Annotated in this window: 50 protein-coding genes (2 of these 50 cut by a window edge); 29 read left to right on the forward strand and 21 right to left on the reverse strand. The window is 42.2% G+C overall.

Annotated elements, in window-relative coordinates:
• Positions 1-863 carry the 3' portion of an arylsulfatase gene (locus E2P86_RS03125; RefSeq protein WP_134430697.1) on the forward strand. 628 nt of this gene lie to the left of the window's left edge, so only the last 863 of its 1,491 coding nucleotides appear in the window; the start codon falls outside the window, past its left edge; the stop codon is at positions 861-863.
• A gap of 103 nt (positions 864-966) precedes the next feature.
• On the opposite strand, the gene E2P86_RS03130 is transcribed toward E2P86_RS03125, so the two are convergent.
• The 10 genes from E2P86_RS03130 to E2P86_RS03175 form a co-directional block, all read right to left on the reverse strand.
• On the reverse strand, positions 967-1,962 hold the full coding sequence (locus E2P86_RS03130; RefSeq protein WP_134430700.1) for a metallophosphoesterase family protein: 996 nt from the start codon (positions 1,960-1,962) through the stop codon (positions 967-969).
• A gap of 59 nt (positions 1,963-2,021) precedes the next feature.
• On the reverse strand, positions 2,022-4,376 hold the full coding sequence (locus E2P86_RS03135; RefSeq protein ID WP_134430703.1) for an outer membrane protein assembly factor BamB family protein: 2,355 nt from the start codon (positions 4,374-4,376) through the stop codon (positions 2,022-2,024).
• A 126-nt stretch (positions 4,377-4,502) separates the two neighbouring features.
• A complete protein-coding gene (locus tag E2P86_RS03140; RefSeq protein WP_085472173.1) occupies positions 4,503-6,320 on the reverse strand; it encodes a RagB/SusD family nutrient uptake outer membrane protein in 1,818 nt (605 codons plus the stop codon).
• 11 nt (positions 6,321-6,331) lie between these two features.
• Positions 6,332-9,775, reverse strand: coding sequence for a TonB-dependent receptor (locus E2P86_RS03145; protein ID WP_134430705.1), 3,444 nt, complete (start codon positions 9,773-9,775; stop codon positions 6,332-6,334).
• A gap of 166 nt (positions 9,776-9,941) precedes the next feature.
• Entirely contained in the window at positions 9,942-11,057 is a 1,116-nt protein-coding gene (locus E2P86_RS03150) for a FecR family protein (RefSeq protein ID WP_134430708.1), read from the reverse strand.
• Between the two features lie 68 nt (positions 11,058-11,125).
• Positions 11,126-11,671, reverse strand: a complete 546-nt coding sequence (locus E2P86_RS03155) for an RNA polymerase sigma factor (protein WP_134430711.1) — start codon at positions 11,669-11,671, stop codon at positions 11,126-11,128.
• A gap of 186 nt (positions 11,672-11,857) precedes the next feature.
• Positions 11,858-13,012, reverse strand: coding sequence for a TIGR03364 family FAD-dependent oxidoreductase (locus E2P86_RS03160; RefSeq protein WP_134430714.1), 1,155 nt, complete (start codon positions 13,010-13,012; stop codon positions 11,858-11,860).
• Between the two features lie 2 nt (positions 13,013-13,014).
• The gene (locus tag E2P86_RS03165) at positions 13,015-14,406 is read right to left on the reverse strand and encodes a DUF5690 family protein (protein WP_240775569.1); all 1,392 of its coding nucleotides are present in this window, start codon (positions 14,404-14,406) and stop codon (positions 13,015-13,017) included.
• A 120-nt stretch (positions 14,407-14,526) separates the two neighbouring features.
• Complete coding sequence (locus tag E2P86_RS03170) at positions 14,527-15,414, reverse strand: alkaline phosphatase (protein ID WP_134430717.1); 888 nt, start codon at positions 15,412-15,414, stop codon at positions 14,527-14,529.
• 467 nt (positions 15,415-15,881) lie between these two features.
• On the reverse strand, positions 15,882-16,337 hold the full coding sequence (locus E2P86_RS03175; RefSeq protein WP_085472167.1) for a hypothetical protein: 456 nt from the start codon (positions 16,335-16,337) through the stop codon (positions 15,882-15,884).
• 172 nt (positions 16,338-16,509) lie between these two features.
• On the opposite strand from E2P86_RS03175, the gene E2P86_RS03180 reads away from it, so the two are divergent.
• The 7 genes from E2P86_RS03180 to E2P86_RS03210 all read left to right on the forward strand — a co-directional run bounded on the left by E2P86_RS03180 (position 16,510) and on the right by E2P86_RS03210 (position 23,140).
• On the forward strand, positions 16,510-18,498 hold the full coding sequence (locus E2P86_RS03180) for a tetratricopeptide repeat-containing sensor histidine kinase (protein WP_134430720.1): 1,989 nt from the start codon (positions 16,510-16,512) through the stop codon (positions 18,496-18,498).
• Positions 18,491-19,120: a response regulator gene (locus E2P86_RS03185; protein WP_134430723.1), complete on the forward strand. Its 630-nt coding sequence runs from the start codon at positions 18,491-18,493 to the stop codon at positions 19,118-19,120. Before E2P86_RS03180 ends, E2P86_RS03185 begins: the two co-directional genes overlap by 8 nt.
• A 116-nt stretch (positions 19,121-19,236) precedes the next feature.
• Entirely contained in the window at positions 19,237-19,785 is a 549-nt protein-coding gene (locus E2P86_RS03190) for a YeeE/YedE family protein (protein WP_085472165.1), read from the forward strand.
• A 4-nt stretch (positions 19,786-19,789) separates the two neighbouring features.
• Positions 19,790-20,203 carry a DUF6691 family protein gene (locus E2P86_RS03195; RefSeq protein WP_085472164.1) on the forward strand — a complete coding sequence of 138 codons (414 nt, stop codon included), beginning with the start codon at positions 19,790-19,792 and terminating at the stop codon, positions 20,201-20,203.
• A gap of 74 nt (positions 20,204-20,277) precedes the next feature.
• A complete protein-coding gene (locus tag E2P86_RS03200; RefSeq protein ID WP_134430726.1) occupies positions 20,278-21,063 on the forward strand; it encodes a sulfite exporter TauE/SafE family protein in 786 nt (261 codons plus the stop codon).
• 61 nt (positions 21,064-21,124) lie between these two features.
• Positions 21,125-22,507: an MBL fold metallo-hydrolase gene (locus tag E2P86_RS03205; protein ID WP_134430730.1), complete on the forward strand. Its 1,383-nt coding sequence runs from the start codon at positions 21,125-21,127 to the stop codon at positions 22,505-22,507.
• A 6-nt stretch (positions 22,508-22,513) separates the two neighbouring features.
• Complete coding sequence (locus E2P86_RS03210; RefSeq protein WP_085472161.1) at positions 22,514-23,140, forward strand: Crp/Fnr family transcriptional regulator; 627 nt, start codon at positions 22,514-22,516, stop codon at positions 23,138-23,140.
• A gap of 8 nt (positions 23,141-23,148) precedes the next feature.
• Here the strand turns inward: E2P86_RS03210 and E2P86_RS03215 are convergent, their stop codons facing one another.
• The 5 genes from E2P86_RS03215 to E2P86_RS03235 form a co-directional block, all read right to left on the reverse strand.
• A complete protein-coding gene (locus tag E2P86_RS03215) occupies positions 23,149-24,045 on the reverse strand; it encodes a serine hydrolase (protein ID WP_134430733.1) in 897 nt (298 codons plus the stop codon).
• Positions 24,046-24,458: 413 nt separating this feature from the next.
• On the reverse strand, positions 24,459-25,457 hold the full coding sequence (locus E2P86_RS03220) for a beta-ketoacyl-ACP synthase III (protein ID WP_085472159.1): 999 nt from the start codon (positions 25,455-25,457) through the stop codon (positions 24,459-24,461).
• Positions 25,458-25,816: 359 nt separating this feature from the next.
• Entirely contained in the window at positions 25,817-26,317 is a 501-nt protein-coding gene (locus E2P86_RS03225) for an FKBP-type peptidyl-prolyl cis-trans isomerase (RefSeq protein ID WP_085472158.1), read from the reverse strand.
• Between the two features lie 5 nt (positions 26,318-26,322).
• The gene (locus E2P86_RS03230) at positions 26,323-28,350 is read right to left on the reverse strand and encodes a thioredoxin domain-containing protein (protein ID WP_134430736.1); all 2,028 of its coding nucleotides are present in this window, start codon (positions 28,348-28,350) and stop codon (positions 26,323-26,325) included.
• Positions 28,351-28,389: 39 nt separating this feature from the next.
• Positions 28,390-28,884 (reverse strand): SixA phosphatase family protein, encoded by a 495-nt coding sequence (locus E2P86_RS03235; RefSeq protein ID WP_166785134.1) that lies wholly within the window; start codon positions 28,882-28,884, stop codon positions 28,390-28,392.
• A gap of 343 nt (positions 28,885-29,227) precedes the next feature.
• Here E2P86_RS03235 and mraZ point away from each other — a divergent pair, with 343 nt between their 5' ends.
• The 14 genes from mraZ (at position 29,228) to E2P86_RS03305 (ending at position 46,243) form a co-directional block, all read left to right on the forward strand.
• The gene (gene mraZ / locus E2P86_RS03240) at positions 29,228-29,701 is read left to right on the forward strand and encodes a division/cell wall cluster transcriptional repressor MraZ (protein ID WP_085472155.1); all 474 of its coding nucleotides are present in this window, start codon (positions 29,228-29,230) and stop codon (positions 29,699-29,701) included.
• Positions 29,694-30,608, forward strand: a complete 915-nt coding sequence (gene rsmH, locus E2P86_RS03245; protein WP_085472154.1) for a 16S rRNA (cytosine(1402)-N(4))-methyltransferase RsmH — start codon at positions 29,694-29,696, stop codon at positions 30,606-30,608. The genes mraZ and rsmH overlap by 8 nt, the downstream gene beginning before the upstream one ends.
• Positions 30,609-30,620: 12 nt before the next feature.
• Positions 30,621-31,028: an FtsL-like putative cell division protein gene (locus E2P86_RS03250; protein ID WP_085472153.1), complete on the forward strand. Its 408-nt coding sequence runs from the start codon at positions 30,621-30,623 to the stop codon at positions 31,026-31,028.
• Between the two features lie 12 nt (positions 31,029-31,040).
• A complete protein-coding gene (locus E2P86_RS03255; protein ID WP_134430742.1) occupies positions 31,041-33,161 on the forward strand; it encodes a penicillin-binding protein in 2,121 nt (706 codons plus the stop codon).
• Between the two features lie 4 nt (positions 33,162-33,165).
• Positions 33,166-34,620 carry a UDP-N-acetylmuramoyl-L-alanyl-D-glutamate--2,6-diaminopimelate ligase gene (locus E2P86_RS03260; protein WP_085472151.1) on the forward strand — a complete coding sequence of 485 codons (1,455 nt, stop codon included), beginning with the start codon at positions 33,166-33,168 and terminating at the stop codon, positions 34,618-34,620.
• A gap of 7 nt (positions 34,621-34,627) precedes the next feature.
• Entirely contained in the window at positions 34,628-35,872 is a 1,245-nt protein-coding gene (mraY, locus tag E2P86_RS03265; protein WP_134430745.1) for a phospho-N-acetylmuramoyl-pentapeptide-transferase, read from the forward strand.
• Position 35,873: 1 nt separating this feature from the next.
• Positions 35,874-37,250, forward strand: coding sequence for a UDP-N-acetylmuramoyl-L-alanine--D-glutamate ligase (gene murD / locus E2P86_RS03270; protein ID WP_134430748.1), 1,377 nt, complete (start codon positions 35,874-35,876; stop codon positions 37,248-37,250).
• Positions 37,251-37,264: 14 nt separating this feature from the next.
• Positions 37,265-38,461 (forward strand): FtsW/RodA/SpoVE family cell cycle protein, encoded by a 1,197-nt coding sequence (locus tag E2P86_RS03275; RefSeq protein WP_200811758.1) that lies wholly within the window; start codon positions 37,265-37,267, stop codon positions 38,459-38,461.
• Between the two features lies 1 nt (position 38,462).
• Positions 38,463-39,560 carry an undecaprenyldiphospho-muramoylpentapeptide beta-N-acetylglucosaminyltransferase gene (murG, locus tag E2P86_RS03280; protein WP_134430751.1) on the forward strand — a complete coding sequence of 366 codons (1,098 nt, stop codon included), beginning with the start codon at positions 38,463-38,465 and terminating at the stop codon, positions 39,558-39,560.
• 2 nt (positions 39,561-39,562) lie between these two features.
• Positions 39,563-40,921 carry a UDP-N-acetylmuramate--L-alanine ligase gene (gene murC / locus E2P86_RS03285; RefSeq protein ID WP_134433988.1) on the forward strand — a complete coding sequence of 453 codons (1,359 nt, stop codon included), beginning with the start codon at positions 39,563-39,565 and terminating at the stop codon, positions 40,919-40,921.
• Positions 40,914-41,735 (forward strand): cell division protein FtsQ/DivIB, encoded by an 822-nt coding sequence (locus E2P86_RS03290; protein ID WP_134430753.1) that lies wholly within the window; start codon positions 40,914-40,916, stop codon positions 41,733-41,735. The genes murC and E2P86_RS03290 overlap by 8 nt, the downstream gene beginning before the upstream one ends.
• Before the next feature lie 40 nt (positions 41,736-41,775).
• Entirely contained in the window at positions 41,776-43,143 is a 1,368-nt protein-coding gene (gene ftsA, locus E2P86_RS03295) for a cell division protein FtsA (RefSeq protein WP_085472146.1), read from the forward strand.
• A 138-nt stretch (positions 43,144-43,281) separates the two neighbouring features.
• On the forward strand, positions 43,282-44,988 hold the full coding sequence (ftsZ, locus tag E2P86_RS03300; protein ID WP_134430756.1) for a cell division protein FtsZ: 1,707 nt from the start codon (positions 43,282-43,284) through the stop codon (positions 44,986-44,988).
• A 115-nt stretch (positions 44,989-45,103) separates the two neighbouring features.
• Positions 45,104-46,243: a sugar phosphate isomerase/epimerase family protein gene (locus E2P86_RS03305; protein ID WP_085472144.1), complete on the forward strand. Its 1,140-nt coding sequence runs from the start codon at positions 45,104-45,106 to the stop codon at positions 46,241-46,243.
• A gap of 31 nt (positions 46,244-46,274) precedes the next feature.
• On the opposite strand, the gene E2P86_RS03310 is transcribed toward E2P86_RS03305, so the two are convergent.
• A complete protein-coding gene (locus tag E2P86_RS03310; RefSeq protein WP_085472143.1) occupies positions 46,275-46,922 on the reverse strand; it encodes a response regulator transcription factor in 648 nt (215 codons plus the stop codon).
• Between the two features lie 205 nt (positions 46,923-47,127).
• Between E2P86_RS03310 and mscL the strand changes: the two genes are divergently transcribed.
• The 5 genes from mscL (at position 47,128) to tsaB (ending at position 49,189) form a co-directional block, all read left to right on the forward strand.
• Positions 47,128-47,535: a large-conductance mechanosensitive channel protein MscL gene (gene mscL, locus E2P86_RS03315; protein ID WP_085472142.1), complete on the forward strand. Its 408-nt coding sequence runs from the start codon at positions 47,128-47,130 to the stop codon at positions 47,533-47,535.
• Positions 47,536-47,654: 119 nt separating this feature from the next.
• Positions 47,655-47,813, forward strand: a complete 159-nt coding sequence (rpmH, locus tag E2P86_RS03320; RefSeq protein WP_075991291.1) for a 50S ribosomal protein L34 — start codon at positions 47,655-47,657, stop codon at positions 47,811-47,813.
• A 52-nt stretch (positions 47,814-47,865) separates the two neighbouring features.
• Positions 47,866-48,273 carry a ribonuclease P protein component gene (locus E2P86_RS03325; RefSeq protein ID WP_240775570.1) on the forward strand — a complete coding sequence of 136 codons (408 nt, stop codon included), beginning with the start codon at positions 47,866-47,868 and terminating at the stop codon, positions 48,271-48,273.
• On the forward strand, positions 48,236-48,490 hold the full coding sequence (gene yidD, locus E2P86_RS03330; RefSeq protein WP_085472140.1) for a membrane protein insertion efficiency factor YidD: 255 nt from the start codon (positions 48,236-48,238) through the stop codon (positions 48,488-48,490). The genes E2P86_RS03325 and yidD overlap by 38 nt, the downstream gene beginning before the upstream one ends.
• Positions 48,491-48,499: 9 nt before the next feature.
• A complete protein-coding gene (tsaB, locus tag E2P86_RS03335; RefSeq protein ID WP_134430761.1) occupies positions 48,500-49,189 on the forward strand; it encodes a tRNA (adenosine(37)-N6)-threonylcarbamoyltransferase complex dimerization subunit type 1 TsaB in 690 nt (229 codons plus the stop codon).
• Between the two features lie 10 nt (positions 49,190-49,199).
• On the opposite strand, the gene E2P86_RS03340 is transcribed toward tsaB, so the two are convergent.
• Both E2P86_RS03340 and E2P86_RS03345 read right to left on the reverse strand, forming a co-directional pair.
• Positions 49,200-50,102, reverse strand: a complete 903-nt coding sequence (locus E2P86_RS03340; RefSeq protein WP_085472138.1) for a CorA family divalent cation transporter — start codon at positions 50,100-50,102, stop codon at positions 49,200-49,202.
• Between the two features lie 325 nt (positions 50,103-50,427).
• A complete protein-coding gene (locus E2P86_RS03345) occupies positions 50,428-51,051 on the reverse strand; it encodes an OmpH family outer membrane protein (protein ID WP_134430764.1) in 624 nt (207 codons plus the stop codon).
• 198 nt (positions 51,052-51,249) lie between these two features.
• Between E2P86_RS03345 and gyrB the strand changes: the two genes are divergently transcribed.
• Together gyrB and E2P86_RS03355 are read left to right on the forward strand one after the other, a co-directional pair.
• Entirely contained in the window at positions 51,250-53,208 is a 1,959-nt protein-coding gene (gyrB, locus tag E2P86_RS03350; RefSeq protein WP_085472491.1) for a DNA topoisomerase (ATP-hydrolyzing) subunit B, read from the forward strand.
• Between the two features lie 92 nt (positions 53,209-53,300).
• Complete coding sequence (locus E2P86_RS03355; protein ID WP_085472137.1) at positions 53,301-54,182, forward strand: pirin family protein; 882 nt, start codon at positions 53,301-53,303, stop codon at positions 54,180-54,182.
• Positions 54,183-54,198: 16 nt separating this feature from the next.
• On the opposite strand, the gene E2P86_RS03360 is transcribed toward E2P86_RS03355, so the two are convergent.
• The 3 genes from E2P86_RS03360 to rpsA form a co-directional block, all read right to left on the reverse strand.
• On the reverse strand, positions 54,199-54,771 hold the full coding sequence (locus E2P86_RS03360; protein ID WP_085472136.1) for a hypothetical protein: 573 nt from the start codon (positions 54,769-54,771) through the stop codon (positions 54,199-54,201).
• The gene (locus E2P86_RS03365; RefSeq protein WP_159451821.1) at positions 54,771-55,586 is read right to left on the reverse strand and encodes a metallophosphoesterase family protein; all 816 of its coding nucleotides are present in this window, start codon (positions 55,584-55,586) and stop codon (positions 54,771-54,773) included. Before E2P86_RS03365 ends, E2P86_RS03360 begins: the two co-directional genes overlap by 1 nt.
• Positions 55,587-55,739: 153 nt before the next feature.
• On the reverse strand, positions 55,740-57,671 hold the 3' portion of the coding sequence (gene rpsA, locus E2P86_RS03370) for a 30S ribosomal protein S1 (RefSeq protein ID WP_085472134.1). Its footprint extends 3 nt past the window's final position; only the last 1,932 of its 1,935 coding nucleotides appear in the window; its start codon lies beyond the right edge, outside the window — the gene reads right to left on this strand; its stop codon occupies positions 55,740-55,742.

Consider the following 57,671-nt stretch of genomic DNA (forward strand, 5'->3'; position numbering starts at 1 on the left):
GCAAAGAGTATGCTCCGGAAAAGATGACTGGAAAGGCGCTGAACTTTATTGCTCGGAACAAAGAGCACCCTTTCTTTCTTTATCTGCCATATACTATTCCACATGTGGCGCTGCAAGCCCCTAAATCGTATGTAGAAAAATACATCGGAAAGTTTCCTGGGGAGAAACCTTACTTAGGCAATCAAGGATATAACCCATCGAAGTATCCCTTGTCCACCTATGCGGCCATGATTACCTATCTGGATGATCAGGTCGGTCTTATTTTGGCCAAGCTGAAAGAGCTGGGGCTGGATGATAATACGATTGTATTATTTTCGAGCGATAACGGATCCACTTTTAATGGCGGTGTTAACCTTGGCTATTTTAATTTGACCGGCGGTCTACGCGGGACGAAGACAGAAGTTTATGAGGGCGGAATTCGAGTTCCTTTTATTGCGCGTTGGCCGAAGCAAATCGCTCAAGGTGTAGTCAGTGATTTTGTTTCTGTACAATATGATATGATGACGACCTTTGCGGATATTTTGAACATTCGGGATATTAAAACGGATGGTGTTTCTATCTTGCCGGTACTGCTTGGCCAGTCGGACAGACCCCAACGACCTTATATTTATTTTGAATACCCGGAGAATGGGGGGCAAATTGCGATACGGATGGGGCGTTGGAAAGGTGTTAAAGTGGATGTCCGTGCACGTGGCTATGTAAACAGTCCGTGGCAGATCTATGATCTGGAGACAGATCCTAAGGAAAGTCAGGATCGGTTCTTGGAGCAAACTGTATTGGCGCGTCAGTTCGACGAAATTGTGCGACGGGAACATCAACACGCACATATTAAGGAATGGGAATTTATTAATCCTAAATTTTAAATGTAAAAAGGGAGCGTCGCGGACAGACGTTCCCTTTTTGTTTGTACTGGTCGCCGCTTTACATGTTGATTGACTAGCAAAAAGATATCTCGAGACCAACCCATTAATATTTCAATCGTCGGGAGTCGATGGCCGTACTTATCGGGTAGATATCCTTATGCAGATCGATACCAGTTTCTTTTAAATCTTTTCCCAGTAACTTGGTTTCGGTACCCTCGATTTGAATCGTACGTTTTTTACTATCTATAGCGATTGTTGCCCAAAGTGGTTTTTCATAAATCAGCGTATGACGTAGCCATTTATGATCTTTGTAGAAATCTTCTCCAAAAGCATCGTTTCGAAAGCTTTCATCGACCCAATAATAGGAAGAGCTATTAATCTGAACATAATGGATTCCGTTAATTTCGTTATGATAGTTGAGGTGATGGTGACCAGAGAGTACTAAAATAACTTTTTTGAATCCAGCTTCTTTATTAATCTGTTCGAAAAGAAAGCGTACCTGCATTCCGTTAGACAGCCCTCCTTCTGTATTATCCAATCCTTGGTGACAGGAAATAACCGTTGGCAGTTTTGTCGTCTCCAGGTCTTTCCGGAGCCAGTCTAATTGTTCCTTTTCGATGGTTCTCGGATATCCTGGGATATTGGTGGATCGACTTTTTTCATTTCCATCGAGAACAACAAAATGAAAGCCTTCGCGATCAAAGGAGTAATATGGTGCCTGCATCCCCCAGAAATCTATAGTCTGTGCTTTGGTAAAGCCACCATCGGTATCATGGTTCCCCAGGGTATGGTAAGAAGGACCATTGAACTTTTTCCAAATATCCAGGAGTTTTTGGTTCTCCGGTTTAGGCATACAAAAATCACCCAATTGAAGGATAAAGTTTGGTTTTTCCTTATTCATTTGTGCTATAAACTGTTCCGCTCGCACTCCTGCATCGTGCATTAAATCAAAGTGTAGATCGCTGATAACGCCAAAGCGAACGGTGCCTTGTTGCGTTTGTGGAGCGGATGTCGCAAGTACTGCTGCTCGACTTGAGGTGGCTAACAGTGCGCCCAGGCCAGCAGCCCCAAGTTGAATAAATTTTTTACGGTCAATCATTATCTTATTGGTTATTATTTTGTTGATTTTTTCGTGATCACCCCACCTTGTAGTACATTTTATCGTAGTTTAAAACAAGAAACGGTCCCTGAAAAGTCCGCGACATAAACCTTATCTCCAACGATAGTTGGTTCGGCAAAGATCGGAGCACCCATGTTTATTTTTTGGATAAGTTTCCCCGTCTTATCTAAGACATAAAAGTAACCATCAGAAGCACCGAAGAATAGTTTTCCTTTGTGTTCAACTATACCCGATTCTACGGTTGCGACCGTTTTACGCTGGTCTGGCGTGCTGTAAGGCGCTGTATATACCAAAGCTTCACCGGTTGTGAAATGCCATTTTTCTTCTAGATTCGATCTACTGAACGCTTTAACGCCCCCGCTGGAGGTTGGCATAATAAGGAGATCTCCCATAACAAGGGGATCGGCCATTACTTTAAAATCATCTGTCTTTATGGACTTTGCATAGGTCTCTCCGGTTTTCGGATTTAATTTAAACAAACCATTTAATCCAGCGGTATACAACGTGTCTTGGTTTACTGTGACGCCTCCGCTACGAAAACGTAAACCATCTTGATCCCGCTTCCATAAAAGCTCTCCCGTTTCTTGTTTGTACGCAAAAAGAGCATTCCAATTAATACCGGCATAAATAACACCATCCGAAAGCCGTAATGCGGCTGCGGTCGCTTCGCCACCACCTGGTTCCTTGGCCTGCCACAGCACATTTCCCGAAGGAATATGCAATGCTTTTAGGTTTCTTCCCAATCCGGTATAGTAGATTTCCTTATCTATCGTAGGACCGCTTACAAAGGTGGGGATACCTGTCTTAGGGCGGCTATTCATCCAGTTGGTTGCTCCAGTATTTGTGTCTAGGGCATATACTTTACCTGTGACATCGGTCGCCAACAAAATGCCATTGTGGTGCTGAAGTACATGCTTGATGGAGTTGGTTGTTGGATATTTCCAGATTGTATTTCCAGTTGCGGCCTCCAGAGCTAAAAGCTTATTTTGCACACCGAAACCGTCATCCATGGTGCCGATAAATAGCTTGTCGTTCACGATTAAGGGACTTGTTTTCCAGATGTTTCCACCTATTGTTTTACGCCATACAGGTTGCAACATATCGTTTGATTTGCCTCTTGATGTTACGAGATCCATCTGGCGTATGTCTTGCGTACCGTTATTATAAGTCACGCTCACCGTGAGGGCGGTTGCCTTTCTTTTTGCATCGTTAAATTCTGCCTGCCAATGCCAACCTCCATCGGAGGAAAGAGGCACCGCTGCAACATGGTTGCCTGCTTTATCATAAAGGTCGGCTGCTACACCTTGAATGGTCCGCTCACTGTCATAGACGACAATATCCAATGGGAGGATGCCATTAGTAGTCGGTAGCACGGGCATCAATTCAATATGGCTGCGTATGTTGGTATACACCGGTTTGATGTTTTTAACGCCTTGATGGTCGATGTCGACCACCAGAAACTGACCTGCTGAGTTATCTATACCTCCTTTGTTTGGTGCGCCACTACAGACCACGTATACACCCGATTGTTGGAAGATATAATTGTTGTGCCAATGTCCATATAGCCAAGCCTTCAAGTTATATTGTTTGAGGTCAATACTTTCTTTTTCTCCTTTAAGGACGAAATCTGTGGCGGAAAAGAAGTCATGATTAATGAAGATCAATGGTTTTTTGGGGTCTTTTAAGGCGAGGTCTTTTTGCAACCAACGAATTACTTGATCTACGGTGTAACTCGGTTTGTAATCTCCTCCCGGCATTGGGGTAACTACGAAATGGGCCGGCCCTGCATCAAAGGAATAATAGGTAGGGCCAAATAGATCTTCAAAAAGTTTTTCTCCATATTCCCCTTTCACCAAATCATGATTTCCGACAGCATAGTACGTGGATAAGCCCATCAAGTCGCTCGTTATCTGGTTCGCATGAAAACGCATGCCTGGTTCATAGCAAATATCACCAGTATGCATCAAGACAGATACATTTTGTGCTTTTGCATAATTACGTACATTGTCTATCCAAGGTCCATACAACGATGTTTCTGTATCGGTTACCTGTATAAAACGGAGCACATCTAGGTTTTGTGAGTCGTCTTTTGTCAAGGCGAATTGATAGTCTTCTTTGCTGTTGACAGGTATATAATGGCGTTTGACGGCTTTATAGCCCGTAGGAATTGTTACCGATATAAATCGAGCGTCTGGGTTTTCGGGGAGCGTAAATGTACCGTCCTTTTTTGTCAAAACAACATGGTAACCATCGGATACGACGGTATTGAAAAGCCCTAGTTCGGCGGTCTCTTGCATATTGTTTTGATTGGTATCGTGAAATACCTTTCCCGATCGTTTCGCCAGCGCAGGTAGTGTAGCTATCGTAAAAGCAAGAAGAAAAAAATGTCGCATATTAAATTAAGATAGGAGTAAGGTTGCCTAAAGATACGGCTTGTTTTCAGGGACAAAGTGTGTTTTTAATGTCCAAACTGTAACAATTTCCTTATCGAATAGGCAACCTTATTCTAGGTTTGTTTTTTATTTATCCCAACCTAGGGTTTGTACTAGGTTGCTACCATTTAACACCATTTGGCTGTGTGCAATTGGGTAGTAGTAGTGTCTCGGTTTAACAAATGTTTTCTTGTTGTCACGAGCCACTGTAAACATGATATGACCTGATGTGCCGTTCTCGAGATAAAAGTTAGCATTGGTGCCATTTTTATCTTTTAAGTAATACAGTGTGAGGTCCTTCTTCACGTCTTCTGGTAAACTTGCGATGGGGCCTAGTTCTGTCGGAGAGGCAAGAATGGCGATATCTACTTTTCCATCTCCGGTGACATCCATTGGTCCAAGTTCTTTGACATACATGCCTTGTTGTTGGTCTGCGAGTCTTTCGCCTAACTCCCAACGGAAGATATCGAGTTGACGGTTACCTTCACAGGCTAATTCAACGCGTCGTTCTCGTCGTATTTCGAGAATTGTTCCCAGGTTGCCTCCCTTTACGTTGGTGTAATATGTACTGAGTGCGGGATCTACATTTCCTTGTATTGTTGCTAGCACCATCTTAGGCATGCCTACGCGGTCGCGTAGCAGGTTGATGGAGCGATCGAGGTCTGCTTGGTCTGTCAATATGCCTAGTTCAGCTTTTGCTTCTGCGAAAATGAGAAGTATTTCTGCATAGCGGAAAACAAAAGCATCGGTAAAGGATGCTTCCCAACTGATCATTTCACTCACTTCGGGATAGAATTTAATCTGGTTGTATCCGCCTAAGGTTGGCTTTAAGCGGTGCGGATTTTCCGCATTTACAGCTTTAAAGCCTGGTTTCATAAAGGTTTGTGCCAAACGAGGATCTCTGTTTTCAAAAACCTGGTCAATATTTTTGTTTTTGTAGTTTGGTTGTTCTGTAAATCGAGAGCCATCAAGCATCAGGTAGTTTTCCATGAGGGACTGGCTTAGTGCCCACTCATAATCTAAAACAGTGTGTGTGTTTCTTCGTGCATTCAGGTTTTTATCGTAGTCGATAAAGAGAATGGACTCCGTGTTTGCTTGTAGATTTTCGCTGATAAAGAGCTCCCGATAAGCTCGGTTTACGCCTCCTGTTTTGCTGATGGAAAAGCCACCACTTTTCATGATCTCTTCGGAAGCGCTTACTGCCCTTTCAAGAAATTTATTGGCCGTACTTTCGAGTCCAAGATACGTATGATATTTGCGGTAGGTCCCTTCATAGAGTGTAAATTGTGCCAATTGTGCGAGAGCGGCCCATTTTGTGATCGTAGATTTGTGACCGGTTGTTTTGACTGTTTTTACCGCATATTCTAGATCAGCCATAATCGAATCTACCACCAATGTGCGTGGGTCTTGTTTCTTATGTAGGAGCTCAGTATCGGCCGTTTTTAATGAATTACTGTACCATGGAACATCGTTGTACTGCCTCAACTTATCTATGTAGAAGCGAGCCCTAAAGAAGCGAGCCACACCGATATAGTGATCAATTTCGGTCGGACCTCCGGTAACGCGACGCGCATTTTCAAGGAAAAAATTGATGTTACGTAATGTCGTCCAGCTCCAGACAGCTGCATTTTGTGGGGTGATACCACCACGCATCATCTGGTCGATCGTGCTGCCGGAGTTGTGGTGTGCGATATTGTCGGAACCGTTATCAAAAATAGGGGAGGATAACATCCCATAGAATCCGTCGGTGTATGTTTTTAGATCCGACGTGGTATTAAAGAAATTCTCGGAAGAAATAGAAGTACTGGGTACTCGATTCATGAAATCGTCGTTACAGCCCATGGCTAAACCCAGAAATGCTATGATGGCAATTTTTTGGATAACGACTTTTAAATATGTAGTCATAATACGGACGGTTAAAAGTTAAAATTGAATCCCATAGAGTAGGTACGTTGGAACGGATAGGCTGTTCGGTCTCCCACAATCTCTGGATCAAGATATTTCATTAAACTGGTGAACTCCATAAGGTTTTCACCACTTACAAATACACGGATACGATCCATTCCCCATCTGTTGGTTAAACTTTTTGGTAGGCTGTATCCCAGTGTAATATTTTTCACACGCAAATACCCCGCGTTCTGTAGGTATTTGGTTTGCGGTGCGGCTAGCTCAACACCACTCTCTTCGGCTACATAAGACTTCGGTCTAGGGAGGTATGCGTTCGGGTTATCCGGTGTCCAGTGATCCATATTAAATTGGGTTAAGCTCGCCCACGGTTGCGCATAAATTCCCCAGAAATAATGGTCGCCACCACCTGGGTAATAGTTCCGACGGCCTACTCCTTGCAAGAAAACGCGCAAATCGAACCCGTTCCAAGCAGAACTTAAGTCTAAACCAAAGTTATAGCGCTGTGCAGTATTACCAATTACTTTGTAGTCCCCTGGGTTTTCCAGCGTCCAATCGCCAGCATTCACTTTACCATCGCCATTGAGGTCTGCAAATTTAAGGTCGCCGGGTTCTAATCCGCGTGTCCCTGGATAGGATGTAATGGCGGTTTGGTCGGCATGGTTTTTTATCTCGTCTGCCGTTTGGAAAAAGCCCAAGGTGGTCAGCCCCCATATTTGGCCTATTTCTTGACCTACGTAATAGTTGCTCAAGTTGTTTTTCGGATTATCGAATTTCTCAATAAAGGCGCGGCTATCGGACAGGTTAAATCGTGCGGAGAACTGCAATGGTTTTGCAGCTACTTGAAACTCGTCGTTATAACCTAAGGTAAGCTCCCAACCGCGGGTTTTTAAATCGGCTCCATTTTCGACCGGAACGGAGGTTCCAAGTGTTATCGGCAAAGTCTTGCCGGCGGTTAACATATCTTTGGTGTAGCGCCAGTATATATCTCCACTGACGGTAAGCTTGTTTGCAAAGAAGCCTAGATCGGTACCAAAGTTCGTTGAGGTAATCGTTTCCCATGTCAATGAGGAGGAAACTAAGCCCGGACTAGTAACGATTGGCGGACGTTTACCGTCTAGAACCATACCGGTACCCTTAGGCATCGTAGCAATATATGGGTAATAGTTCTCGCGTAAGTCCTGATTTGCTAAAGATCCGTAGGAAGCACGAAGTTTCGCATTGCTGAAAATTGGTTTTAGGGGCGTAAAAAAGTTTTCATTGGATACTACCCAAGCTCCAGAAACCGATGGATTGAAGGCAAAGCGATCTTCTTTTGGAAAGCGAGAGGTTCCATCGTATCGGAGGTTGGATTCAATGATATATTTATCCTTGTATATATAATTCAAACGCGCAAAAGCACCACGTACGGCCCAGTCATAGTTGTATGCGCCGACAGTTGGTGTTTCCCCCGTGCCAAGCTGAATGGTTGGGAGTGAATTTGATATTAACATATCCCGCGAAGCGTTGAAACTTTCGTAGATGCGTTCCTCTTGGTTGAAACCAGCCATGACCGAGAAGTAATGGTCGTTGATCGTTTTTTGGAATTGCGAATAGATGTTGTACACATTGTAGCGCGTTTGTTCACTGCGATTGGTTGCGAAGGAATTAAAGGTCTGTTTGTTGGTTACGCCAGGTCCTGTACTATATTCGAGGGGAAAATCAAAACGGTGTACGTTTGCTCCCGTACGACGGAATGTCGCATCGGCATTTAAGGTCCATACATCTTTTAAGAGGTCAATTTTTCCACCAAAGTTCAACTGCAGATCACCGATTCTTTTGATACTCCGTCCGCCTTCAGCAACCGCACCAAACATGGCGGCACCTTCCTGCGTATAGCTACCATCCGGATTGTAGATCATGTTAAGGCTCGCTTGTCTGTTCACATTGTGCCAGTATAAATAACCCTGATCAATAGCAGTCGGTTGATCGTATTTATCGTTGGTATACGATGTATTGGTGGTTAGGGTAAACCAGTTTGTCAGTTTGTAATCCCCTTTGATTCTAAAATTAAAACGATCGTAGGTGTCCGGACTTATTTTCAACATCCCGTTCTGGCGGTAGTATTCTCCCGAAACGTAGTACGAAGCACGATCCGTCTTTTGTCCGAAGCTGATGTTATTGGTATAAGCGGGTTGAATTTTTTTGTAGACCTCTCCAAACCAATCGGTAGAACCGAGGTAGATATATTTATTCGGGTTTTGTGGGTCTACAATTACGCGCGGTAAACTTGGGTCTTCACTCAATTGTTTTCCGTATGCCAGCATTTTCTCATCGTATAGGTTGTACCACGGTGCAGACATGATATTACGGTAATTCATTACGGTGTAGGGGTCGTCTACTATATCCACAGTGCGGGTAATCGTCTTTAGTGCTACTAAGGAATTAGCGGCAATGCTGACCTCTTCTGTCGTTCCTTTTTTCGTTGTTACCAACACGACACCAAAAGCGGCTCTACTCCCGTATATGGCTGCCGAGGCGGCATCCTTCAAGACCGTTACGCTCGCAATATCCATTGGGTTCATACGGTTCAACTCTTCATTGGTAGCAGGAACACCATCTATAACGATCAGCGGACCACCTCCGGAAAGTGACGTAAAACCACGCACGTTGATGCCTGGCGCATTGGTCGCTTGTCCGCTTGTCGGTGTTATGTTTAAGTTGGCCATAGCGCCTTGAAGTCCTGTTCCGACATTGGTGATGGGACGGCTTTCTAGAAAACGTTGGTCGATTTGATCTACCGCTCCAGAGAGATTAATTCTTTTCTGGGTACCGTACCCCACGACTACGACCTCATCCAATTTAGATTCCTCGGCATGGAGGGTAACATTGATGATCCGTTGTTGATTTACGGGAATACGTTCTATACGATACCCCATGTAACGGAATATCAGAACTGCATTTTCAGGTACACGAAGTGTATAGCGGCCGTTCGCATCTGTTTTAGTAGATAAACCGGCCTGACCTTCCACGTGCACAGTAACACCGGATAGTGTATTTGCAGAGTCACGCACTGTTCCACTGACTTCCATATCGGTACGCTTTCTTTCGGAAATCACAATCGTGCCATCCAAAATTTGGAATACGAGGTTCTGTCCTTTTAAAGCTTTGTCTAGTGCCTGTCCCACAGGGTTATTGTTCAGGGAGACATTGATAGGACGGAGGTGCTTTACTATTTTTTGGTCGTAAAAAAATCGGAGTTTTGTTTGTCTAGCAATCTCCTCTAGCACATTTTCCAATTTTGCATTTTTCATGTTCAGATTAACCGTTTGTGCAGTTCCTGAAGCATGGGCGCCTACGGTAAAACCGAGCAGCAATAAGAGCGTAAACTTCATGATGCATAGGATTCTATAGACAGGTGGATAGGCCGATGGCTTATCTTTCTCCTGCCTAAAAAATGGAGAAAAAAAATTCATACCTTTGAATTGTTTAATGGTGTAATTGTTTCAATTATTGATCAGTTGTAAGATGAGCCTTTGAACTAACGGGGATGCGTCAACATCCCCTTTTCTGTTAGTAGACTCTCGCGGTAACGTCTGTCTTTATTTCATATCTTTTCTTTTTTACAGTTAATAATTAGTTTTAGGTAATACGTACTTTTCTACCGTGAATGGTAAAAGATTTGCCGGTGGCTATTTTTAGAATGTCTAGCACGCTGGATAGGGGTGCTTTCCGATTAATTGTCCCTTTAAAAGAGGAAGCGGTCTGCAATGAAGTGTTGTTCTCGAATTCGACGTCATACCAACGTCCAACCTGCTGGATAATTTCATCAAAATTTGTCCCATCAAAATAAAACTCACCACGTTGCCAAGCGGTGCTTTTGGCTACATCAATCTCCGTTATCAAGATTTCTTCTCCGTTTACTTCTGCTTGTTGCCCCGGAATTAAAAGGTTCTCGTGATTTCCTTTCTTAATTTTGACACTGCCTTCAACCAATGCTGCGGATACTTTTTCATTATAAGCTTGTACATTGAAGCTGGTTCCGAGCACTTCTATGATGGTACCATTCGATTGAATGCGGAAAGGTCTTTTTGGATCTTTAGCTACTTCAAAATATGCCTCTCCATCCAGCTGAATGGTTCTATTATTGTTCGCAAATTTATCCGGGTAGGAAAGGTGCGTAGACGCATTTAGCCAAACTTTGGTGCCATCTTCTAATAAAAGTTGAAATGTACCTGCCTTGGGAACTTCGACGAGAACCTGTTGTTGACTTGTATTTCCGCCCTTGGGGTGATGCTCCACAAAAGTGGAGTCTCGAGAAATGTGCTCTTTTCCGTCAGCATATGTTAATTTCGCATAGTGACCACCTGGCATAATATCATTGGTATAGGCTGGTGAAGTCGCATCGATCATACGTGCGAGTGTGGTATGATGCTCTTGTTCTTGGTACTGGCGATATATAAAGATCGATAAGGCTATGGCGGAACAGCATAGTAGGGTGGCTGCAACAAGTAACGGTTTTTTCCAACGTTTTTTGCGTAGAGAAATAGTTTCTCCGGTAAAAAGCCGTTCATGGAGTTGTGCATTCATTTTTTTATTTAATGCGAACTCATCTAATTCTGTATGGGTATCAAGTGGGGTATTCTCGAATGAATAAAACCAGCGCAAAACCTGCGCAGACTCTTCTTCTGTAGCCGTGCCATCCAGATACTTCTGTAGTAATTCTCTTGCTTGATTTGATTGCTCCTGATCTTTCATACCTATCTATAACCGACGAAAGCAGGGGGAGGTACCGAAAAAAAATATTTTTTTTTGAGGCCTATAATTTATTTGAATTTTAGGCGCAATCGGCTAACCGCTAAGGTGATGTTATTTTTCACGGTTTGTTCGGAGAGAGCCAGCTCTCTGGCGATTTCCTTTATCGATTTAGCATCTTTACGACTCATAGTAAAGGCACTTTTCATCGTTTGAGGCATTTTATCGACCTCATAATCTATTAGTTGGGCGAGTTCTTTCGCTAATAAGGTATCTTCTAGATTATCCGCACATAGTGTGTCGTTATGTGGGGGAGCAAAAAGGGTTGATAAGCGTGTAATTTCTTTTTGCTGTTTTATGAGATGATCGATGGTTTCGTATTTAGCGGCCTTGAAGAGATAGGGGTATAGGCTTTCTGTGATTTCAATGTGTAAACGACGATTCCAAAGGGAGGCGAATACCTCTTGGATAATGTCCTGGGCATCCTCATTACTTGTTATTCTTTTGCGCACAAAACGATAGAGAATAGCCGAGTAGCGATCTACCACTATGGAAAACGCCTGTCTATTGTCCTCCTTTACCAATGCTAATAATTGTACATCGTTTAAATTCGTCATCACTGAACTCTAAGAATGTTTTCTCTAGGATTGCTTCAAATTTATAATTGTGATATTAAGTTAGTATTAAAAACATTGAAAATCCTAAAATATTTTCACACAAACGATTGCGTTTCGGTGCTATATGGTTAAAGTAGACGTTATTCGTAATTCATCGTAACAACGTCTACGTTATGTTAGCGTTGTTTAGCACAACGATTGTATACTGTTTTCTGCATAACCAGCACTCGCTGTCATGCCTTTGCCGCCAATACCCGTTCGTACGTGTATTTTATCGGTGACATCAACTTCTAATATATGATCTTCGTGTTGTGCGTAAAATCCTGCCCAGGAGGAAGCCATATCACCTTCGGCGATGGGAACAATACGTTGTGCTTCTTTGATCATTATGGTATTGATATGTGCAGAGATTGAAAACCCGAGATCATCCAAGCGATTACCAGCCGCATATTCATGAGAGTCCCCAATAATGATGCTGCCATCGGGCGCTTGTTTGAAGAGAATATGGATGCCTAGTGCTTTGAGCTCTTCGTAATGTTCTGGAAGAGACGCTGTATGGTAGGTTGGGCAGTTTTCTTCAAAGCTTTCATATCGGCGAATTGTTAAGCCTGTCAGGATGTTTCCTGGTAATTCCAGATGGGGTAGCGGTTTGGTGCGCATCATCTGTAGTTTGCTGATTTCGAGACCACTGTCGTTGAAGAGTGATCGGTACAAAAGTTTAAACTCATAGCCATTACATATCACGACTTTCATACCGGTGTAGGTGTTCAGATTACTATCTGTAATGATAACGGTATCTCCCTTTTCTTCGCATCCAATAATGGTTGTGTTATATTTTAAGGTGTATTGTGGGAAGGTTGTTGTGAGATATTGATGCAAGCGCTGGATCATAAACTCGGGTTCTACACTGAGCTCTTGTGGAAAGAATAAGGCCTCTTTCACGTAATCGCTTTGCAGGTTAGGGTATTTTGCTAAAACCTGTGTTTTCGACCAAAGTTCTTGCTTATAACCTTTTGTGTTGTAGTGTGCTGCAAGTTCGTGTAGAATTTGGGTTTCATCCTTATCTGATGCGATATAAATACTACCATTTTGACGTATGGAGATATCCATCTTTTGCTGAATATCTGCGTATATTTCTAAACCTCGTACGCCATAGTCAAACCATTTCCCTGCCATGCCGGATGGTACAACCTGACCGAAATTTCGAACGGTTGATCCTACCGGAAAGTTGTCTTTTTCTACCTGTAATACTTTGTATCCTTTTTTTAGGGCGTGGTAAGCATGGAATGTTCCTAAAATCCCACCTCCAATAATAATCAAATCGTATGTATTCGTGTTCATATCTATACTGTTGTGTTTAATTTGTTTTGTACCTCTTGCGCCGGGCACCATGATGGACTTTCTGTTGTTATATTTTGTTTGTGCAGTGCGGCTTTTTTACGTACAAAATAAACCCATGATAAAAGCGCTAAAACACTACCAACAATCGAAGCGATATAGACAAGCTTGGTGAAATAGTTGCTCCATACTACAGTGTTTGGCAAGAGCTCCTTGTTTAGTAAGATGAGGAAGCTACCTAAGTAGCCGAACGAATCGGCCAAATACATAACAAAGCCGATGTTGCTTTTTATACCATAGGTCGCAATCATTCTTTCGAAGAAAATCGCATTGTATGGTATGTAAGCTAAGTAGAGCCCCAGACCAACGAGTACCATCCAGGAGAGTCCACCGATACGTTCTATCGAAAAGAGATAGGTTGAAACGCCGGCAAGGAGAAACCCGCAGATAATTAACCCATGTATCATCTTGAACGCTTTTAAGTTGTCTTTTACCCGAATCAAACTGCCGATGACCAATAGGACGGTGAGGGCAATGAATGTATCTACTTGTGCAAAAATCCAATGTTCATCATGGGTAACTTTATGCCATATTTCGACTTCAAAATTATCGCGTACATCGCGTAACATGGTAAGCATGGTGTAGATAACTATGGTCATTACTATTCCTGGCATAAATGTTTTAAAGAATTGTTTTCGCATGGTGCCGTTCATGGCTACGCGTTCGGTGCGCATGGCCTTATCGCGGGCTGTCGGGGGTGGGCTGTTTTCTAAGACCCACACACAAGCCATGAAAGGAAGAAAGAAAATCAAGCCCGTGAGGAATGGCATCCAGTATTCGTTTACATGCGTTGATGCAATCATCCATCGTCCTACTGTTTTAATGAAACCTGATGCAAAAATTAAACTTACCGACATCACCGCTCCCATGATCTCGGTATAACGTCGACCTTCTAAATAGCTAAACACTAAGCCCCACACCATTCCTAATGGGAATCCATTCACAAGTAGTAGGAGTGCGTTCCATGGATTTGGTAAAACGGCAAAGCCTAATAAACCTATCCATGAAATAGTGATAAGAATGGCCAGGTATCGTCCTTTATTCTGATTTTTACTTTCAGCAATAAATTTGATACCATAAAACTTAGCGCACAAATAACCAAGCATCTGGCAAATAATCAAACATACTTTGTAGTCGATTCCGAAGATGGATTCGTTACTGTATGTTGAGGCTGTGAAAGATTTTCGAAAGGCATACATACTCGTGTAACATAAAAAAGCGGTGATAGCCAGTAGTATAGCTACTTGCTTTTCATCCATTTTAAGAAGGCGTTGTTTTAACCGTTGTGTGAAATCCATATCAAACTCTTGAACAGAAATGTTTTTATCTGTTATCAAAAGTATTGTTGAAGGATTAACTGTACGCCAACTTTGTGTTAAGTATTTATAAACTTTTGCTTATTAAGTATAGTTTTATTAAAAATAATAAATTTGCCGCAAAATGAGTGAAAACGTGTATTATTTCTGAAAAGACTTGATTGCTTTTCCGCGCCAGGCCTCTTGCTGATCGGCACCCAATAACCATGTTATTGTTGCTGCGATATCATAGATAACCATGGGTTGTGTCACTTGGTTTCCTGCTGGTACTCCGGGGCCGATTGCGATGAAGGGTACTTCTACTTCTGCTATTGTTTTGCCACCATGTCCTTTTTCAATACCACCATGATCCGCTGTAACGATAAAAATTGTTTCTTGCTCCATGCCGGCTTCTTTTACAGCCTTCCGTAGATCTCCAATGCGTTTATCCACATTTTTAAGCTCCGCGTAGTATGCGGGTGTGTCATGGCCTGCTCCATGTCCGACACCATCAGGTTGATCGAAGTGAATGAAGGTTAACATCGGTTTATCTTGCTTAATAATTTCAATGGCCTTTTTTAAAGTGTTCTCTTCGTTATCTTGCATGTTATACACATGTTGCACCACTTTTTTGTCTATTAAATAGCCAATGCCAGGCCAGCTGTGGACTACGGCTGTTTTAGCTTTAGGATATTTGTCTGCAATTGCGTTGAAAATGGATGGAAACATACCATTCTTTGTTGTGGATAGCGATGGTATTTCAGGTGTTTGGCTTCCCCATTCAGTATATCCATGCATGGTAGGACTTGCCCCCATAAGCATCGATGCCCAGTTTACAGCGCTGGAGGAGGGGAGGACCGTGCGCACATGTAGATTGTAGCTGCCTTGTTCCATCATTTTTCGTAACTCTGGCATTTCGGCTTTCGGGATTGCATAGGCACCAAAACCATCAAAACCTACTAATACAACGTGTTTGATTTTTTTGCTTTGCGCAGATGTGGACATATAAAATCCAATTAAAATAAGCGCTGAAAAGATTAGCTTTCTCATATTTTTAGAATTTATTTTCGTTATTGATACGTTGGTTCAGGGGCAAATCTAATAAATAGAGTAACTACTTTTGAATGGCAAAAAGTAGTGAAAAATTAGTTTAGTAATAATTGCTTTTTGTTTAGCATAAGTATATCTGTTGTTTCTTGGAGTGGGTTTAATGCTATTTGACGGGGGAGGAATTTGGGGATAATTATGGGGTAATGGCTATGGTACGTATCGTTTGACGATTTTTTGTATAAAACGGATGTTCGCTAAACTAAACAAGTTGTTGCTACTATTATACGATAAAAGGGGGGTATTAGGGGTGGACTTGTTTGCACGGATGTAGGAAATATTAGCCAAACGTTTGCGTGGTATTTATCTGGCGTAGGAGGGGCTTCGTAGGTAGGGGAACAAAAAAGCGTTGCTATATCCTTTGCGGAAAGCAACGCTTTTTATAAATTTTTACCGATCGAGGGTTCTATTTATTGTTTATTTCCTTCGAATGTGAATGTGATATCAGCTGCGGCTTGTTTGTTCGTGATTAAGTTAAGTGATTTTGTTTCGCCATTGAAGACGAAAGTTCCGTTAGTATCACCTGTCGCACTTGCAATATTTTTGCTGCCTGGGAGTAACATGGCCGCAATTGTTTTTTCGGTAATGGATGAATAGATTTCACCGGCTTTGGCGGTTACTTTGATTTTATCACCTCCTACTTTTGTAACGACGATTGTCGCATCAAAAAATTCCCGTTCAGTTGTTCCTGGTAATGTTTGATAAGCTGTAATCTTACCTTTGAAGCTTCCTACCATGGCATCGAGATTCCCTGTTTGTAATTCGACATTGTTATCGTCATCGCTGCTACAAGATGTTGTAATAGTTGCTGTGCCAATTAATGCACAGATTGCTAACATCGAAAGTTTTACATTTATTTTTTTCATGGATTCTATTGTTTTCAGTACCGGAGCAAATTTCCATAGATTATTCAGTGGAGACAATCAACGTAAACCATGATTTTTTTCTAATGGTTTACCATGGTTTTTGGATTTCTTAAAAGTTGTTACGGTATTTTTTTTGATATTTGCAGGTTTTACATACCTATACAAAGCCGTCATGATGCGTACATATTTTTACTTGGTTTTCACCTTTATTCTTACTTTTTTATCATCCGGCAAAGCACAACAACTATTCCCATTAGATGAGTCGGGCTATTTGCGCACGCTTCACGATAAGATTGATGCGGAGGAGCCTGATAGTATACGTGCGGCAAATTACCTTCTACTGGCTGGATATTGGGTCACGAAGGATAGTACGCAAGCTAAAGACGCGTTAACGAAGGCGCAATCGTTGAAGAAGTCGTATGCTGGTTTTTCTGCAGATTTCATGTATTACCAAGGTCTTTACGAAGCTACGTACGGAACGAAGCGAGCGGCTATTGTATGTTTTGAAAAAAGCGTCGAATTATTGAAAAAGAAAACCGATGCGCATAGTAAGAGGATGTTGGCTGCGAGTTGGTATCAAATTGGGTATCTGCAAACAGCAAGCAAAGGGTATGATATTTTGGTCGAGATGTTGACGAAACATTGTATTCCGCTTGTAAAGGAAGGTGTTGACGAGGAGATGTTAGCGTATTACTATACGCAGCTGGGACTGACCTTTATGTCTGTCGGTCAATTTGATAAGGCACAAGAGCAGCATGATGATGCCTTGGCTACTTTGGCCCAGCTTTCCACGGAAGGAACGGTACATTTTATTACGTATTGCAATTTAGTTAGTAATTATTGTTATAAACCGGATAGTAAACATGCAAAAATCTATTTGGATAAAGCGGAGGCCTTGATTCGTGCTTTTCCTACCTCATCGCAGTATAGTAATTTCTATTATCAGGAAGGGATGTATTACACGACGATACAGGATTTTCCGAAAGCTTTAGCAGCTCTCGATAAGGGTGTCAATATCGCCCGGACAAAAAATCAGGCACAACTTTTACAAATCCTTAAGTTTCGGATTTATAATATCTATTTAATGCAACAAAATTATCCGAAGGCTAAAAGTGTGTTGGAAGATCTTTTGCAGGAAAAGGTGCTGATTCGGGAGTCTGTGAATCGTAAGATTGTGTATACACAATTGGCGAAGGTAAATGAGGCGATGGGAAAATTTCCGGAAGCTTACCAATGGCTCACTAAGTCGGCAGCGCTAAGTGACAGCTTGCAACAAGTGAACTTGGTGGAAAAGATGAATGAACTGGAGGTGCAACATCAGTCGGTGGAGAAACAGAGTAAGATTGATGCTTTAGAATTGGAAAAGGCCGGCGCTGCGTTGGCGGCAAAAAATAAAAATTTACGTATCAGTATTCTTGCGATCGCGGTACTTTTATTGGTTATAATTTCGGTGTTGATCTATTTCTATTACCGTAATCAGAAAAAATTAAATAGGCAAATTCAGATTAATCATGAGCAACAATTGACGCAAATTGCACATGATCGAAAATTGGAAGCTGTGGAAGCGGTGTTGCAGGGAGAGGAACAGGAAAGACAGCGATTAGCACAGGACCTACATGATAGTATGGGCGGGATGTTGGCCAGTATCCGAATGGCTATCTCTCGCGATCTGGACCGGTCTAGTGCGGTGCAGGATCCTAAGAAAATAATAGAGAAACTGGATTTGACGATCGCCGAAATGCGACGTATCTCTCGGAATCTTATGCCCGAGACCTTACGAAATCTAGGCTTGACCATGGCGCTCAGGGAGCTTGCGGAATTGATGACCAGCAAGGCGCTCCATATACAGTTTGAAGCGTACGATGTGCAAGATGATATTCCGTTCCAGACGCAACTTGCATTTTATCGAATTGCGCAGGAAAGCTTGAGCAATGTGATTAAATATGCACAGGCAAATCATGTAATTGTACAGGTCAGTCAACATAATCAGGATTTATCTCTTACGATCGAGGATAATGGTATAGGGTTTGATGAGGATGCAGTAAATTATGGGTTGGGAATCAGAAATATGAAAAACCGAGCACGACTTATTAATGGGCGTTTAGTTGTTTCTTCCAAAAGAAATGCTGGTACGACGGTAACTGTAGAATGTAATGTCTGAACAACCAGTAAACCTTGCTATTGTTGATGATCATCCCATGATACTGGAGGGGTTAAAGTCCTTGTGGAGCGAAAATGCGCATATACACACTTTTACCTTTACTAAAGGAGGTGATTTATTACACTTCCTGGAGGAGAAACATGTGGATGTTGTTTTGTTAGATATTGTTTTAGGTGATGGTAGTGGACTGGATTATTGTAAGAAAGTAAAGAAAATGTCACCGGAAACTATTGTTATCGGTATTAGCAATCAGGTGGAGCGGAGTATTATATTTCAGTTTCTTCAGAACGGTGGAAATGGTTATATATTAAAAAATGCTGACGCGCAGGAGATTGTTCGTTGTGTGGATCAAAGTTTATCTGGTGACCTTAGTTTGAGCAAGGAGGTGCAGGAAATATTACTGACACAACCGACCCTTGTTTCTGGTGTTCCGCGACTAACCAAGCGGGAACAGGAAATTTTAAAAGCTATTGCAGCAGGGAATACTTCGGCAGATATTGCTGCTATGCTGTTTATTTCGGTTATTACGGTGGAGACACATCGTCGTAATCTCTTGCAGAAGTTTCAGGCCAAAAACATGATAGAGCTTGTGAAAACAGCGGTGGAACTTAATCTTCTCTAGAAGTTACTGTGATAGGGCTTATTTTTCGACCTACTTTTTGTCGTTGTGTAACATAAGTAACAGAAAGTTGTTATTTAATACAGCATCTTTGTAGTGTACAGAAAAATTATATGACTATGGAATGGTTAATGAATCCGTGGCCTTGGTATGTGGGAGGGGCGCTTGTCGCATTTGTGATGATCGCATTGATATGGCTGGGTAAAACTTTTGGATTTTCGTCTAATTTCAGGACGATGTGTGCGGCCTTGGGTGCTGGTAAATCCTGTGATTTTTTTCGCTTTGACTGGCGTGCACAACAATGGAATCTTCTTTTTCTCTTGGGCGCTGTAATTGGTGGTTTTGTTTCGGTTCAGTTTTTGTCGAACGGGACGGCCCCACAATTGGCAGAGACCACGATCGCACAGCTTCATGAACAAGGGTTTATGAGTGCAGGTGAGGCTTATGCACCCACGGAGTTGTTTGGCTCGTGGAGTTGGCATAATATACTTTTGTGGGCGATCGGCGGGTTATTGATAGGTTTTGGTACGCGCTATGCCGGCGGATGTACCTCTGGCCACGCTATTACTGGACTGAGTGAGCTACAGTGGCCTTCTTTAGTGGCTGTGATTGGTTTTTTTATTGGTGGTCTGTTGATGGTTCACTTATTCTTTCCCTTAATATTCTAGTATAATGAAACGATTGATATATATACTTTTAGGCGTACTATTCGGGATGGCGATGTATAAAGCCGAAGCTGCTTCATGGTTTCGTATTTACGAGATGTTTAATTTTCAATCTATACACATGTATGGCTTTATTGCCACGGCGTTGTTGATTGGTGTCATCGGTATCCAATGGATGAAGCGTAGCGGTGCGAAAGATATAGACGGACAGGTGATTACGATTAAGCCGAAAAGCAAGACTATTCCGCGGTATCTTATCGGCGGGATTTTCTTCGGGATGGGCTGGGCCTTGGTTGGTGCATGTCCTGGGCCGGTGTTCGTGCTTATTGGTGCAGGTGTCTTCCCGATGCTAGTTGTCGCCATTTTTGCTTTGGCGGGGACTTACCTGTATGGGATGCTAAAAGATAAGTTGCCGCATTAATTGGGCGAAATCTTAATTTTGGTGAATCGTTTAATAACCTTCTCAGCGATGAGTTTACTCTTTAAATTGACTGTATGTTAATTGGTTTTTTATTGGCAATTGTAGTGGGAGCGACCTTAGGGTTGGTCGGAAGTGGCGGTACAATTTTAACGGTGCCAATACTGGTGTATGTGATGGGAGTAGACCCGATTATGGCAACGACATATTCTCTTTTTGCAATTGGTATCACCTCGTTCGTCGGTTCGGTTCGCGGCGTTATGGCAAAGGAAGTTGATCTGAATAAAATCGTAACCTTCGGAATTCCTTCATTGTTGATGGTTTTTGTTACACGGTTATTTCTTTTACCGTTGGTGCCGGATGTTATTGTGATTGCTGAGATCGAGGTGGAACAAGGTGTGTTGTTGATGGTTTTGTTTGCCATTGTGATGTTAGCTTCTTCTTGGACGATGATCAAGGAGCAGGAGTCGCACCTTGATGCCTCCGCACGTATTCCTTTGTGGCAAGTTATCTCTCAAGGGTTATTGGTGGGGCTTGTTACAGGTACAGTTGGTGCTGGGGGCGGTTTTTTGATCATTCCGGCATTGGTTAATTTTTATGGCATGCCAATAAAAAGAGCGGTATCGACTTCTTTAGTGATCATCACGATCAATTCCCTCTTTGGTGTGATAGGAGATGCGGAGAAATTTGTGGATTTCGACTGGCCATTAATTTTAGGGTATACTACCTGCGCTGTTATTGGTATATTTATAGGATTCGCCCTTTCGCACCGGATTAAAGGACAGCATTTGAAACGGATGTTTGGTTATTTGATATTAGTAATGGGGATTTATATTATTCTTCGTGAGGTCGTTCTTGTGTAGGGGTGTAGAAAAGAGAATCCGTGGTTTTATGAATTTGATGTTTAATTAAAAAAAATACAATATGTTCTTTCAACAAGTATACGATAAGACATTGGCGCAAGGAAGCTATTTTATCGGTTGCCAAGCAAAAAATGTAGCTATTGTGATTGATGCAAAAAGGGATATTGATACCTATTTGGAAATAGCAAAGCGCAATAATATGCGTATTACCCATGTTGCCGAAACGCATATCCATGCCGATTTTCTGTCCGGCACTCGGGAACTAGCCGAGGTAACCGGTGCACAGATGTACCTCTCGGACGAGGGCGGTGAAAATTGGCAGTACGAGTTTGCACATGAAGGGCTGCGTGATGGGGACCGTTTGCGGGTTGGTAATTTGAGTCTAGAAGTGATGCATACTCCAGGGCATACGCCCGAGAGTATCAGTTTCCTGCTGCGCGACCATCCCGCTTCAGAAGAACCGGTGATGATCTTTACGGGTGATTTTGTGTTCGTCGGAGATATTGGTAGACCTGATCTTTTGGAGGAAGCTGCTGGAATTATGGGGACAAAAGAAATCGGTGCTCAACAGATGTTCGAGTCGCTGAAGAAGTTTGTTGCACTGCCTGATTATGTGCAGGTATGGCCCGGCCATGGTGCCGGTTCGGCCTGTGGGAAAGCTCTAGGAGCTGTGCCAAGTAGTACCGTTGGGTACGAGAAAATCCGGAATTGGGCATTCCAATTTGGAGATGACTACGAAGGTTTTAAAGATTATTTATTGCGTGATCAGCCCGAAGCGCCGACTTATTTTGGGATGATGAAGAGATTGAACAAGGTAGATCGCCCTTTATTAGTTGAAGTTCCTGATCACCCTACAATAGCGATTGCCGATGTTTTGCGTGCTGGTGGATTAACATTAGTTGATGCCCGTCATAAAACGAAGTTCGCTGATGGGCATATAAAAGGTGCAATTAATATTCAGCATAATAATGCCCTTGCGAATTGGGCGGGCTGGATGTTGACTTACGATCAACGGCTGGTGATCATTGCTACGGAAGAAGAGAAAGAAGAGATAACACGTAAGTTAATGCGTATTGGTATGGATAATATCGAAGGGTATGTGACGGATCTCTCAGGCGTTGATTTGGTAAAGACCCATGTAGTGGATGCCCAGGCGGTTGAAGAATTAAAGGATAAGGAAGGATATATGCTTTTAGATATTCGCTCGCTTAGTGAGTATCAAGCGTCACATATTCCGGGAGCTGTTCATCGTTTTATCGGTTACTTGCCAAAGACTGATTTAAGTGATTTACGGAATAAGCACCTTATTATTCAGTGTCAATCGGGAGACCGTGCAACGATTGCTTATTCTTATTTGGAGAAACAAGGCTTTGAGCATCTTCTTAATTACGCAGGTAGTTTCTTAGACTGGAAAGCGCAAGGGAAACCAACTGTTACCGTCTAGGGAGATATGAGCTTAATCCATAAAACATTTGCTGGGCTGCTAGAGCCTGCTTTGATCGAGGAGATCGACCAGGTTGCCACACTAAAGGTGTTTCAGGAAGGTGATGTGATTGTGGATTTTGGTCAATATGTTAAAATGATGCCCTTATTGCTGCAAGGTGCGATAAAGATTATGCGGCTGGATGAGACGGAAGGTGAATTGTTGTTGTATTACCTTGAGAAAGGGGAAACTTGTACGATGTCTATTGCCTGTTGTGTGGGGGATAAGAAAAGCGAAATCCGTGCCTTGGCGGAAACGGAAAGTACCGTGGCTATGGTGCCCAATATGTATCTTAATACTTGGCTTTCGAAGTATGCATCTTGGCGCAACTTTATTATGAATAGCTATGCTGAGCGGATGAATGAGATGTTGCAGGCCGTGGATAGTTTAGCCTTTTCGAATATGGAAGAACGTATTGAGAGTTATTTGGTGGAGAAAGCGAAATTGTTAGACGATCGTATTTTAACGTTGACACATCAGCAGATTGCGACGGAGCTTAACACATCACGCGTTGTGGTGTCACGGCTTTTAAAAAAATTGGAGAACGAACATAAGATCGTTCTCCTTCGTAATGAAATAAGGGTGCTTGTTTAGTTTGGCTACTATTTTATGGGTGGATATGCGGTATAGGGATGTTTTGGCTCGTAATAGTTCCAGATGATGCTGGCTATTTTTCGCGTAATTTTTTCCGCCTCATTTTCGTCAGTCCAGCTTTGATCTTTATTGTTTTTCGTTAATACCGAAAAGACATAGTCGCCCGAAGGCGCATGTACATACACCACTTCTCCTCGTGCATCATCGACGGATCCTGTTTTGGACGCCGTTGCAATTTCTGCTGGTATCTGGGAAAGCGATCGCTCATTGTAGAATTGATTTTTCAAATAACGGTACATCTTGTCGGAAAGCTGCGGGTTAAATACTTTGCCGCTGCGGATAAGGTGCATCAGTGAGGCAATTTCTTTGGGTGTGGTCTGTCCCCAGCCATATTTGCGCCACAGTTGTTCTCGCCCCGTGGTTCTCGAATTTACTTTGGTGTTTACCAATCCTAATTGATCCATTATACGATTAATCTCGACGCCACCACCGGCCAGTTCCTGGTTCCATATGGACGTTACATTGTCACTATAGGTCAACATCAGTGAAATCATAATGGATAGTTCTGTTTCTGCGCTATCCTTATAGAACTGCATTAAACCAGAACCGCCATACACACGTTTAGCGTCGTATCGGAAGGGCTGACGTAGCGTTAAACTCCCTTCATTTATTTTGTTGAAAATACCTACCAGTATGGGTACTTTGACAATACTGGCGGTTGGAAAAATAGTATCTGCTAGGATGTTAACCGTGGTGTTTTTCTTAAAATGTTGTACATATATACCGATATCGCCTTGGAAATTTTCCGTTTCTTTTTTTAGGCGTTCTTCTAGTTTTTTGTCTGTTTTTTGTGCCCATACAAGTGAGCTAAAAAGGCATAAAAGTAGGGTGGTTGTGATTTTCATGGGTTTGTTTAAATAGTGCAGGGCTAAAGTAAGAAAAGTTTCATAAAAAGCCTTTCTCTAGATCTCTCCTGTGTCGAGATGACGATATCTTGTTGTAACTACGGTATAGCTTCTAACTCTCTTTAACCGCTAACTGTCGCCTGCGGAATATTTGCAATCTGTAGCAACTAGCCTTTGCACTGCCCATTCCTTGCAAAAATTCCTAGCGACGAGTTTTATCAACAAGTTGATGAGCTCACTGCGTTCGGTTTTGTTTCTTTTTTAAGGTAAAAAAAAGATGCCCCTCCGGCATAGAGGAGAATCCTTCGATCGTCCTTCGAGAGGCTCAGGATGACATGGCTCAGCGTGGCAACAAAAAAAGCTTTGGCACTACTACCAAAGCTTCTCTATTTATTTTAGTCGGACAAACTGCCCTATATCATCCATCTAAAGAGACTGGCTCCCCAGGAGAAACCTGCGCCAAAAGCTGTAAGCATAACCAGGTCACCGGTTTTTATTTGTTTTAGATTTTCCCATATACAAAGTGGGATCGTGGCTGCAATGGTATTTCCCAAATACTCGATATTGCTTAATGTCTTTCCTTCTGCGATATTGATAGAACGTCCTACCGCATCAATAATGCGTTGGTTTGCCTGATGTGGGACAAGCCAGTTTACATCGTCGATTGTCAAGTTATTACGTTGCAATACATTCATACAAGCATCGCTCATTGATTGTACGGCATGTTTGAATACTGTTTTTCCGTCCTGCTTTAAGTATCTTTTGTCTGTGAGCGGGGTGTTTTCATCGACTGGATATAAAGAACCACCTGCTTCGATATTCAAGAATGCACGTCCAGAACCATTGCTCTGCAAGTACGCATCGATTACACCGCCCTCTTCGGAAGGTTCTAACCATACGACGCCTGCCCCATCTCCAAATAAGATATTAGTGGAACGGTCCTGCATATCAACATAGGTGCTAATATTATCTGCACCTACGATAAGTACATTTTTATAGCGGCGTGTTTCTACTAAGGACGCCCCCATGTCCAACGCATATAAAAAGCCAGAACAAGCTGCGTTCATATCAAAAGCCCAAACATTGTTCAACCCTAATTTCTCCGCAATTATATTTGCGGTTGCCGGCATAGGCATGTCAGGTGTTGAAGTTGCGACGAGAAGGGCATCCACGTCATGTATATTCTTGCCAAACTGCGTAGCTAGATCTTGGATTGCACGAACCGCCATATCCGAAGTTGCTAACTCTTCTTCTAGTATGCGGCGTTCTTTAATACCTGTACGTTTTACAATCCATTCGTCCGAAGTATCACAGACTTGTTCTAAGTCAAAGTTTGTGCGTTTATTTTGTGGAATATATCCTCCAATTGCTGTAATCGCCGCAAATACTTTGTTTGGTAAACTATCACTCATATAATATGGTCATCAAATATATCCTTGTAATGCAGACTACTTTTAATTTTATTCTGTAGTATAGACTTTACAAAGGCTCAATTTCAAGCTGCAAAAATACGATTATTTGTGATTCTGTGGATAACTATCGCAATTATTGTGACAAAATCATTACTGAATTTATACAAAATTCTATATTAGGTGGGGTGTATGTATAAATAGGTTAGAAAAATAGTTTTTTTTGGAATTAAATTTTGCGCGTGCAGCATCCGGCGAACAGGGGGGAGGTATTGATGCTAACAAAAAAAACGTCATTGCGGTTGGCGCGAATTTACGCCTAAAACCGCAATGACGCTTCGTGTGATGTAATATATAATTACTTAGTGCGCTTCGTCACCATCTACACCATGAGAGTGGCCATGTGCCAATTCTTCTTCAGTAGCTGGGCGAACAGCAAGGATTTCTACTTCGAAACTTAATGTTTTACCAGCCATAGGGTGGTTTAAGTCAGCAACAACAACTTCAGGGCTTACCTCTACGACAACAGCACGGAATTGGTTTCCTTGGTTATCTTGTAAAGGAATAACTTCTCCTACTGGAGGAAGACCTGTTTCGTTGAACATATCGGCTGGCAATTGTGCAAAAGCGCGCTCATCAATTTCTCCATAAGCATCATTTGCTGCTAAGGTGAATGAACCTTTTTCTCCTACATTAAGACCAACGATATTCTCCTCGAATTTAGGTAACATCATACCTACGCCGTAAAGGAATGTTAACGGGTTTTCGCTTGTTGTTTCTTCAACGAAAGTTCTTTCACCGTTCTCTTCAACGGTATGGAGTTTGTAATTTAACGTAACTACATTGTTGTTTTCTATTGCCATTTTACTTAGTTTACTCGGGTATTATCCCGGTTATTGTTTATTAATTCAATAATCTCTGCAACCGAACCTAGTGGCAGACTGCATGTTTTGTTTCTACAAAGGTATGCTTTTGCATCGAAACCTCCTTTATCCTTGAGCAAAGGAAGTTCACTTTTTGTGCCACCCATTGTAATTTTATTAGGTATATAGTGTTTATCGACTTCTGTGCGCCAGTCTAGGGCTTGTTCACCGGTGAGTGCAATTTCATTTACACCATATATATGTTCAAGCAATTGGATACCCCAATTGGAGTAGGCGGAGCCGTATTGTTTGATATGCGGGAATACATTTGCAAACACTTGATCACCTAAAGTGGTGAAATCTGGTTTATCGAGCATTTCGCCCAATCTGTATAGTACGCGTACGATGGTCGAGGAGGAGGATGGAATGACATTATCCATAATTTCACTTTTACGGGCAATGAGCTGTTCGGCATCGGCTGCGGTATAGAAAAACGCTTGTTGTTCGCTGTCATAAAAGGTCGCAACGGCCTGTGTTGCGAGTTTGTCGGCTTGGTGTAGCCACGATTCATCAAATGTCGCTTCATATAGGGCAATAAAAGCTTGCGCTGTAAAAGCGTAATCATCGAGAAAGGCTAGAATTTTACGGTTACTATCCGCCGGTTGGTGTAATAGCCTGTCATCCGCTTGTGCATATTCTTTTATGAAATGTGCGGTTTTTAGTGCTTGTTCCAGGTAGGCAGGTTCATTGAAGACCCGGTAGGCATCAGTTAGTCCTTGTACCATCAGGGCGTTCCACGTGGTAAGCTGTTTGTTGTCGAGCCCCGGTCTGATACGGTTTTCACGATAATTAAGTACTTTCTTTTTGGTGTCCCTCAGGTAATCTTCCCATTCTGTCTCGGAGAACCCAGATGAAAGTGCCAAGGCGTCCGCATCCATATCACAGTTTAACACATTAGTCTGTTCTTCCTGCCAATTTCCGCCTTCGGTTATGTTGAAATACGGTATAAAAAGTGGGGCTTCCTTTCCCAGGACTTGTTTTAGTTCTTCGTGTTGAAAGGTATAGAACTTTCCTTCCACGCCTTCGCTGTCCGCATCAAGTGCTGCATAGAAACCGTTATTTTCGGCGAGCATTTCGCGTTGTGCCCATGCTATTGTCTCGGCTACTACACGTTTGTATTTTGGGTTAGGTTTTTGTTGATAAGCCTCACTATAGAGTGAAATTAACTGCCCGTTGTCGTACAGCATTTTTTCAAAATGCGGAACATGCCATCTGTCATCGACACTGTAGCGGGCAAAACCACCTCCTATATGATCATAGATTCCGCCATTGGCAATTTTTTCTAAGGTGAAATGAACATTATCGGTAATGGGGGTATCACCTGCAAGTGCACCGTATCGTAAAAAAAACAACCAGTTATTGGGTAGCGGAAATTTGGGTGCGCGATCGTAGCCTCCTTCGTTCGTATCGAACTGCGCTTTCCAAGGAGTGATAATATCGTGTAAATCTGTTTTTGTATATGCCTCGGGGACAGGGCGGATAGGAAGTCGTTCCGCTTTTCGTATGCCTGCCGTCAATCGATCCGCATAATCCAGTGCTACTTCTGGTGTTTCCTCCCACATTCGTGCTATTTGCAGTAAAATATTCTGCCAATCCTTGGGTTTGAAGTAGGTGCCACCGTAGATGGGGCGCCCGTCTGGGAGACATATACAATTGAGGGGCCACCCGCCGGCATTGGTCATCAGCTGCACGGCAATCATATAGATCTGGTCAATATCCGGACGTTCCTCGCGGTCAACCTTAATAGAAACGTAAAATTCGTTCATGGTTTTGGCGATCGCATCATTTTCGAAGCTTTCACGTTCCATGACGTGGCACCAGTGACATGCCGAATAACCAACACTTATGATGATAAGTTTGTTTTCCTGCTTTGCTTTCGCTAATGCTTCTTCTCCCCAAGGCATCCAATGGACCGGATTTGATGCATGTTGCTGTAAATAGGGAGAAGATTCCTGTGCTAATTTGTTTGCCATATCATACGAAGATACAGAATAATGCCTAAACGAGGTTGCTTAGCGTCCTATGACACTTTTCAGGCTTGCGGTGTTTGCAGATAAGGTGCTAAAATCCGTTCCTTCATCTAATGTAAGGCAGCCGATTTCGGAAGTACGCAGACTAACGGGGCTATTCGTTACATAGGTAATGAGATCTGAGAGTCCAGGGTTATGTCCGAATAAAAGGACTTGATCATAATTTGCTGATATATCATTAATGACCTTTAATATCTGTAGGTAGTGTGCTTCATAAATTCGAGGCTCCTGCTGCAAGGCGGAAGGTGGGATATTTAGCGTTTCACAAAATATTTCAGCTGTTTGAAGTGCGCGTGGTGCATCTGATGTTATGATACCTGTTGCGGTTGTTGGATAAGGAGCTAATTCCCGTTCCAAAATTCGTGCGCTGGCTTGCGCTTGCTCTGTGCCTAAAAAAGTTAAACTTCGATCAAAGTCGGTCTGTCCAAGCTGTTGATGTTCGGCTTTCGCATGGCGTATAATGTATAGTGTTTTCATAGATAGAATAACCAATATCTGTAAATATAGTTTTTTGCTCCACTTTCCCCCACTTTTGTGGATTTTTATTGAAAAACAAGTGATTTGAATCGATTGTGTTACGAGGTTGCTATGCTTCGACATCTTTTTTAGGTATTTATGAAATAAATTAATTGATCTTATTTTTTATTCTTTTTCATCGATAAACACACTTTAACGTGTTTTAAATAGGTTTTTTCTCGTATTGGTGAAATATTCATTTATCGATTATCGTGCTGTGGAAAACTTTTTTGTGGAGCATAGTGGGGGGAAGTGGGAGAAAGTGTATACTTTTACATAAGATTTTAATTAGGCGAATAGACTAATGGGTTTTTTAATTGGAGAATACGAATGCAAGATGGACACCAAAGGAAGAATGGTGGTTCCTGCTGCGCTCAAAAGGCAACTGCCTGATGTAGAGCGTGAGGGGCTTGTTGTGAATCGTGGTTTCGAAAAAAACTTAGTTATCTATACACGTGGGGAGTGGAACAAGATCTTGAAGCAGTTGTCTCGTTTAAATCAGTTTCAGGTAAAAAACAGGGAGTTTGTGCGTCGTTTTATGAATGGTGCAACAGAGTTGACATTGGATTCGGCGGGTCGTGTTTTGTTACCTAAGAGTTTGTTGGAGTATGCGGAGGTGGGATCTGATTTAGTGTTGGCGTGCAACTTGGAGAAAATTGAAGTTTGGTCTAAAGCAAAATATGAAGAACAGATGAATGCTGTTTCGACTGAAGATTTTGCTGATTTAGCAGAAGATGTGATGGGTTTCTGGGAAGATAAAGGAGGTGATGATGAGTAATGAAGCGGTATATCATGTTCCAGTAATGCTGGAAGAATGCATGCAGGCGATGGATATCAAGCCTGATGGTGTGTATGTTGATGTGACTTTTGGGGGTGGTGGTCATTCGCGCGAAATCTTAAAGAGATTAGGTGAAAATGGTCGGTTGATTGCCTTTGATCAGGATCCTGATGCGGTTAAAAATGCTTTAGATGATCCACGGTTTACGCTGGTTCATCAGAATTTTAGGTTTTTGAAAAATAATCTACGTCTGTTGGGAATAAAGGAGGTGGATGCGATTTTGGGTGACCTTGGGGTTTCTTCGCATCAGTTTGATTCCGCAGAGCGTGGTTTTTCTATCCGTTTTGAAGCGGATTTAGATATGCGTATGGATCAGGTTTCGGATCTGGATGCAAAGAAAATATTGAATACATACGCGGAGGAAGATTTGCATCGGATTTTCGGTATGTATGGTGAGATTCAAAATGCACGTTCTTTGGCGAAGACTGTTGTTACGGCCCGGTTGACCACACCGATCGAAACGGTGGAGGGGTTGAAGGATGCGATTAAGAAGTTGGTGCCTCGTGGCAAGGAGCATAAGTATCATGCACAGGTTTTTCAGGCGCTTCGTATCGAGGTGAATCAGGAGTTGGAAGCGTTGCAAGATTTCTTGAGCCAGACGATTTCGGTATTAAAGCCGGGGGGGCGATTGGTAATTATGTCGTATCATTCATTGGAGGATCGCTTGGTTAAGAATTTTATGCAGAAAGGGAAGTTTAAAGGTGAGGTGGAGAAGGATTTTTTTGGAAATGAAATAAAACCGTTCCACGTGATCAGTCGTAAGGCTATTACGGCGAGTGAGGCGGAATTGGCATTAAATAATAGATCACGTAGTGCGAAGCTGCGTGTTGCGGAACGACTTGCTTAATTTTTGTTCGGGATGACGAAGAATAAAATTAAGGATCAAGAGCTAAGTGAAGAGGTTCAGCAGAAAATGAATGAATCTGTTGAGGAGAAGGTGGAGGAAACACGTGATTTCCTGCAGTCTGTGTTCTCAACAAAAAAACTTTCTAGCTATTTGGTGGCTAGAAACCTGCCGTTTGCGGCCTTTGTCATCTTTTTGGGGTTGTTATACATCTCCAATCGACATTTGGCAGAACGAACGGTGCGGGCTATTGACCGATTAGGGCGTGACGTAAAAGAATTGAGCTGGGATTATAAATCGCTGTCTGCTGATTTGATGAAAATGACGACGCAGACGGAGATCGCCAAGCGGGCGGATACTTTGGGCTTGAAAGAGCGCACGGAACCGCCTATAAAAATTGAAGTGGTAAAAAAGAAAAAGTAACACCATACGATTATGAATATTAGGAAATCTATACTTATGCGAGTGTACCTAGCGTTCGGGCTTATGGTGTTTGGTGCGCTTTTGGTTTTCGGGAAGCTGTTGCACTTACAGTATGTGGATGGTGGAGAGTGGCGTGCAATGGTTGATAGTTTAACGATCCGGGAGCGCGTTATAGAGGCAGCTAGGGGGAATATTTATTCGAATGATGGTAGTCTGTTGGCTACTTCGGTGCCGGAATATGAGTTACGTTTTGATGCGATGTCTATTCCGGAAGAGGCGAATGATGTTTTTAACTCCAAAGTAGATTCTCTGGCGGTTTCTCTGGCGTCTTTTTTTAAGGATAAATCGGCCCGTCAATATCTTGCGATGTTGAAAGGTGCACGACAAAAAAAGCAACGGTATACGTTGATCAAACGTGATGTGACCCATCAGGAGCTCAAGGAGCTGAAGAAGTTTCCTTTGTTTAAAGTTTTTAAAGAAGGTAAGAAAAGGTATTCGAGTAGTTTGGTTGCGATCCGTGAGAATAAACGGATTCTTCCGTTTACGAATTTGGCTGCACGGACAATTGGTTACAAAAATACAAAGGGGGATACGGTGCGTGTAGGGCTTGAAGGGGCGTATGGTTCGTATATCGATGGGCGCAGTGGTTCGCAGATTATGCAGCGTATAGCTGGTGGTTTTTGGGTTCCGGTAAATAGAGAGGTCGAAGTGGCTCCTGTTGACGGATCTGATATTATCTCTACGCTGGATGTAAATATGCAAGATATGGCGCAACGTGCTTTGGAAAAGCAGCTTATCGCGAGTGATGCTGATAATGGGTGTGTGATTTTGATGGAGGTGAAAACAGGTGAGGTGAGAGCGATAGCAAACTTTACGCGTGATTCGGAAGGGGTGTTCAGAGAGAAGTATAATTATGCGATAGCTCAAGGGGCCGATCCAGGATCTACCTTTAAATTGGCAAGTTACCTTGCTCTTTTGGATGATAAATATGTAGATCTTTCTTCTTCTGTAGATATTGGCAATGGAACATATAAGGTGCCGGCCCATACGATCAAAGATTCACATGCACCTAAGAAATCGGTGCTGACTGTTTTGGAAGCTTTTGAAGAGTCGTCGAATGTGGCTATCGCTAAGTTGGTTAATACACATTACGGTAGTCAGCCTGCGAAGTATACGAGCAAACTACATCAGTTTGGTCTTGCGCAGCCGTTAGGATTGCAGATTCCTGGAGAAGTTAATCCGTGGGTGAAAACACCAGAAAGTAAAACCTGGAGCAAATTGTCCTTAGTGCAAATGGCATACGGGTATGAGCTTCGTTTGACGCCGCTACAAACGTTGTCTCTTTATAATGCGGTAGCCAATGATGGTAAAATGATTGCTCCTCTTTTTGTGAAAGAGATTCGTCATTTAGGGAATACGGTGCAAAAATTTGAAGCACGCGTGGTGAATAAGCAGATAGCGTCTTCGGAAGCAATCAGTAAAGCGAAGAAAATGTTGGAAGGGGTAATGACGGAAGGAACAGGTAAACGATTGAGTTCTCCGTTGTATAGTTCGGCAGGGAAAACGGGTACGGCGCAGATGAATGACGGTGCTCGTGGATATGGACAACGTCGCTATCAGTCTTCTTTTGCGGGGTATTTTCCAGCAGAAAACCCGAAGTACTCTATTATTGTGGTGATTAGAAACCCACGTAAAGGATATTATGGTGGTGCGATTGCTGGGCCGGTATTCAAGGAGCTAGCTGATATGGTGTATGCGAATGATATGACGCTTCATGGGACCTTGGCAGCTCGCAAAGTTAATACTGCAGGGACGAAGGTTCCGACCACATTGTCCGGATCCAAAGAGGCATCGACGAAAGTGTATAATGCATTGGGTTTTACACCGACGAATTTGAACAGTTTGTTGCAGAGAAGAGATACGTCGGATAAACCTGTGCCCTTTATAGAGACGCAGATTAAAGAAGGAGTAGTGCCAAATGTAATGGGCATGGGGTTAACGGATGCGATTTTCACGATGGAAAATGCGGGGTTCAAAACAAGGGTCAGTGGAAAAGGTCGTGTAGTTAATCAGTCCTTACTGGCAGGAATGAATTTAAAAGTCGGTACACCGATAAATTTAGTTTTAAACTAGGGTTATGAAGCTGAAAGAGTTATTACATGCGATTCCGGTGAAGCAGTTGGAAGGTCCGTTAGAAGTAACGGTAGAATCCATCTGTTTCGATTCTCGTATTGTAGCGAGCAATAGTTTGTTTGTTGCGGTGCGCGGGGTTCATACGGATGGCCATCTTTATATCGAGAAAGCAATAGGTTTGGGTGCGACGGTACTTGTTGTAGAGGAGCTGCCGGAGCAGCTTAATGAAGCTGTTACTTATGCTTTGGTTGATGACTCTTCGTATGTATTAGGGCTATTGGCTACTAATTTTTACGGTGATCCCTCCAAAGAGTTGAAGCTGGTGGGGGTAACGGGTACGAATGGTAAGACTACCGTAGCGACGCTGTTGTTTAACTTGTTTGACAATTTAGGCTACCAGGTTGGATTGATTTCGACGGTGGAGAATAAAATAGGTGATCGTATAATTCCGGCAACACATACCACACCAGATCCCATTGCGCTGAATAAGCTATTGCGCGAGATGGTTGAGGAGGGATGTGATTATTGTTTCATGGAGGTGAGCTCACATGCAGTGGTGCAGCAGCGCATCGCCGGATTACGTTTTGCGGGTGGAATTTTCACCAATATTACGCATGATCACTTGGACTTCCACGGCACTTTTGATAACTATATCAAAGCGAAGAAGAAGTTTTTTGATGATTTAGATCGCTATGCCTTTGCGTTAACCAATGCGGACGATCGCAATGGGAACGTGATGTTGCAAAATACATTTGCGCACAAAAAGACATACGGATTAAAGACGATGGCTGATTTTAAAGCCAAGGTTGTGGAGAGTCACTTTGACGGCATGTTACTGCATATTGATGGCCATGAGGTTTGGGTGAAATTGGTCGGTGGATTCAATGCTTACAATTTATTAGCGGTCTATGGTGCAGCTATCTTGTTGGAGCAAGAGACGGTGAAAGTGTTGACGGCAATGAGTGAGATCGCGGGGGCTGAAGGTCGTTTTGAAACCGTCCGTTCACAATCCGGTATTGTTGGCATTGTAGACTATGCGCACACACCGGATGCGGTTGAAAATGTGTTGGAGACCATTCGTGACTTACGTTCAGCGGGGCAGCAGATTATAACGGTGCTAGGCTGTGGCGGTGATCGTGATAAGACCAAACGTCCAGAGATGGCAGCTGTGGCCGTTAAGTTAAGTGATAAAGTGATTATTACGTCGGATAACCCACGGACAGAAGATCCATTAGCTATTATAAAGGATATGGAAGCTGGTGTGGATAGTAGGGATCGTAAAAATGTATTTACTATCGCCGAACGTAAAGAGGCAATCCGTGCGGCGTGCCATTTGGCACAACCGGGCGATATCGTGCTGGTGGCTGGCAAAGGGCACGAGAAATATCAAGAAATACAAGGCGTACGTCATCATTTTGATGATCGTGAAATCTTAGAGGAAACTTTTAACGAACAATAATAAAGAGATGTTATACTATCTATTTACTTGGTTACAAGAGCATATGCATATTCCTGGGGCAGGGTTGTTTCAGTACATTTCCTTCCGTACGGCTATCGCTGTTATTGTTTCGTTGATTATTACTACCGTATACGGTGGGCGCTTGATTCGTGCCTTGCACAACAAGCAGGTTGGTGAAACTATTCGTGACTTGGGTCTAGAGGGAGAAAAGCAAAAAGCAGGAACACCAACCATGGGTGGTCTGATTATTATTGCCGGTATTTTGATACCGACACTTTTGCTTGCTAAGCTGGATAACATTTATGTAATCATCATGATCATTACTACCGTTTGGATGGGCGCAATTGGTTTCTTAGATGATTATATCAAGGTTTTTCGTAAAAATAAAGAAGGTCTAGCGGGTCGTTTTAAAGTTATTGGTCAGGTGGGATTAGGAACGTTGATCGCTATTACGATGTATGCGCATCCTGATATTGTGGTACGCCAGGAGGTGAAAAATCCGACCTCTACAAAAGCTGTTGAGATCATGACGGATACACAAACTGGGGAACGGTATTATGCAGAGAATGTAAAATCTACAAAGACTAACATTCCTTTTTATAAGAACAATGAATTCGATTATGCCAAAGTATTGAGCATTTTCGGATTGAACAGTAATCTCGTTACGTTTCTAGTTTTCTTAATCGTGGTGGTGTTTATCGTTACTGCGGTGTCCAACGGGGCCAATATAACCGATGGTATCGATGGTTTGGCAACAGGTACTTCGGCTATTATCGGTATTATTTTGGCGATTTTGGCGTATGTGTCCGGGAACGTGATTTTTTCTGATTACCTGAATATCATGTATATCCCGAATTCGGGTGAGCTGGTAATCTTTGCCGGGGCATTTGTTGGTGCATGTACGGGCTTTTTGTGGTACAATGCATATCCGGCACAAGTGTTTATGGGGGATACGGGGAGTTTGACTATCGGCGGTATTATTGCGGCATTTGCGATCTTAATTCGTAAAGAGTTGCTTATTCCGATTCTATGTGGTGTGTTTCTATTGGAGAGCTTGTCTGTTATTTTACAGGTTTCTTACTTTAAATATACCAAGAAAAAATACGGTGAGGGAAGACGTATCTTTTTGATGTCGCCTTTGCATCACCATTACCAAAAGAAAGGATACCACGAGGCAAAGATCGTTATGCGTTTCTTTATCGTGTCTATCATATTAGCAATTTTGACAATAGTAACCTTAAAAGTTAGATAACATGCCCAACATCGCACATACATATTATCCACAGTCAGGTTTCCTGGTTGTCTTGGGTGCCGGAGAAAGCGGTGTTGGTGCTGCTATCTTAGGTAAGGATAAAGGCTTTGATGTTTTTGTTTCTGATAAAGGAGCAATTGCAGATAGCTATAAAGAAGTACTGGTGCAGGAGGGGATTGCTTTTGAAGAGCTAGACCATTCTGTCGCGCGTATTATGGAAGCTAGCTTGGTTGTGAAAAGCCCTGGTATTCCAGAGCATGTACCTTTAATTCAAGAGCTCCGCAAAGCGGGTATTCCGGTGATTTCGGAAATTGAATTTGCCGCTCAGTATACCGATGCGAAATTATTCTGCATCACGGGGTCGAACGGAAAGTCGACCACGACCATGCTTACGTACGAGATGTTTAAACATGGCGGCGTAAATGTGGGATTGGCTGGAAACATTGGAAAAAGCTTCGCGTTGCAAGTAGCGCGTGCCTCTTTTGATGTATACGTATTGGAGATCTCTAGCTTTATGTTGGATGATATGTATCATTTCAGAGCTGATGTTGCCGTGTTGTTGAATATCACACCCGATCATTTGGATCGATACGACTATAAGTTGGAGAATTATGTCGCATCGAAGTTCCGGATCGTGCAGAACCAGACGGCAGCCGACTATTTCATCTATTGTCTGGATGATGAAGAAACAATGAAGGGCTTGCCGCTTCATCCAACGAAGGCGATTCATTTGCCATTTACACAAGAACAAGTGGTGGCCTCCGGGGCATTCCTTGACGAACAAAATAATATAGTAATTAACGTACCAAATCATAAAGAATCATTTACCATGAATATCGAAGAGTTGTCATTGCAAGGGAAACACAATGTTTTTAACAACATGGCGTCAGGACTGATGGCGAAAGCGCAAGAGCTACGTAATCAGACGATGAAAGAGAGTATGGAGTCCTATGTGAATATTTCACATCGTTTGGAGCATGTGGCACTCATTGGTGGGGTCAATTACATTAATGACTCGAAAGCGACTAATGTAAACTCCGTATGGTATGCCTTAGAGAGCTTTAGCCCAGATATCGTTTTGATTATGGGCGGGGTTGATAAAGGTAATGATTACGAAATGTTACGTGATTTGGTGAAGAGCAAGGTTAAGGCGATTGTATGTATCGGTAAAGATAACGTACGTATCCACGAATCTTTTGAAGACGATACGGATGTTATCGTAAACAGTTCTTCGATGCAGGATGCGGTAGAGATTGCATCGCATTTGGCGACAAAAGGCGATACTGTTTTATTGTCTCCAGCATGCGCAAGTTTTGACTGGTTTAAAAACTACGAAGAGCGTGGTGATAAATTTAAAGAGGCTGTAATGGCACTATAAAGAAAGGGTAAAACATGATCGATCAGATTTTTAACAAACTCAAGGGAGATAAGTGGATATGGATTATCGTGATAGTCCTGTCTGGCTGGTCTTTGCTTGCCGTATACAGTTCTGTGGGTACACTTGCCTATAAAGAGGGAAAAGGTACAGAGCTGTATTTGTTCAAGCACTTCTCCATTGTGGCTGTTGGTCTGGGGTTGATGTATTTATCTCACAAATTGGATTATCGGTATTATGCCGGCATATCCAAGTTGTTGATGCTTATCACTATTCCGCTACTGCTTTATACCTTGATATTCGGTAGTTCGGTGAATGAGGCATCACGTTGGGTAACCATTCCAGTAATCAATCAAACGTTCCAGACATCGGATTTGGCGAAGCTGGCGTTGATTACTTTCTTGGCGCGGATGCTTTCGCGTAAGCAAGAAGATATTAAAGACATCAAAAAATCATTCCTTCCTATTATGGGGGCGGTTTGTTTGGTCTTTGTCTTGATTGCTTGGGCGAACCTTTCTACGGCGGTAATGCTTTTTGGTACGAGCGTATTATTGCTGTTGATCGGACGTGTATCGTTCAAACAGATTGCAACGGTTTCGTTGGGCGTGGCATTGTTGGGGCTATTGGTTATTTCGATCGGTCCACGTCGCGCGACATACTTCAGTCGGATCAAAGGTTACTTTGCAACGGAGGAGGTACATAGCGGAAAAGTTCCTTTTCAAGAGGATAAAAATTATCAAGCCAATCTGGCGAAGATGACGATCGCTTCGGGTGAGTTCTTTGGTAAAGGTGCAGGAAACAGTGTAGGGCGGAATTTGCTGCCACACCCTTATTCGGATTTTATCTTCGCAATTATTGTGGAAGAGTATGGGACGATAGGTGGCGCAATTTTGTTGTCCTTGTATTTGGCATTGATGTATCGATGTATTCGTATCGTGACTTTGAGCCCGCGTGCGTTTGGTGCTTTTTTGGCTGCCGGTTTAGGGTTTAGCTTAACCATACAAGCACTGGCCAATATGGCGGTAGCGGTTGGTTTGGGGCCTGTAACGGGGGTTCCGTTGCCGTTGGTCAGTATGGGAGGAACATCTATTTTGTTTACCAGCGTCGCACTAGGGATTATCCTGAGTGTTAGTCGGAATATTGAAGAGTTAAAAGATAAAGAGGAATTAAGTGAAATTCCAAAACCACGAAAAGTAGTCGTAGGAACAATTTAATATGGCACAGAAAATCATCATCAGTGGAGGCGGAACGGGAGGACATATCTTCCCTGCAATTGCAATCGCAAATGCACTCAAGCGGCTACAGCCTGAGGTGGAGATTCTGTTTGTTGGTGCAAATGGTCGGATGGAGATGGAGCGGGTGCCGGCTGCGGGTTACAAGATTGTGGGTTTAGATATTCAGGGGATCAATCGTCAATCCATATGGAAGAACGTGTTGTTGCCTTTCAAAATGATAAAAAGCCTCTTGAAAGCGCGTAGCGTGATTAAAGAGTTTAATGCGGATGTGGCGGTTGGTGTTGGTGGTTATGCTTCGGGCCCTCTTTTAATGATGGCCAATATGGTGGGTTTGCCGACATTGATTCAGGAGCAGAACTCATACGCCGGTGTGACGAATAAAAAATTAGCCAAAAAAGCACAGAAGATATGTGTGGCTTATGCGGGGATGGATAAGTTCTTTCCGGGCGACAAAGTGATTCTTACGGGGAACCCGATTCGTCGAGAATCTGTGGAGATCGATGGAAAGCGGGCGGAAGCACTAGCCTTTTATGGGTTAGCGGAAGGTAAGAAAACGATCTTGGTGACTGGTGGAAGTTTGGGTGCGGGCACATTAAATAAATGTGTGAAAGCAGCTGTCGAGCTATTGAAAGAGAAGGATATTCAGGTGATATGGCAATGTGGCTCTTATTACTATGAGGCATTGGAGGCGACTGTTGGATCATCGTTGCCCGCTACAATTAAATTGATGCCATTTTTGCAGCGTATGGATTATGCTTATGCGGCGGCAGATATTGTGGTATCACGTGCCGGGGCTGGGACGATTTCTGAATTATGTGTTGTCGGAAAGCCTGTCGTTTTGGTTCCTTCTCCAAATGTTGCGGAGGACCACCAGACAAAAAATGCAAATGCATTAGTCGAAAAAAATGCTGCTGTTTTGGTTGCAGATCGACAAGCAGAAACGGAACTCATGGAGGTCGTGATTGCTTTGATGGGGGATGAGAAGCGTTGCTCGGAGTTAGGAAATAATATAAAACAACTTGCACGATTGGATGCCGATATGGTAATCGCCAAGGAAGTATTGAAATTAATAAAGTGATGATGAATTTAGATCATATAAAGCGTGTTTATCTACTAGGAATTGGTGGGATTGGGATGAGTGGGCTTGCTCGTTATTTCAAGCATTTAGGCTGTGATGTGCAAGGTTATGATAAAACAGAAACGGAACTTACCCAGACCTTGGTTGCGGAGGGTATTCCGGTGACCTACGTCGATGATGTATCTAATTTATCGCCTGAATTCAGGGTGCCATCGGAAGAGACGTTGTTGATTTTTACACCTGCGATTCCGAAGGATTTGACTTTGAAGAATTTCTTGTTGGAGCAAGGTTGTCATTTGTACAAGCGTTCGGAGGTATTGGGGATTATCAGTGCGAGCCGATTCACCATCGGGGTGGCGGGTACGCATGGTAAGACAACTACTTCCACCATGATTGCGCATGTATTGAAAGATTCGGGGTATGATTGTTCGGCCTTTTTGGGTGGAATAAGTACCAACTACAACACGAATGTATTGTATGGTGATAATAATGTAGTCGTTGTTGAGGCAGATGAATACGATCGTTCTTTTTTGACCTTGCATCCGAATATCGCTGTGGTGACTTCTGCAGACGCAGATCATTTGGATATTTATGGTGATGAGCGTCATCTGATCGAATCTTTTGAGCTCTTTTTGGATCGCGTGGTTGATGGGGGGACGTCTATTGTGAAGAAAGGATTGCCATTTACCGGAACGATCACTTATGCAAATGAGTCGGTATGCGATGCATATGCACAAAATATCCGTGTTACTGATGGTGAGTTTTATTTCGATTATGTGTCGGCAGACTTACAATTGGAAGATATTCATTTGGGAATACCTGGATTGCATAATGTAGAAAATGCCGTAGCTGCTATAACCGTTGCAAAATTATTGGGTATTGCATCGGATAAAATTCGTCGTGCACTGACCTCTTTTCATGGTGTGAAGCGTCGTTTTGAATATATCGTACGGGAGGAAGGACGGGTTTATATTGATGATTATGCGCACCATCCGGAAGAGCTTCGTGCTTTTTTAAGCTCGATGCGTAAGTTGTATCCATCAAAGAAATTAACCGTGGTTTTTCAGCCGCATTTGTTCAGTCGCACGCGTGATTTTGTGGATGGCTTTGCCGAAGTATTGGGTATGGCTGATACACTTTATTTAATGGATATCTATCCAGCACGTGAGTTACCTATTGAGGGAGTTACCTCTGCTTGGTTATTAGATAAGATTGAATTGGCGGACAAGCGCGTTGTGACTCCGCAAGAGCTCTTATCGGTGGTGAAAGAAACACAGCCGGAGCTGATCGTTACGGTTGGAGCAGGAGATATTGATCGCATGGTAAAACCTTTAAAAGAAATAGTGTTGGGGCATGCTTAAAACGATTCGTAACATACCGTGGAAAATTGTAGGCTATGCTTGTCTGGGTCTTGTCGCTGTAGTGGGGGTAGGCATGTTGATGGGTTTGGTGAACAAGAAAGACGCAACGCAAGTTTGTTCTTCCATGAAAGTTATGGTCGAGGGTAAGGAAACTTTCATTGATCAGCATGATATTTCGACGTTGATTAAATCGCAGTTCGGCCGTGTGGTAGGTCGTCCGTTAAAAGATATCCCTGTAGAGCGGATTGAAAAAGCATTGTCGCAATTGCCTTACGTTGCTTCCGCAGAAATATTTATGGATATGGATGGGGTTTTGCAGGTGGCTGTTGAGCAACGAGAAGTGGTGCTTCGGGTGATCAATAGACATGGTCAAGAGTACTATATTGATACAAAGGGTGCGAAAATACCGGTTACATTGAAATATGTACCGCATGTTTTGGTCGCAAATGGAAATATTGCCGAAGGGTATAAAAAAGCATTGGATACAATTCAGACGCAAGTGGTAAAGGACTTGGTTTCGATTGTAGACTATGTGAAAAATGATGAACTCTGGAGTAATCAGATCGTGCAGCTCTATGTCAATGAGCAGCGTGATATTGAAATTGTTCCTCGTGTTGGCACGCAACAATTAGTGTTGGGCAATGCGGAGAATTTAGAGGGGAAGTTAAGTCGAATAGAGGTCTTTTATAAAAACATTTTACCGCGTGTTGGCACCGATGCTTATGAGCGGATAAATGTGAAATATGCAGACCAGATTATATGTGAGCGTAAAGGTACATGGCGACTTGATAGCTTACAAACAAAAATGAATTAGTAGTAACACAGTATAATAATACAGCAACAAATTACAGCGTATGAAACCAAGATCAGCAGAAAACGAAAAAGAGAATCCAATCATAGTTGGTTTGGATATCGGTACAACCAAGATTTGTGTGACAGTTGGGCGTCGTAGTGGTACAAACAAAATTGAGCTTTTGGGCGTGGGTAAAGCAGAGTCATCCGGTGTGAACCGTGGTGTGGTCGCTAACATCCAGAAGACAGTGAGCAGTATCCGCGAGGCTGTTTCTATTGCCGAATCACAATCGAACGTTGATATTAAAGTGGTCAATGTAGGGATTGCAGGTCAGCACATCAAAAGCATTCAACATCGTGGCATCTTAACAAAAAGAGACGACGATGAGGTTGGACGCGTAGATGTGGAACAACTTATTTCGGATATGTATAAGTTGGTCTTGCCTCCGGGAGAAGAGATTATCCATGTTTTGCCGCAAGAGTTTACGATCGACAATGAGCCGGGGATTAAAGAGCCTATCGGGATGGCAGGTCGTCGTGTGGAAGCTAACTTCCATATTATTTCGGGCCGTGTAACGGATATCCGTAATATTAAACGTTGTGTTGATAATGCCGACTTGGAAGTATCTTCCTTAGTCTTGGAACCTCTAGCATCATCTGAAGCTGTGTTGGATGAAGAGGAAAAAACTGCTGGTGTTGTATTGGTTGATATTGGTGGTGGTACTACTGATGTTGCTATCTTTCATGAAGGAATAATTCGTCATACTGCTGTGATTCCTTTGGGAGGTAATATTGTTACTGAGGATATTAAACAAGGGTGCTCTGTGTTACGCAACCAAGCGGAACAACTTAAGGTGCGTTATGGTTCGGCTCTGGCTGACGAGAACAAGGATAATGAAGTTATCTGTGTTCCGGGTATCCGTGGTCGTGAATCGAAAGAGATCTCGGTTAAAAATCTAGCGTACATTATTCAAGCGCGGATGGAAGAGATTATTGAGCACGTTTACTACGAAATCAAATCTTCGGGATACGAAGATAAGTTGATTGCTGGTATCGTTATTACTGGTGGTGGTGCGCAGTTAAAGCATTTGGTGCAATTGGTTGAATATATTACGGGCATCGATTGTCGTATTGGTTACCCGAATGAGTACTTGGCGAAAACAGAGATGCTAAATAAGCAGGCTTTGGAAGAATTAAAGAGCCCGATGTATGCGACATCCATTGGTTTATTGATCAAAGGTGTGCAAACTATGGAAGACGATGAGGCGACACAAGAAGAGAAGGTTTCCAAAAGAAAGCCAGAAGAAGAGAAGGTAGCGAAAATCGTAAAAGAGAAAGATAAAAAAGAGAGCTGGTTCACGAAAATCTTATCTGATTTCATCAAGGATGATACAGGTATTGACGACGACAGCTTTATTGGGAAGCGATAAGTTTTCAACAAAAACTGAGTTTTCCACAATTTAACAAATGTGGAAAACTGTTGTTGAGATTTTGGTATTATTACATTTGAATTGTTGAACCAAAGACGGATTTGTGAGTGGTTCAGCATGAGCTAAATAGGATATTTTATGTCGATTCAATTTGAAATGTTAAAGGAGCAATCATCAATAATCAAGGTTATTGGGGTTGGTGGTGGCGGCGGAAATGCCGTTAACCACATGTACATGCAGGGGATCAGCGGTGTGGATTTTATCGTTTGCAATACAGATGCGCAGGCGTTAGAGTTAAGCCCGATTCCGAACAAGGTACAGTTGGGGGTAAGTCTGACAGAAGGTATGGGTGCGGGTGCGGATCCTGATGTAGGCGAAAACTCCGCTATCGAGAGTATTGAAGATATTAAGCGTATGCTTGGTACCAATACGAAGATGCTTTTTATCACAGCCGGAATGGGTGGTGGTACAGGTACTGGAGCTAGTCCGGTATTAGCGAAAGCAGCGAAAGAGTTAGGTATTCTAACGGTAGCTATAATTACTACTCCTTTCACATTCGAGGGCAAGAGACGTCGTTCTCAAGCGGAAGAAGGTTTAGAAGAGTTGCGTAAATATGTGGATTCATATCTTGTGATTTCCAACGATAGATTACGTGAGATCTTTGGTAACCTGACGATGACGGCAGCCTTTGCTAAGGCAGATGATATATTGACAACTGCGGCAAAAGGTATTGCAGAGATTATTACTATTCCGGGTTACGTGAACGTCGATTTTAAAGATGTTCGTACCGTAATGAATGATAGTGGTGTCGCTATAATGGGTAACGCTACGGCAATCGGTGAAAATCGTGCTATCGAAGCGGTTACTGGCGCCTTGGCATCACCCTTATTAAAAGATAACGAAATTGAGGGAGCGCGTTACATCCTTTTAAATATTACTTCCGGTAAGAAAGAAGTAACGATGGACGAGGTTGCTATTGTGACGGATTATATCCAAGAGAAGGCTGGTCTTTCTGCGGATCTTATCTGGGGTAACTGTATCGACGAGAAATTGGAAGATGAATTGTCTGTTACGATTATTGCAACGGGGTTTCAGACTGCAGAAGAGCGCGTGAAAGAAAAGGAAAAGGAGAAAATTGCTCTTCCTTTAGTTCCGGAGTCTTCTGTTAATCAATTTGTGAAACCTGTAGCACAGAATCAATTTGTTGGACAGTCTGAAGCTGCGCCTACCATGCAATCTTTTGTGACGCCAGTTCAGGTTACAGCACCTGCGACAACGCCTAGCGTGCCGCCAATAGATTTGTTTACGTCTCCGAAGCCTATTCATGCTGCCGTACGTGCTGCTGAAGAGCCTCAAATTATTAGACATACCTTAGAGCCACAAGAGCCTGAAGTAGAAGAGACAAAGGAAGATCATTCCGGTTTCGAATTGAGAACATCACCTTCGGTGTTTGAGTTTAAGCTACCTACAGTTTTTGATGCTTACGAAAATAATACACCACAGCAACCTGCTGCACAGCCAGCACCTGCTCCACAAGAGGAGTCTTTCTTTGCAAAAGAATCGACAGCAAGAGAGATTGCTCCTGAGCGTGAGGTAGATTTTGAAGATCAGTTGTTGAAGACCAAAGAGCGTATCTTACGCTTGAAGGAACTTAGTATGAAGTTGAAATCGAGCAATGGATTACAAGAGTTGGAAAATGAACCAGCTTACAAAAGAAGACAAAAATCGTTGGAGGATGTTCCACATTCTTCACAGTCGCAGGTTTCACGTTTTACTTTGTCTTTTGATGACGGTGAGACTGAAATCAGACCTAATAATTCTTTTCTACACGATAATGTAGATTAAATTTTATCCTATTTAACAAGAAGAGATGGCCGCAAGCCATCTTTTTTTGTTCACAGGCATATTGGGTATTTCTTGGTGGTTTTGTTATATTTACGGTTGAAATAACTCCTAATATATGTCAACTAAACTAAATAACCCAATATGGGTGATGAGCTCTGCTTATGATAAATTATCGCTGGACGACTTAATTAGCACTTCTGTGGCTGTTGGTGCGCAAGGTGTAGACTTATGTGTATTCCGTAAGGATGGAACGCGTGAGGATCATACAGCAACCCATCTGGCTTACGAAGGTTTCGGGGGAGAGCAAGCTAAACAGATACTAGAAAAATTTAATACCGCAGGACTTCAATTGTCCTTGGGGGCATTTGAGAATATGATCGGAGGGGATCCTGCGGAGCGCATCAAAAATCAAAATCACCTTTTACGCCTCATTCGTATTGCGAGTCTATTAGGCGGTGATGCCAATGATGTCAAAGTTGGAACTTTTGTAGGTTACAACCATGAATTGGGAAACCAGATTGATGGCTTTGAGCGGAATCTAGAGGAATATAAAAGAGTGTTTGAGCCGATTGTGAAGTATGCGGAAAGCTTAGGTGTAACGATTGTTTATGAGAACTGCCCGATGGAAGGTTGGCGCTCCTCGCGTTTTTCTTCGACATACAATAACCTTCCCGCTGTCCTGGCGGCCCGTAAGTTGATGTATGCGCTTATTCCGAGCAAAGCGCACGGCGAGATCTATGACCCATCGCATGATATCTGGCAGAATACCAACCCTGTTGATGTTATTGAAGCTATGGATATCGACCGGTTAAAACGAGTGCATGTGAAAACGACACGGAATTTACAGACTAAAGCGCGCGTGGATTGGGGTGGAATGTATCCGATGCAGCACGTAAGTGCAGATCTTGCGCAGAAGGCTGGTGTGGATATTCCGCAGCACGATTGGGATAGACATCACTACGAAGCGATGTTGCCTGGTTTTGGTGGAACGGATAACATGGACTGGAATGCGTTTGTTGGGGCGCTACATAGACGTGGCTTTGGTGGACCGTTTGAGATTGAAAACGAAGCAAAGAATTCTAAGGATACCCAAAATATGCACGCCATCAATCAAGGTTTTAAGAATTGTATAGGTTTCTTGTCTCCCCTTTTATGGGATCTGGATGCGGCACATGGGTATCAGTATAAGAAAGGGAAGGAGTTGATTGTGCCTACTTATAAAGAAGTGCCTGAGATTACAATCGATAAGTTATAATAGCGATTGTTTATAAAAAAAGAGCTTGGTATTAACCAAGCTCTTTTGCGTGTAACTTATATAGCTCGATAAGTTCCGGGATGTTGCTTACATTGAGCTTTTCAAATATTCTACTTTTATAGGTGCTTACTGTAGAAGAGCTGAGTTCCATGAGGGTTGCTACATCTAAAATACCAAGCCCTTTAATGAGGTGCTTAGCGACATCTACCTCTCTGTTTGAGAGTTTGTTTAACGGATTATTTTCGTTAAATGAAGATTTTGTCGACGTAAGTTTTTGGATGTATAATTCTTTAACGTGTTCTGACATATATTTGCCCCGCGTCATGATGCTGGAGATGGCATTATTTAGCTCACTCATCGCTGTATTTTTATTCAAATATCCGCATGCTCCAGCTGTGATGTAGCGCAATGCGTAAAGCGACTCATCGTACGAAGAAAAGACTAGAATTTTGATGTTTGGTTGTACGTCCAAGATCTCCTTGATCACTTTAATGTTATTTCCTCCAGGCATATTAATGTCTAACAGGATGAGGTCAAAAGCCTCCTTGCCCAAGAGATTGTATACCTCTGGGTAGGTTTGTGCTTGATGAACTTCAGCTGTAGGGAAATTTTCCTTAATAATTACCGAAGCGCCTAATCGTACAATACTGTGGTCATCTGCAATTAATATTTTCTTCATTTCTGGTCGAGATTAACGGGTTTAGAGTAGATGTAGTTAACATTTTCACGCATGTAACAAATTTAGTAAAAAAACTAACAATTAAACTATTTAAGATTTAATGCCGATAATTTGACTGTGCGTTTTTTATCTACAACGCAATAATTATTGCATATAAAAACAACTTTGTATAAGTTTGTATATCGATAACGTTTAATCTTATACTATGGGATTTTTAAAAGAATTTAAAGAGTTCGCCATGCGCGGCAATGTAATCGACTTGGCAGTCGGTGTTGTAATTGGTGGAGCATTTGGTAAGATTGTGACTTCCTTGGTTGATGATCTTGTTATGCCTGCTATTGGTATCGTCATTGGTAAGGTAGATTTTTCTAACTTTAAGTATGTTATTACCGAGGCGAACGCCGCAACCAACACGAGTGAAGTAGCGATTCGTTACGGAAATTTCATTAATGTTATCGTTCAGTTTACGATTATTGCTTTCTGTATTTTTATCGTTATTAAAGGTTTAAATAGTCTGAAACGAGCAGAGGAACCTGCACCAGCAGCTGACCCGGCACCAACCAAAGAAGAGTTGTTGTTGACCGAGATTAGGGATCTTTTGAAAAATAAATAGGTTTAAAACCTAGATATTTTAAAAGAATACTTGTGTAAGTTCTAAATTAACTGTACTTTTGCGTTCCCTTGTTGAGGGATTCACTGAGTAAAAAATATTAAAATAAGCATAATAGCGTCATGAAAAGAACATTTCAGCCTTCGCAAAGAAAAAGAAGAAATAAACACGGCTTTAGAGAGCGTATGAGTTCAGCTAACGGAAGAAGAGTATTGGCTTCTCGTAGAGCTAAAGGTAGAAAACGCCTAACTGTGTCTGACGAGTACCGTCACAAAGGTTAATATTGTTTACCGTTGACTAATTTCCGAGCAAGTTAGCTGGCGAAAAGTCATTATGGGTAAAACATTCACAAAAGAAGAACGATTATGCAGTAAAAGGTTAATTGATGATCTTTTCCATAATAGTTTTTCTTTTGTTTTATATCCCTATCGTATCGTCTTCCAACCTAAACCTTCGGAAGACCATGTTTCCCCTGCCCAGAGTATCCTTTCTGTTTCGAAGAGACGGTTCAAGCGTGCTGTAGATCGTAATGCTGTTAAAAGGCGTATGCGTGAAGCCTTTCGTTTGCAAAAAGAGGAACTCTACTTGTTTCTCCAAGAACATTCCTTAAATTTGCTTGTTGCTTTTCAGTATGTCGGAAAAGAGCAGCTTCCGTATGTATATATGTATGAACGGATGGGGCTCACGATCACTAAATTAAAGGATGAAATTACTAACAGCTATTTGGGAAAACCTGATTAAGCAACCGCTTAAGTGGTTGTTTCTATTAATCATTCGGTTTTATCAACTTTTTATTTCTCCTTTTTTAGGGGCAAATTGTCGCTATACGCCAACATGCTCACAATATGGTAAGGAAGCAATTATAAAGTATGGCCCTTTTAAAGGGGGATGGCTTGCTATTCGTCGAATTCTTAGTTGCAACCCTTGGGGCGGACATGGACATGATCCTGTCCCGTAATTTTGTTACATGAAAGATATTTACATTCTGCAAATAGAAACTGCGACACCGACTTGTGCTGTCGCTATTAGTAAAAACGGTGCGACAATCAGTGCTGTTCAAGGTGAAGAAGCTAATATGCACGCTAGTCACCTTACGCTATTTATTGAGCAAGTACTGCAAAAAGCAGGGATTACGATGGCCGACCTCGGTGCTATCGCAGTGAGTATGGGACCTGGATCATATACCGGACTTCGGATCGGTGTTTCTACGGCAAAGGGTTTGTGTTATGCTTTGGATATTCCGTTGTTGGCATTGAATACATTGGATGCCATGGCTGCCGGATTTTTAACGCAGAATGGTGTGGATAGCGGGACTGTTGTGGTGCCGATGATTGACGCCCGTCGGATGGAGGTATATATGGCGATCTATGATGATCAAGGCGTGTTAAAAACACCAACGTCGGCGCAAATTATAGATGAAACTTCTTTTGTAGAAATGGGGCAGGTTGTGCTCTTCGGAACAGGGGCCGATAAGTTTGAGGGGCTATTTCAAGCGGTGCCTTCGGTTACTGTATCAACAGGTTTTCAAAATTCAGCGGAATATCTGTCCACGCTTTCCTATACTAAATTCCTCCAGCAAGAATTCGAAGACTTAATATATTTCGAGCCTTTTTATTTAAAAGATTTTATTGCATCGACCCCTAAAAAAAGGATGTAGTTGACTCGCATTAAAGCCAGTTTTTTCGCTTAAACCAATAGAAGATAATCAAGGCTAAAAGCGCCATGGTAATCATAATAGCTGGGTAGCCGTAGTACCATTCCAATTCGGGCATATGGGTAAAGTTCATGCCGTAGACCCCCACGATGAAAGTTAACGGCATAAAGAAAACCGATATAATCGTTAAGGTTCGCATAATGTCGTTTGTGTGGTTGGATTCAATGTTGAAATAGATGTTGAGCAGTTGCGCTGTATTTTCTGATATATTACGATAAAGCGCAGCAGAACGGCCATATAAATCTTTAAGGTCCTGGGTGTAGACATTTTTGAAGGCCGAAAGATGAAAGAAATCAACAATGTCCTTATACAGTGTCAAGATAATTCGAACGTGGTCTACCTGTCGTTTGATGTAGTATAGCTGTTGTAAGAAATCTTTCTTTCGTCTTTGCATAAAGACGACCTCTTCATAGCGGTCTAATTGGTTGTTCAGTTTATCTATTACTAAACTTTCGAATGTTTTGAGCGCTTCCGAGGTCAGGTGATTAATAAAGAGTTTGCTTGAGTTTAGCTTTGTTGGCGAGAAGTGTTCCTCTATTTTTTTTAGGTAATGAACTTCTGTACGGTGGACAGTAATGACAAATTTTTCGCTAAAGAATACAGATATACGTTCTGTTATCTCGGTAAGGGTGTCTGCAAAATCGTCGAATTCAGCTGGAATTGAGCGAATTATTAGGAAATAGTAGTTGTCAAATTCTTCAATTTTAGGTAACTGACCGGTCTGAAAACAATCGTTTATAGAAGCCTCATTCAGTTTGAATCGCACCTTCAGCTCATCCATTTCTGCGTGTGTTGGATTAACAACATCGATCCAGTAGAAAGGTGTGATTGTCTTGTCTAAAATTGTTTTTACCATAGAACTTGTTCCGAAAAATATAGGACAAGGTATTAATCAATTGCTATAAAAGCAAATAAATTAAGCGAGATCCAAAGGGATAAGGTCTTGCGTTGCGCCTCCGGTAACACTTCGACAAGCTTCGTGTGATATCCTACCGTAGGCTCAAGGCTTATCGCTGGTACGATTTTACCTACCGCTGGCGCGAGCTTGTAGCTCGTGTCCTAGATTACAAAGAGCACGAGTTGAAAACCTGCCTATCGCAGGCAGGCTCGCGCTAGCGTTACGGCAATAAAAAAGGAGGCTTCCTAAGAGCCTCCTTTTTATAGAACGATACGTGTCGTTATTATTTCTTTTCTGCTGATTTTTTGCTGCTGTACTCTTTGTTTAGCGCATCAATCACATCATTTGTGATGTCTAATTTAGAATCAGCATACAATACCGTTGGGTTTGTTTTCGAGTATGTTAATACCAACGTGTAACCATTTTCTTTTGCATGTTTCTTCAAGTACTCCGTAATCGCGTTGTATACGTTGTTGAATTCGGCCGATTCATCTTGTTGGATCGATGCAGATGCATTTTGATCCAAGCGACCTAGTTCATCTTGTTTGCGTGCTAATTTCTCTTCTGTTGCCTGACGCTCAGAAGCACTCATAGAGCCTGCTTTTTGTTGGTATTCTGCCACTTCGCGTTGGAACGCTTGCCCTTTAGCTTGTAAGTCGCTTTGTGCTTTCTTTACCTTGCCCTCTAGTTTAGCTCTGATATCTTTGAAATAAACATATTTTTCAGACAATGAGTCCGAATTGATGTATACAATCTTTTCTTCTTTGGCAGTCGTAGAAGATGGGGAAACTGTTGAGTCGCTCGCATTGTTAGCGCCCGTTTTTGCATTTTGGTTACAGGCAACGACACTTAAAGTCACCATAACTCCCAAGGATACTTTTGATAAGGTTGTAAATAGTTTATTCATTGTTTTTAGTTTTTCCATTTAAAGAAACAAACCTAATATAAATAAATTGAATTTTCTGCATTTCCCATGATAATTCTTGTGTTTTTGCTCCTTTTTTTAGTGGCGAGGTCGTTGCTATTTTAGGTGCTAAATATTGGGTTTTTAGCTAAAAATTTCGTATATTTGAATGTTAAACAGTACTCATTTTATTTTAATTACATGAGCGAAGAAAAGAAAAATCCATCAACGTATTCAGCGGATAATATCCAGGTTTTAGAGGGGCTAGAAGCAGTACGTAAAAGACCTTCCATGTATATTGGTGATACAGGTATCAAAGGCTTGCACCACTTGGTATACGAGGTTGTTGATAACTCTATTGATGAGGCCGTAGCAGGATATTGTACGGATATCTTTGTGACGATTCATGAAGATAATTCGGTCTCTGTAAAAGATAACGGAAGGGGTATTCCGACCGGAATTAATAAGAAAGAAAACAAATCGGCGTTGGAATTGGTTATGACAATTCTCCATGCCGGTGGTAAATTTGATAAAGACACCTATAAGGTGTCTGGTGGTCTGCATGGTGTGGGGGTATCCTGTGTGAACGCACTTTCCACACACTTGTCTGCTGTCGTGCACCGTGAAGGAAAAATATTCCAACAGGAGTACGAAAAAGGTAAACCACAATATGATGTGAAGGAGATCGGAACGAGTGATATCACGGGTACGATTGTAACCTTCCGTCCGGATCCGGAGATCTTTACCATGACTACGGTATACAATTACGATACCTTAGCAAATCGTTTACGTGAGCTTGCTTTCTTGAATAAAGGAGTGCGCCTGACGTTGACTGATGAGCGTGAGCTATTGGAAGATGGAACGAAGAAATCGGATGAGTTTTACTCAGAAGGTGGTCTTCAAGAGTTTGTAAAGTTCTTGGACGGCACAAGACATTCCCTTATTCCTGAGCCAATTTATGTAGAAGGTATCAAGCAAGGTATCCCTGTGGAGTTAGCTTTGCAGTACAACGATACATACGCAGAGAATGTGCACTCTTATGTGAACAATATCAATACCATTGAAGGCGGAACGCACGTTGCTGGTTTCCGTCGTGGTTTGACGCGTACGCTTAAAGCTTATGCCGACAAATCGGGGTTATTGAAAAACTTAAAAGTAGATATTACCGGTGATGACTTTCGTGAAGGATTGACGGCTGTAATCTCTGTGAAAGTTGCGGAGCCACAGTTTGAAGGACAGACGAAAACCAAATTAGGTAATAATGAGGTTATGGGAGCTGTCGACGTTGCTGTAGGTGAGATTTTGGGTGTATACCTGGAAGAGAACCCGCGTGAAGCAAAAGCGATCGTACAAAAGGTTGTTATTGCGGCGCAGGCTCGTGCAGCAGCTCGTAAAGCTCGTGAATTGGTGCAGCGTAAAACAGTAATGGGCGGTTCAGGATTACCTGGTAAGCTAGCTGACTGTTCTGACAATGATCCAGAAAAATGTGAGATATTCTTCGTCGAGGGGGATTCCGCGGGAGGAACGGCTAAGCAAGGTCGTGACCGCCGCTTCCAAGCGATTATGCCGCTTCGAGGTAAGATCTTAAACGTTGAGAAAGCGATGGAGCATAAGATCTACGAAAATGAAGAGATCAAAAATATGTTTACTGCGCTTGGTGTAAGTGTAGGGACGGCAGAAGATTCCAAAGCGCTTAATCTAGATAAATTACGTTACCACAAGATTGTAATCATGACGGATGCCGATGTCGATGGATCGCACATTGCGACCCTTATTCTGACATTCTATTTCCGCTACATGAAGGAGCTTATTGAGCGTGGTTATGTATACATCGCAACCCCACCGTTATATATGGTGAAGAAGGGTAGAGAGTTTGAGTATGCATGGAATGAGGATCAACGCATTGCTGCTATCCAGCGTTTGAAGGGTGCGGGTAAAGAAGATTCTGTACATGTACAGCGCTATAAAGGTCTTGGAGAGATGAACGCCGAGCAATTGTGGCAGACGACTATGGATCCGGAGCACCGTACCTTACGTCAGGTGACCATCCAGAACGCGGCAGAATGTGATCGTATATTCTCCATGTTAATGGGAGATGAGGTTGCACCACGTCGTGAGTTTATCGAACGCAATGCGCGCTACGCGAAAATTGACGTCTAGTTTTTGACTCTTTTATAACAATATAAAAAACCAATCCCAAAAAGATTGGTTTTTTTATTAGTAACTTGTAGTATTTAGTAAATGGAGTTTTTATGTCGAATATTGATTTTATACATGAAGAAACGGCTGCGGATATTGGAAATTTCCTAGTCGGTAGATTACTGCCTTTTCGACAAAAGCGTTCGATCGGACCTTTTGTTTTTATTGACCATATGGGACCGGCGTGCTTGGCCGATCATCAGAATATTGATATTGGCCCCCATCCGCATATTGGATTGTCGACGTTGACGTATCTCTTTGATGGTGCTATGATGCATCGTGATAGTATAGGCACTGAGATTGAAATCCAGCCTGGAGCGGTAAACTGGATGACGGCAGGAAAAGGGGTAACACACTCCGAGCGTACGCCGGAACGTTTGCGACAAAAGGATAAATTTATGCATGGCTTACAGATATGGGTAGCTTTGCCGAAGGAGTTGGAGTTTATGGAGCCAGAGTTTTACCATATCGAAGAAAAGGATATTCCGCACTGGACAGAGGATGGTGTCAGTTATCGCCTAATAGCAGGTGAAATCTTTGGCAAGCGTTCGGGTGTACCTGTTTATTCGCCGCTGTATATGTTGGAACTTAAAACAACAGAGGAACGTGTTGTCGATATCGGCAGTGAGCTTTTTGGAGAAAGTGGTCTGTATATTCTGGAAGGTGCCGTTGTTAATCAAACGCATGAATATGGGCCTAAGCAGATTTTGATTACGAAGGACGCGAGCTTATGTACCTTCACGATGAAGCCTAACACCTCGGTGTATATCTTTGGTGGAACCCCTTTTCCGGAAGAACGGTATATCTCCTGGAATTTTGTGGCCACGAGTAAGGAGACCATTGAGAAAGCAAAAGAGGATTGGCGCAACCACGCTTTCCCTAAAGTGATCAATGATGATGGCTATGTGCCTCTGCCAGAGAGTCGCTTAAAATAAAAAACTTGGGTTTGGTTTATTTCAAATGATAAACCAAGCCCATACCGATATTGAAAATAGCGTTCAGCTGTATCGATCCGGTGTTTTTTACATAATTAATGATGTGTTTCTCTGTGGTGCCCACCTCGTAATAAAAGCCTATTTTTTTATATTTTACTTCGCTTCCTACAAATACGCCAATATGCATTGCTGTAGAGAAGTAATAATAACCATCATCGTAATAGTCTGGCAATCCTCTGAAGTATTTGCTGCCTAATGCACGGCTCACCCATAAGCCTGTATTCAGCCAATTGACTGATACATCGGGGGTATAGGTTTTATTGATTGGCGCAAATTTCCCCTTTAATGTTATGGAATGAATCGCCTTGTCGGCATATTTTGGCGGTACGATACCATACATGAAATCCCCTTTCCATTTCTTATTGGGCGACTGGTAACCGAAGCCGACGGAGAACATACCAATATTACCCGCATGTTGAATTTTTACATTGTGCGGCATTATTTTATAGAGGAATGTGCTGTCTTTGGTTTGTGCAGATACGTGTAATATGGAAAGTAGCGTGCTTAAAAATAGCGTCAGGATCTTCATTAGTAATTAATTTGTTGATGCGTGATTGTTTGTCCCTGGACAGTTATTTTAACGTAGGATCGCTTTTGCAGCGTTGGTACAGTTAGGTAGGGGAATTGATCTTCGAATGGTTTTTCCAGCTGATAACTATGCGTATGTCCGTGTATGGAGAGACGTGACTTCGTGCTGCTGGATAACATCCGAGCTAAATCTTCTGTTTTGGTTTGGTCAAAATCATAAACAAAGGGAGCTACGTGCGATATGAAGAATAAGTTTTCGACATCAGCTGTTGTGTTCTTTATTTCTTTTTCAATCCAACCTAGGTCTGGTACGGAACCATCAAAGGCAACTTCCCGTGAGTTGGAATTGAAGAAAATGAATTTGTTTTTGCCATATATAAATGAAAAGTTTTCTGGGCCGAACATTTGTGCGTAGATCTCTCGGCCGTTTCCGAGCATGTCGTGGTTGCCTATTACCCCGACCACAGGGAGCTTTAGTTTTTTGATGTCATCGTAGTATAGGTTGTATTCGAAATTGGCTCCATAGTCCGTAAAATCGCCGCCGTGCAAAACGAAGGCGATCTGATCCCGGTCATCTAGTTTGTTTGCATGCTTGACGAAGCGTTGTAGCTCATCGTAGGCAATCTGTGTGTCGGAAATGACTAGAAAGCTGAATGTATCTTTCTGGGGTAATTGTCGGATCTGTTCGAGTGCTTTGGCATTGAGGTTTTTGGCCAATGGCCGTACTTCGAGGACAGAATATTGGAAATTTCGTTTGCAGGATATTGTTAAAAAGACAATAAGAAATAAGAGGAGGAAGCCTGAATATCGTTTCATTACATACATACTTTATTGTTTACGCGCTAAAGACATGCAATGTTAAAAATTTATTAACTGACTAATGTAATCAAAAGGTCAGTTTGTTTTTTATGACAAAAAAAATCCCCAACCGGTATGGTTGGGGATTTAATGTTATGTGAGAAAATCTACTTATTTAGATTTTTTTTCGTCACCTTCCATTTGCTCTTTCAATTGAGCTAATACATCTAAGTCACCTAAAGTAGATTTCTCCACAGAGTCTTTTACTTTTTTCACAGCAGAGTTAGCTGCTTTGGCTTCTTTTTTACGTGCATTGAACTCTTCGATACGAGCTTCTGCTTTTTGGTCTTCCCAGATACGTGAGTGAGAGATAACCAAACGCTTGTTCTCTTTGTTGAACTCGATGATTTTGAATTCAGCAACTTCGTCAACTTTCAATGGAGAACCGTCTTCTTTTACAGAGTGTTTGTTCGGGCAGAAGCCTTCAACACCGTATTGTAAAGCTACGATATCACCTTTGTCACCAACTTTGATTACTGTTCCTTCGTGTACTGAACCTTCTGTGAAGATGGTTTCGAATGTATCCCAAGGGTTTTCTTCTAGTTGTTTGTGACCTAAAGAAAGTTTGCGGTTTTCTTCGTCAAGTTCTAATACAACTACGTCTAAGCTTTCACCAACTTTAGTGAATTCGTTAGGGTGGTTGATTTTCTTAGACCAAGATAAGTCAGAGATGTGGATCAATCCATCGATACCGTCTTCTAGTTCAACGAAAACACCGAAGTTAGTCATGTTTTTAACAACAGCATTTTGTTTAGAACCTACTGGGTAACGCTCTGTGATGTTTTTCCAAGGGTCAGGAGTCAATTGTTTGATACCTAAACTCATTTTACGCTCTTCGCGATCTAAAGTTAATACTTCAGCTTCGATCTCATCACCAACTTTTAAGAACTCTTGTGGAGAACGTAAGTTTTGTGACCAAGACATTTCAGAAACGTGGATTAAACCTTCAACTCCAGGGATGATTTCTAAGAAAGCACCGTAATCAGCAACTGTTACGATTTTACCTTTAACTTTAGAACCAACTACTAGATCTTGGCTTAAAGATTCCCAAGGGTGCTCTGATAATTGTTTTAAACCTAAAGCGATACGTTTTTTCTCGTCGTCGAAATCCAAAACTACCACGTTGATCGTTTGATCTAACGCTAATACTTCTTTTGGATGCTCGATACGACCCCAAGAGATATCCGTAATGTGAAGTAGACCATCAACACCACCTAAATCGATGAACACACCGAAGTCAGTAATATTTTTAACCGTACCTTCTAATACTTGACCTTTCTCTAGTTTCGAAACGATTTCTGATTTTTGGTTTTCTAAATCGTCCTCGATCAATACTTTGTGAGAAACTACTACGTTTTTGAATTCGTGGTTAATTTTTACCACTTTGAATTCCATAGTTTTACCTACATAGATATCGTAATCACGGATTGGTTTGATATCGATTTGAGATCCAGGTAAGAAAGCTTCTACACCTTTGATGTCAACGATCAAACCACCTTTAGTACGAGATTTAACAAAACCATCGATGATTGTGTCATTCTCTAAAGCCGCATTGATTGTTTCCCAAGATTTTTGTGTTTTAGCACGTTTGCGTGATAAAATCAATTGACCGTTTGCATCTTCTTGTGATTCTACAAATACGTCAACTGTATCACCAACTTTTAAGTCAGGTAAGTCACGGAACTCAGATAATGCTACAAGACCGTCTGATTTAAAACCAACGTTCAAAACAACATCTTTGTTGTTGATAGAAACAACAACACCTTCGATAATTTCACCTTGGTTGATTTGGTTGAAAGTACCTGCGTATTGCTCTTCTAATTTGGTACGCTCAGCATCGCTGTAGCTACCGAAAGCTTTTTCATCAAGATCCCAATCAAAGTCACCTTCTGGAGTACTCCATGCGTTTGATTTGATCTGGTCGATCAGGTTTGAATCTGCTTCAGATTCAATTTGTTCAGTGTCTTTCACTACTTTAGTGTCAGCACCTTGTAGCTCTGCGTTTTTCGCCGCTAACTCTTTTTCTGCTTCTTGTTTTTTTGC

This window comes from Sphingobacterium psychroaquaticum (assembly GCF_004421025.1).
Taxonomy (GTDB): domain Bacteria; phylum Bacteroidota; class Bacteroidia; order Sphingobacteriales; family Sphingobacteriaceae; genus Sphingobacterium; species Sphingobacterium psychroaquaticum.

What these genes read in the sequence shown, in the direction of transcription:
- E2P86_RS03130 (WP_134430700.1), bottom strand. Translation starts at nt 1,962, where the DNA reads ATGATTGACCGTAAAAAATTTATTCAACTTGGGGCTGCTGGCCTGGGC.
- E2P86_RS03135 (WP_134430703.1), bottom strand. Translation starts at nt 4,376, where the DNA reads ATGCGACATTTTTTTCTTCTTGCTTTTACGATAGCTACACTACCTGCG.
- E2P86_RS03140 (WP_085472173.1), bottom strand. Translation starts at nt 6,320, where the DNA reads ATGACTACATATTTAAAAGTCGTTATCCAAAAAATTGCCATCATAGCA.
- E2P86_RS03145 (WP_134430705.1), bottom strand. Translation starts at nt 9,775, where the DNA reads ATGAATTTTTTTTCTCCATTTTTTAGGCAGGAGAAAGATAAGCCATCG.
- E2P86_RS03150 (WP_134430708.1), bottom strand. Translation starts at nt 11,057, where the DNA reads ATGAAAGATCAGGAGCAATCAAATCAAGCAAGAGAATTACTACAGAAG.
- E2P86_RS03155 (WP_134430711.1), bottom strand. Translation starts at nt 11,671, where the DNA reads ATGACGAATTTAAACGATGTACAATTATTAGCATTGGTAAAGGAGGAC.
- E2P86_RS03160 (WP_134430714.1), bottom strand. Translation starts at nt 13,012, where the DNA reads ATGAACACGAATACATACGATTTGATTATTATTGGAGGTGGGATTTTA.
- E2P86_RS03170 (WP_134430717.1), bottom strand. Translation starts at nt 15,414, where the DNA reads ATGAGAAAGCTAATCTTTTCAGCGCTTATTTTAATTGGATTTTATATG.
- E2P86_RS03175 (WP_085472167.1), bottom strand. Translation starts at nt 16,337, where the DNA reads ATGAAAAAAATAAATGTAAAACTTTCGATGTTAGCAATCTGTGCATTA.
- E2P86_RS03180 (WP_134430720.1), top strand. Translation starts at nt 16,510, where the DNA reads ATGATGCGTACATATTTTTACTTGGTTTTCACCTTTATTCTTACTTTT.
- E2P86_RS03185 (WP_134430723.1), top strand. Translation starts at nt 18,491, where the DNA reads ATGTCTGAACAACCAGTAAACCTTGCTATTGTTGATGATCATCCCATG.
- E2P86_RS03190 (WP_085472165.1), top strand. Translation starts at nt 19,237, where the DNA reads ATGGAATGGTTAATGAATCCGTGGCCTTGGTATGTGGGAGGGGCGCTT.
- E2P86_RS03195 (WP_085472164.1), top strand. Translation starts at nt 19,790, where the DNA reads ATGAAACGATTGATATATATACTTTTAGGCGTACTATTCGGGATGGCG.
- E2P86_RS03200 (WP_134430726.1), top strand. Translation starts at nt 20,278, where the DNA reads ATGTTAATTGGTTTTTTATTGGCAATTGTAGTGGGAGCGACCTTAGGG.
- E2P86_RS03205 (WP_134430730.1), top strand. Translation starts at nt 21,125, where the DNA reads ATGTTCTTTCAACAAGTATACGATAAGACATTGGCGCAAGGAAGCTAT.
- E2P86_RS03210 (WP_085472161.1), top strand. Translation starts at nt 22,514, where the DNA reads ATGAGCTTAATCCATAAAACATTTGCTGGGCTGCTAGAGCCTGCTTTG.
- E2P86_RS03215 (WP_134430733.1), bottom strand. Translation starts at nt 24,045, where the DNA reads ATGAAAATCACAACCACCCTACTTTTATGCCTTTTTAGCTCACTTGTA.
- E2P86_RS03220 (WP_085472159.1), bottom strand. Translation starts at nt 25,457, where the DNA reads ATGAGTGATAGTTTACCAAACAAAGTATTTGCGGCGATTACAGCAATT.
- E2P86_RS03225 (WP_085472158.1), bottom strand. Translation starts at nt 26,317, where the DNA reads ATGGCAATAGAAAACAACAATGTAGTTACGTTAAATTACAAACTCCAT.
- E2P86_RS03230 (WP_134430736.1), bottom strand. Translation starts at nt 28,350, where the DNA reads ATGGCAAACAAATTAGCACAGGAATCTTCTCCCTATTTACAGCAACAT.
- E2P86_RS03235 (WP_166785134.1), bottom strand. Translation starts at nt 28,884, where the DNA reads ATGAAAACACTATACATTATACGCCATGCGAAAGCCGAACATCAACAG.
- mraZ (WP_085472155.1), top strand. Translation starts at nt 29,228, where the DNA reads ATGGGTTTTTTAATTGGAGAATACGAATGCAAGATGGACACCAAAGGA.
- rsmH (WP_085472154.1), top strand. Translation starts at nt 29,694, where the DNA reads ATGAGTAATGAAGCGGTATATCATGTTCCAGTAATGCTGGAAGAATGC.
- E2P86_RS03250 (WP_085472153.1), top strand. Translation starts at nt 30,621, where the DNA reads ATGACGAAGAATAAAATTAAGGATCAAGAGCTAAGTGAAGAGGTTCAG.
- E2P86_RS03255 (WP_134430742.1), top strand. Translation starts at nt 31,041, where the DNA reads ATGAATATTAGGAAATCTATACTTATGCGAGTGTACCTAGCGTTCGGG.
- E2P86_RS03260 (WP_085472151.1), top strand. Translation starts at nt 33,166, where the DNA reads ATGAAGCTGAAAGAGTTATTACATGCGATTCCGGTGAAGCAGTTGGAA.
- mraY (WP_134430745.1), top strand. Translation starts at nt 34,628, where the DNA reads ATGTTATACTATCTATTTACTTGGTTACAAGAGCATATGCATATTCCT.
- murD (WP_134430748.1), top strand. Translation starts at nt 35,874, where the DNA reads ATGCCCAACATCGCACATACATATTATCCACAGTCAGGTTTCCTGGTT.
- E2P86_RS03275 (WP_200811758.1), top strand. Translation starts at nt 37,265, where the DNA reads ATGATCGATCAGATTTTTAACAAACTCAAGGGAGATAAGTGGATATGG.
- murG (WP_134430751.1), top strand. Translation starts at nt 38,463, where the DNA reads ATGGCACAGAAAATCATCATCAGTGGAGGCGGAACGGGAGGACATATC.
- murC (WP_134433988.1), top strand. Translation starts at nt 39,563, where the DNA reads ATGAATTTAGATCATATAAAGCGTGTTTATCTACTAGGAATTGGTGGG.
- E2P86_RS03290 (WP_134430753.1), top strand. Translation starts at nt 40,914, where the DNA reads ATGCTTAAAACGATTCGTAACATACCGTGGAAAATTGTAGGCTATGCT.
- ftsA (WP_085472146.1), top strand. Translation starts at nt 41,776, where the DNA reads ATGAAACCAAGATCAGCAGAAAACGAAAAAGAGAATCCAATCATAGTT.
- ftsZ (WP_134430756.1), top strand. Translation starts at nt 43,282, where the DNA reads ATGTCGATTCAATTTGAAATGTTAAAGGAGCAATCATCAATAATCAAG.
- E2P86_RS03305 (WP_085472144.1), top strand. Translation starts at nt 45,104, where the DNA reads ATGTCAACTAAACTAAATAACCCAATATGGGTGATGAGCTCTGCTTAT.
- E2P86_RS03310 (WP_085472143.1), bottom strand. Translation starts at nt 46,922, where the DNA reads ATGAAGAAAATATTAATTGCAGATGACCACAGTATTGTACGATTAGGC.
- mscL (WP_085472142.1), top strand. Translation starts at nt 47,128, where the DNA reads ATGGGATTTTTAAAAGAATTTAAAGAGTTCGCCATGCGCGGCAATGTA.
- rpmH (WP_075991291.1), top strand. Translation starts at nt 47,655, where the DNA reads ATGAAAAGAACATTTCAGCCTTCGCAAAGAAAAAGAAGAAATAAACAC.
- E2P86_RS03325 (WP_240775570.1), top strand. Translation starts at nt 47,866, where the DNA reads ATGGGTAAAACATTCACAAAAGAAGAACGATTATGCAGTAAAAGGTTA.
- yidD (WP_085472140.1), top strand. Translation starts at nt 48,236, where the DNA reads ATGAAATTACTAACAGCTATTTGGGAAAACCTGATTAAGCAACCGCTT.
- tsaB (WP_134430761.1), top strand. Translation starts at nt 48,500, where the DNA reads ATGAAAGATATTTACATTCTGCAAATAGAAACTGCGACACCGACTTGT.
- E2P86_RS03340 (WP_085472138.1), bottom strand. Translation starts at nt 50,102, where the DNA reads ATGGTAAAAACAATTTTAGACAAGACAATCACACCTTTCTACTGGATC.
- E2P86_RS03345 (WP_134430764.1), bottom strand. Translation starts at nt 51,051, where the DNA reads ATGAATAAACTATTTACAACCTTATCAAAAGTATCCTTGGGAGTTATG.
- gyrB (WP_085472491.1), top strand. Translation starts at nt 51,250, where the DNA reads ATGAGCGAAGAAAAGAAAAATCCATCAACGTATTCAGCGGATAATATC.
- E2P86_RS03355 (WP_085472137.1), top strand. Translation starts at nt 53,301, where the DNA reads ATGTCGAATATTGATTTTATACATGAAGAAACGGCTGCGGATATTGGA.
- E2P86_RS03360 (WP_085472136.1), bottom strand. Translation starts at nt 54,771, where the DNA reads ATGAAGATCCTGACGCTATTTTTAAGCACGCTACTTTCCATATTACAC.
- E2P86_RS03365 (WP_159451821.1), bottom strand. Translation starts at nt 55,586, where the DNA reads ATGAAACGATATTCAGGCTTCCTCCTCTTATTTCTTATTGTCTTTTTA.